Origin of the sequence: Pseudomonas sp. GM74 (assembly GCF_000282455.1) — a bacterium.
Taxonomy (GTDB): Bacteria; Pseudomonadota; Gammaproteobacteria; order Pseudomonadales; family Pseudomonadaceae; genus Aquipseudomonas.
Map to the genome: position 1 here is coordinate 1 of NZ_AKJG01000074.1, position 48,425 is coordinate 48,425.

General features: G+C 59.7%; 44 protein-coding genes, 2 tRNA genes, 1 pseudogene and 1 riboswitch. Of the genes and pseudogenes, 19 read left to right on the plus strand and 28 right to left on the minus strand.

The window, feature by feature from the left end:
• The first annotated feature begins 242 nt into the window (after positions 1-242).
• On the plus strand, positions 243-1,013 hold the full coding sequence (gene tam / locus PMI34_RS12120) for a trans-aconitate 2-methyltransferase (protein ID WP_008050688.1): 771 nt from the start codon (positions 243-245) through the stop codon (positions 1,011-1,013).
• A gap of 292 nt (positions 1,014-1,305) precedes the next feature.
• Here tam and PMI34_RS0127320 read toward each other — a convergent pair whose 3' ends face one another.
• The 15 genes and pseudogenes from PMI34_RS0127320 to PMI34_RS12060 form a co-directional block, all read right to left on the minus strand.
• A complete protein-coding gene (locus tag PMI34_RS0127320) occupies positions 1,306-2,061 on the minus strand; it encodes a class I SAM-dependent DNA methyltransferase (RefSeq protein WP_008050690.1) in 756 nt (251 codons plus the stop codon).
• Between the two features lie 20 nt (positions 2,062-2,081).
• Positions 2,082-2,350: pseudogene (locus tag PMI34_RS29340) on the minus strand (short-chain dehydrogenase).
• Positions 2,351-3,031: 681 nt separating this feature from the next.
• Positions 3,032-4,576, minus strand: a complete 1,545-nt coding sequence (locus tag PMI34_RS12115) for a Fic family protein (RefSeq protein WP_008050692.1) — start codon at positions 4,574-4,576, stop codon at positions 3,032-3,034.
• A 368-nt stretch (positions 4,577-4,944) separates the two neighbouring features.
• Positions 4,945-5,018 (minus strand) — tRNA-Gly (locus tag PMI34_RS0127325).
• A gap of 181 nt (positions 5,019-5,199) precedes the next feature.
• A complete protein-coding gene (locus PMI34_RS12110; protein ID WP_008050694.1) occupies positions 5,200-6,084 on the minus strand; it encodes an alpha/beta fold hydrolase in 885 nt (294 codons plus the stop codon).
• A 314-nt stretch (positions 6,085-6,398) separates the two neighbouring features.
• Positions 6,399-7,091, minus strand: coding sequence for a pseudouridine synthase (locus PMI34_RS12105; RefSeq protein ID WP_008050695.1), 693 nt, complete (start codon positions 7,089-7,091; stop codon positions 6,399-6,401).
• A 34-nt stretch (positions 7,092-7,125) separates the two neighbouring features.
• Complete coding sequence (locus PMI34_RS12100) at positions 7,126-7,344, minus strand: cysteine-rich CWC family protein (RefSeq protein ID WP_008050697.1); 219 nt, start codon at positions 7,342-7,344, stop codon at positions 7,126-7,128.
• A complete protein-coding gene (locus PMI34_RS12095) occupies positions 7,331-8,824 on the minus strand; it encodes a sensor domain-containing diguanylate cyclase (RefSeq protein WP_008050698.1) in 1,494 nt (497 codons plus the stop codon). Before PMI34_RS12095 ends, PMI34_RS12100 begins: the two co-directional genes overlap by 14 nt.
• 191 nt (positions 8,825-9,015) lie before the next feature.
• Entirely contained in the window at positions 9,016-10,794 is a 1,779-nt protein-coding gene (gene atzF, locus PMI34_RS12090) for an allophanate hydrolase (protein WP_008050700.1), read from the minus strand.
• Between the two features lie 25 nt (positions 10,795-10,819).
• The gene (gene uca / locus PMI34_RS12085; RefSeq protein ID WP_008050701.1) at positions 10,820-14,452 is read right to left on the minus strand and encodes an urea carboxylase; all 3,633 of its coding nucleotides are present in this window, start codon (positions 14,450-14,452) and stop codon (positions 10,820-10,822) included.
• 305 nt (positions 14,453-14,757) lie between these two features.
• On the minus strand, positions 14,758-15,399 hold the full coding sequence (locus PMI34_RS12080; RefSeq protein ID WP_008050702.1) for an urea amidolyase associated protein UAAP2: 642 nt from the start codon (positions 15,397-15,399) through the stop codon (positions 14,758-14,760).
• Between the two features lie 11 nt (positions 15,400-15,410).
• Positions 15,411-16,136: an urea amidolyase associated protein UAAP1 gene (locus tag PMI34_RS12075; protein WP_008050703.1), complete on the minus strand. Its 726-nt coding sequence runs from the start codon at positions 16,134-16,136 to the stop codon at positions 15,411-15,413.
• A gap of 13 nt (positions 16,137-16,149) precedes the next feature.
• Entirely contained in the window at positions 16,150-16,938 is a 789-nt protein-coding gene (locus PMI34_RS12070; protein ID WP_008050704.1) for an ABC transporter ATP-binding protein, read from the minus strand.
• Entirely contained in the window at positions 16,935-17,750 is an 816-nt protein-coding gene (locus tag PMI34_RS12065) for an ABC transporter permease (RefSeq protein WP_008050705.1), read from the minus strand. The genes PMI34_RS12070 and PMI34_RS12065 overlap by 4 nt, the downstream gene beginning before the upstream one ends.
• 15 nt (positions 17,751-17,765) lie before the next feature.
• Complete coding sequence (locus tag PMI34_RS12060) at positions 17,766-18,833, minus strand: putative urea ABC transporter substrate-binding protein (protein WP_008050713.1); 1,068 nt, start codon at positions 18,831-18,833, stop codon at positions 17,766-17,768.
• Positions 18,834-18,893: 60 nt separating this feature from the next.
• Positions 18,894-18,994: riboswitch (guanidine-I (ykkC/yxkD leader) on the minus strand.
• 282 nt (positions 18,995-19,276) lie between these two features.
• Between PMI34_RS12060 and PMI34_RS12055 the strand changes: the two genes are divergently transcribed.
• A complete protein-coding gene (locus tag PMI34_RS12055) occupies positions 19,277-19,516 on the plus strand; it encodes a hypothetical protein (RefSeq protein WP_008050714.1) in 240 nt (79 codons plus the stop codon).
• 167 nt (positions 19,517-19,683) lie between these two features.
• A complete protein-coding gene (locus PMI34_RS12050) occupies positions 19,684-20,187 on the plus strand; it encodes a hypothetical protein (RefSeq protein ID WP_008050716.1) in 504 nt (167 codons plus the stop codon).
• A gap of 39 nt (positions 20,188-20,226) precedes the next feature.
• On the opposite strand, the gene PMI34_RS12045 is transcribed toward PMI34_RS12050, so the two are convergent.
• Positions 20,227-21,339: an enoyl-CoA hydratase/isomerase family protein gene (locus PMI34_RS12045; protein WP_008050718.1), complete on the minus strand. Its 1,113-nt coding sequence runs from the start codon at positions 21,337-21,339 to the stop codon at positions 20,227-20,229.
• A gap of 132 nt (positions 21,340-21,471) precedes the next feature.
• Here PMI34_RS12045 and ung point away from each other — a divergent pair, with 132 nt between their 5' ends.
• Positions 21,472-22,164, plus strand: coding sequence for a uracil-DNA glycosylase (gene ung, locus PMI34_RS12040; protein WP_008050720.1), 693 nt, complete (start codon positions 21,472-21,474; stop codon positions 22,162-22,164).
• Between the two features lie 48 nt (positions 22,165-22,212).
• On the opposite strand, the gene PMI34_RS12035 is transcribed toward ung, so the two are convergent.
• From PMI34_RS12035 to PMI34_RS12010, 6 genes are all read right to left on the minus strand, one after another.
• A complete protein-coding gene (locus tag PMI34_RS12035; RefSeq protein WP_008050721.1) occupies positions 22,213-23,100 on the minus strand; it encodes a hypothetical protein in 888 nt (295 codons plus the stop codon).
• The gene (locus PMI34_RS12030) at positions 23,097-24,434 is read right to left on the minus strand and encodes an AAA family ATPase (protein ID WP_008050722.1); all 1,338 of its coding nucleotides are present in this window, start codon (positions 24,432-24,434) and stop codon (positions 23,097-23,099) included. Before PMI34_RS12030 ends, PMI34_RS12035 begins: the two co-directional genes overlap by 4 nt.
• 78 nt (positions 24,435-24,512) lie before the next feature.
• The gene (locus PMI34_RS12025) at positions 24,513-25,550 is read right to left on the minus strand and encodes an AbrB family transcriptional regulator (protein WP_008050723.1); all 1,038 of its coding nucleotides are present in this window, start codon (positions 25,548-25,550) and stop codon (positions 24,513-24,515) included.
• The gene (locus PMI34_RS12020; RefSeq protein WP_008050724.1) at positions 25,543-27,057 is read right to left on the minus strand and encodes a tripartite tricarboxylate transporter permease; all 1,515 of its coding nucleotides are present in this window, start codon (positions 27,055-27,057) and stop codon (positions 25,543-25,545) included. Before PMI34_RS12020 ends, PMI34_RS12025 begins: the two co-directional genes overlap by 8 nt.
• Before the next feature lies 1 nt (position 27,058).
• Complete coding sequence (locus PMI34_RS12015; RefSeq protein WP_008050725.1) at positions 27,059-27,517, minus strand: tripartite tricarboxylate transporter TctB family protein; 459 nt, start codon at positions 27,515-27,517, stop codon at positions 27,059-27,061.
• Between the two features lie 58 nt (positions 27,518-27,575).
• Positions 27,576-28,553, minus strand: a complete 978-nt coding sequence (locus tag PMI34_RS12010) for a Bug family tripartite tricarboxylate transporter substrate binding protein (RefSeq protein ID WP_008050726.1) — start codon at positions 28,551-28,553, stop codon at positions 27,576-27,578.
• Between the two features lie 442 nt (positions 28,554-28,995).
• On the opposite strand from PMI34_RS12010, the gene PMI34_RS12005 reads away from it, so the two are divergent.
• On the plus strand, positions 28,996-29,667 hold the full coding sequence (locus PMI34_RS12005; protein ID WP_007979804.1) for a response regulator: 672 nt from the start codon (positions 28,996-28,998) through the stop codon (positions 29,665-29,667).
• Complete coding sequence (locus PMI34_RS12000) at positions 29,660-31,048, plus strand: sensor histidine kinase (protein ID WP_008050730.1); 1,389 nt, start codon at positions 29,660-29,662, stop codon at positions 31,046-31,048. Before PMI34_RS12005 ends, PMI34_RS12000 begins: the two co-directional genes overlap by 8 nt.
• A 144-nt stretch (positions 31,049-31,192) precedes the next feature.
• Here PMI34_RS12000 and PMI34_RS11995 read toward each other — a convergent pair whose 3' ends face one another.
• Positions 31,193-32,014 carry an HDOD domain-containing protein gene (locus tag PMI34_RS11995; RefSeq protein ID WP_008050731.1) on the minus strand — a complete coding sequence of 274 codons (822 nt, stop codon included), beginning with the start codon at positions 32,012-32,014 and terminating at the stop codon, positions 31,193-31,195.
• A 34-nt stretch (positions 32,015-32,048) separates the two neighbouring features.
• The gene (gene ygfZ, locus PMI34_RS11990) at positions 32,049-32,990 is read right to left on the minus strand and encodes a CAF17-like 4Fe-4S cluster assembly/insertion protein YgfZ (protein WP_008050732.1); all 942 of its coding nucleotides are present in this window, start codon (positions 32,988-32,990) and stop codon (positions 32,049-32,051) included.
• Positions 32,991-33,139: 149 nt separating this feature from the next.
• Here ygfZ and PMI34_RS11985 point away from each other — a divergent pair, with 149 nt between their 5' ends.
• Together PMI34_RS11985 and PMI34_RS0127330 are read left to right on the plus strand one after the other, a co-directional pair.
• The gene (locus PMI34_RS11985) at positions 33,140-33,394 is read left to right on the plus strand and encodes an FAD assembly factor SdhE (protein WP_007979797.1); all 255 of its coding nucleotides are present in this window, start codon (positions 33,140-33,142) and stop codon (positions 33,392-33,394) included.
• The gene (locus PMI34_RS0127330) at positions 33,378-33,830 is read left to right on the plus strand and encodes a protein YgfX (RefSeq protein ID WP_032829712.1); all 453 of its coding nucleotides are present in this window, start codon (positions 33,378-33,380) and stop codon (positions 33,828-33,830) included. The genes PMI34_RS11985 and PMI34_RS0127330 overlap by 17 nt, the downstream gene beginning before the upstream one ends.
• Here the strand turns inward: PMI34_RS0127330 and nadB are convergent.
• Positions 33,799-35,415: an L-aspartate oxidase gene (gene nadB / locus PMI34_RS11980; protein ID WP_008050737.1), complete on the minus strand. Its 1,617-nt coding sequence runs from the start codon at positions 35,413-35,415 to the stop codon at positions 33,799-33,801. The genes PMI34_RS0127330 and nadB overlap by 32 nt on opposite strands.
• Before the next feature lie 552 nt (positions 35,416-35,967).
• On the opposite strand from nadB, the gene rpoE reads away from it, so the two are divergent.
• The 4 genes from rpoE to PMI34_RS11960 all read left to right on the plus strand — a co-directional run bounded on the left by rpoE (position 35,968) and on the right by PMI34_RS11960 (position 39,739).
• Positions 35,968-36,549, plus strand: coding sequence for an RNA polymerase sigma factor RpoE (rpoE, locus tag PMI34_RS11975; RefSeq protein ID WP_003172477.1), 582 nt, complete (start codon positions 35,968-35,970; stop codon positions 36,547-36,549).
• A 31-nt stretch (positions 36,550-36,580) separates the two neighbouring features.
• Positions 36,581-37,168, plus strand: coding sequence for a sigma-E factor negative regulatory protein (locus PMI34_RS11970; RefSeq protein ID WP_008050741.1), 588 nt, complete (start codon positions 36,581-36,583; stop codon positions 37,166-37,168).
• 8 nt (positions 37,169-37,176) lie between these two features.
• Positions 37,177-38,136: a MucB/RseB C-terminal domain-containing protein gene (locus tag PMI34_RS11965; RefSeq protein ID WP_008050742.1), complete on the plus strand. Its 960-nt coding sequence runs from the start codon at positions 37,177-37,179 to the stop codon at positions 38,134-38,136.
• A gap of 178 nt (positions 38,137-38,314) precedes the next feature.
• Positions 38,315-39,739 carry a DegQ family serine endoprotease gene (locus PMI34_RS11960; protein ID WP_008050744.1) on the plus strand — a complete coding sequence of 475 codons (1,425 nt, stop codon included), beginning with the start codon at positions 38,315-38,317 and terminating at the stop codon, positions 39,737-39,739.
• Between the two features lie 76 nt (positions 39,740-39,815).
• Here the strand turns inward: PMI34_RS11960 and PMI34_RS11955 are convergent, their stop codons facing one another.
• Complete coding sequence (locus PMI34_RS11955; RefSeq protein ID WP_008050746.1) at positions 39,816-41,249, minus strand: M48 family metalloprotease; 1,434 nt, start codon at positions 41,247-41,249, stop codon at positions 39,816-39,818.
• Between the two features lie 98 nt (positions 41,250-41,347).
• On the opposite strand from PMI34_RS11955, the gene PMI34_RS11950 reads away from it, so the two are divergent.
• Together PMI34_RS11950 and PMI34_RS11945 are read left to right on the plus strand one after the other, a co-directional pair.
• Positions 41,348-41,587, plus strand: coding sequence for a sulfurtransferase TusA family protein (locus PMI34_RS11950; protein WP_007996208.1), 240 nt, complete (start codon positions 41,348-41,350; stop codon positions 41,585-41,587).
• 31 nt (positions 41,588-41,618) lie between these two features.
• Complete coding sequence (locus tag PMI34_RS11945) at positions 41,619-42,689, plus strand: AI-2E family transporter (protein ID WP_008050747.1); 1,071 nt, start codon at positions 41,619-41,621, stop codon at positions 42,687-42,689.
• A 130-nt stretch (positions 42,690-42,819) separates the two neighbouring features.
• Here the strand turns inward: PMI34_RS11945 and PMI34_RS11940 are convergent, their stop codons facing one another.
• Positions 42,820-43,293 (minus strand): peroxiredoxin, encoded by a 474-nt coding sequence (locus tag PMI34_RS11940; protein WP_008050748.1) that lies wholly within the window; start codon positions 43,291-43,293, stop codon positions 42,820-42,822.
• Positions 43,294-43,303: 10 nt separating this feature from the next.
• Positions 43,304-43,864, minus strand: coding sequence for a glycine cleavage system protein R (locus tag PMI34_RS11935; RefSeq protein WP_007979776.1), 561 nt, complete (start codon positions 43,862-43,864; stop codon positions 43,304-43,306).
• Between the two features lie 328 nt (positions 43,865-44,192).
• Between PMI34_RS11935 and dapA the strand changes: the two genes are divergently transcribed.
• The 5 genes from dapA (at position 44,193) to PMI34_RS11910 (ending at position 47,882) form a co-directional block, all read left to right on the plus strand.
• The gene (gene dapA / locus PMI34_RS11930) at positions 44,193-45,071 is read left to right on the plus strand and encodes a 4-hydroxy-tetrahydrodipicolinate synthase (protein ID WP_008050749.1); all 879 of its coding nucleotides are present in this window, start codon (positions 44,193-44,195) and stop codon (positions 45,069-45,071) included.
• Between the two features lie 17 nt (positions 45,072-45,088).
• Positions 45,089-46,204, plus strand: a complete 1,116-nt coding sequence (bamC, locus tag PMI34_RS11925) for an outer membrane protein assembly factor BamC (RefSeq protein ID WP_008050751.1) — start codon at positions 45,089-45,091, stop codon at positions 46,202-46,204.
• 4 nt (positions 46,205-46,208) lie between these two features.
• A complete protein-coding gene (locus tag PMI34_RS11920; protein ID WP_008050753.1) occupies positions 46,209-46,967 on the plus strand; it encodes an MBL fold metallo-hydrolase in 759 nt (252 codons plus the stop codon).
• 28 nt (positions 46,968-46,995) lie between these two features.
• Positions 46,996-47,709 (plus strand): phosphoribosylaminoimidazolesuccinocarboxamide synthase, encoded by a 714-nt coding sequence (purC, locus tag PMI34_RS11915; RefSeq protein WP_007944067.1) that lies wholly within the window; start codon positions 46,996-46,998, stop codon positions 47,707-47,709.
• A gap of 83 nt (positions 47,710-47,792) precedes the next feature.
• Positions 47,793-47,882 (plus strand) — tRNA-Ser (locus tag PMI34_RS11910).
• The last annotated feature ends 543 nt before the right edge of the window (positions 47,883-48,425 follow it).

Consider the following 48,425-nt stretch of genomic DNA (forward strand, 5'->3'; position numbering starts at 1 on the left):
CATTGCGGTACGTCAGGCAGGCCGCGTCAGCTGGACTCACGACTGCTATGCAGCCGAACGCAAGCTGCTACAGATCGCATTACCGCTTAACTGACTGGCATTAGCTAATCACGCCGGTTTTTTCTGAAACGTTTAGCGATGACTCTTACCAAAAGTGGAATAGAGCGGAACCTGTCAGGCGATGTAATGTAGCTACCCGATTGTCGGCTTCGGCCAGAACAACGCACCGACAGGAGAACGCAATGAGTTGGTCCGCCAAACAGTACGTCGCTTTTGAAGATGAACGCACCCGTCCCGCCCGTGACCTGCTGGCGGCCATCCCCCCTGGGGACGTGCGCTCGGCCATCGATATCGGTTGTGGGCCCGGCAACTCCACCGAGTTGCTGGTGGAGCGCTTTGCCAACGCAACGGTGCGTGGGCTGGACAGTTCGACCGACATGATCGATGCCGCACGTAAACGCCTGCCTCAGGTGCAGTTCGATGTTGCCGACATCGACACCTGGAATGACAACGGCCCGTTCGACGTGATTTTTGCTAACGCGGTGTTGCAATGGGTGCCTGATCACGCGACGTTGTTGCCTTCATTGGTTAGCAAACTCTCGGCGGGTGGCAGCCTGGCCGTCCAGATGCCTGACAACCTGAATGAACACTCGCACCGTTTGATGCGTGAAGTCGCCGCTGATGGCCCATGGGTCAGCAAACTGGCGGGCGCCGCTGGGCAACGGACGGAAATGGCCGATGCCAGTGGCTACTATTCGATATTGAAAGCCTGTTGCACCCGCGTCGATGTGTGGCGCACCACCTACCATCATCCGCTCGCGGGCGGTGCGTCTGGCGTGGTGGAGTGGTTCAAGGGCAGTGGCTTGCGGCCGTTTCTCGATCCGCTGGACGAGGCGGAACGGGCGCAGTATCTGAAGCAATATCAGGCTGCTATCGAGCGGGCGTATCCGGCCTTGGCCGATGGGTCGGTGCTGCTGCCGTTTCCGCGACTGTTTATCGTTGCGACCCGCTGATGCAAAACAGGGACAGTTGATGAGCGTCATCTGCCCCTTTTTACGGTTTGGAAAAATCACTGTGGCTTGTTCTTTTTTGAGCGCCGGGCACTCAAGTACTCAAAGGCAAACGAGGCAAAGCCGAACAACCCGATCATTGAAATGATCATGATTCCCAACTCTGAATTGTGCATGTTGATCTCGGGACGAAGGGTGAGCCGGGAGAATAAGGGAACTGTTGCCGGGCTTAACGCAGCTCTACGGCTTCTTTACTCGCTTGCGGTGATCTATACGCAAAAGATATGAGCGTGGCTCAGCGCTGAACGCCGACCAACATCATCATCGGCCGCTCCCGCTCTTCGGCAAGCGCCGGTTGCGCCGCCACCTCGGCATCGCTCGGCCCCCATTCATTGACATGGCGGATGCAGAAGCCCGCTGCAATCAGCATGTTGAGCAACGTGCCAATGGTGCGATGCTGCTTGATCACACCGTCGGCCAGCCAGTGGGTCACACGCTCACCTTCACGCTGATAACCGTCCACCGGCCAACTCTTGCGGCCTTCGGCATCAATGATCCAGCCAGGGTTACGCGGTGCCATGAAGATCGGATGTTCGATGGAAAACACGAAATGCGCGCCGGGTTTTAGCGCCGCATGGACATTGGCGAACAACCCCGGCAAGTCCTTGATGTAATGCAGCGCCAAGGAGCTGTAGGCGAGATCGAAACCGCCGCCCGGCAGATCGAGGGCTTCCAGGTCGGCGCGCTCATAACGGATGTTTGATGCGGCGGTGGTTTTGCACGCCTGCTCCAGCATCTTTTTCGAAACGTCGAGCCCGAGTACGCTCTTTCGAAAAATGATGACGCGAGTTCGCTGATAGCCGTGCAGTGAAGAGGGGGGGGTGAAGGTGAGGGAAATGCTAGCGGGGCGGGCGATGAGGGGAAACGGGTTGTACGTTGTGGATTTGTAAGCGCAGTCATTGTGGGAGCGAGCTTGGTCCGGGCGGCGTTCCGACGATGACGGTTTCACATTCAACTTCCATGTTGTCTGCCAGTCCGCTATCGCGAGCAAGCTCGCTCCCACAGATTACGTCAGGACGGTTCTGCATCCATGCGTCGAGCGATGACATCCAGTACATCGCAACCATCGCGCAAGGGGATGCAGCACAATAATGCGAAGTCGCTGAGGATCACGGAGTCAGTGCTGATTTCACCTCGCATCGCGAGATTTTCGAGAACCTGCGTCACGGCACCGATTCGGTAACGGGCACTGCTGAGCAGTGAATGCAACGGTTGTGTGGTGTTGACGTAAAAGGAGGGTAGATCGTCGGCTTGCTAGTTAAAGCCATAAATTCGTTCATGAGTGATTGCCTTGATAGTGAGGTTATCTACCACTCATTGTCGCCAAACAAGGGGTGGCAGCTGTACGCGGGTTGGCGAACCGGGGCAAGGCTAAACCGGCAGACCCTAGAGTCTCCCACGCACAGCCACCAAAAAAAACAGGCAGCCAAGTGCGTTCAGAAACGCTCCGAGATAGCTCGGAGGTTTCTGGGCCTTTACCATCGAGTCGCCAAACCCGATACGCCATTTGGGCGTGCTCGGACTATAGGTCTCATGACAAAGGCACAGCAATGCGCAAGTGTACGGACAATTCCCAGACTAATGTAGGACGTTGCTGTTTCTGAAAAATGGCCCGAGCAGGCGCCCGGAGAGAAGCACGATTTCACCAAATCCCACCCCCCCAAAAAAACCGGTCACTGGGGGCTAATGCCAGTCAGTTAAGCGGTAATGCGATCTGTAGCAGCTGCCGAGCCCGCGAGGCTGCGTTCGGCTGCATGGCAGTCGTGAGTCCAGCTGATGCGGCCTGCCTGACATACCGCAATGACTGATTTTACGACTGCTTCGCAGCCGTACGCAGCCTCGCGGGCTCGGCAGCTGCTACAAAGGGGGGCGCGGCTGAAATTGCTTAACTGACTGGCATTAGCCACTCGGACCGGTCTCCTTTTTAGCTGCAGTTGCACGCTATCCAGTTCTACCGAAGATCACTCTTTACCAGCTCCCATCACTTGATCCTCAAACGCGGAGCGCACTGCATCCACAACACGTTGCGCCATGCCTTCATCTTCAAGCTGCGGGTATCCTTTCTTCAGCTTTCCGGACACCACCCAGCCGTTCTCCTTGATCGAACGGATGATGCGGTTGGCATCCTGATCCGGCATTTCGAGCACTTCTTTGAGTTGTTCCTGCGCACGCTGAAAGATAACCAAGACTCGGGCTTCATCCGCCATCTCCGTACGAATCGTGTGCTCGACGACGCGGGCTGTGTACAGGACATGTTCGGTGAGATCGGGGTATCGCCACGCAAAGCTTGCGTCTACGTATTCATCGAAGATGAAATTGCTGGGAGTTCCGTCCTCATAGGTCACGAGTTCACTAAATCGATAAGCTGCCGCGTAACGGCGCATAAACGGTCGTGAAAACACCTCGAGCGTACGGTCGTAGCCTGCCCTGAAATCGATCGAACTGGTGATAGTGGCTGACACGGGCAGGATCACTCCGTCGGGCACTGCCTTGTCCCTGATCAAGGTGTCGTTGATCAGGAAGCGATGAATCCGGCCGTTGCCGTCACGCATGGGATGGATGTACACGAAGCCGAATGCAAGCACTGCGGCGCGTGCCACTGACTCGGCACCCCGCGTTGCGATCTCGAACTCGTTGAGGCCTTCCAGTAGAGGGGCAAGTTCTTCAAAGTGCGGGGCAATGTAATGCACGATGTCCTCGCGCATTGTGGCCTGACCTACAAATACCGGGGAGCGCCGCAAGCCGAGCCCAATGGCATCTCGACCCAGAATACCGGCTTGCAGGGAACGTAGGCTGTCATTGCTTAATGGGGCTTCGATATGGCCGCAGTGCTGGGCAATGACATGCGCAAAACGCTGGATGCGATCAGCCTGGTCGGCCTCTTTTTCGATGAGAAAGCTGGCTCGTGACTCCTTGAACGTCAACCAACTGGCCGTACGCATCAAGATATCGGCACCAAAGGTTCGATCCAACTCTTTCAACTCCGCGCCGAGATCGAATTGCAGAGCCTCTTTGACTGCCGTCGTACGACGAACTAAAGGGCAAAAACCGGGTGTACCGGGCAGGTTGTTTTTGACTCGCCAACGTCGAACTCGTGGTGGTTCACTACGGGTGAGGTAGTCCTGCGCAGAAAGTGCATCGACATAGCCACCGTTGGTTACGTCTGGCACATCCAGACTTTGCCCTGTCAGCCATTCATAGAGAAACCCCGTGCGGCGAGCATATTGGCCAAAAGGCTCTCGCCGGCACCAGGCTTCGATAGGGTCGGGTCCGGTCTTTGCAAACAAGCGAGCAAAGAATTCGAGATGGATCTCTTCGTATTTGAGGCCGAATTCGAAATGCCCTGAGAAATCGTCGGCAGGCCGGTAGCTCGGGGGATACTGATTCTGCGTATGCCCGCTGCTTTCGCGACTGACACGTGTCGTGCCAATCGTCGATTCGACGCGCAATGGCTGTGCCAGAACGATGTCGTACTGGTTTGCGAGTGCCTTTAAACCGACCTGCATTAACGAAATCCTTTACTGAGGCGATAAAAACGCTAACAAATAACTGATCCTACGCGAAAACGTTAATTTCGCGTGGGGGGTGAAAGGGTTAACGGTCACCGAAATTCGCTAACAAATCACCATCATGCGAAAAAAACGCTAACGGGACTTTTATAGTAGCCGCTTCTGCACAGGAGCGCTTTGCGTATGGGGGGCGCCAGGTAAGCCTTCTAAACGAAAAAAGTTGCGCAAGGTTCGGATGAGGAGGAGTCCCTATACCAGCGAGTCCCCCCCAAATCCCACCCACAAAAAAACCGGCCACTTGGACCGGTTTTTTCTGTCTCTACATCCCCCGTCAAAACCACCCTGACGTGAGATCAAAATTCGATTGGAGCGGGTGAAGGGAATCGAACCCTCGTTATCAGCTTGGGAAGCTGGAGTAATGCCATTATACGACACCCGCTCAGAGCGCTGACTTTGTACCAGATACGGCCGCGGATTTGAAGTTTTTCTTTACGTGGAGCGGGCTTAACGCAGATGTGACAAAAAAGCCCGGACCGTTTGACGGTCGATCGCGGGCAAGCCTCGCGCCTGCAGAATGCGTTTAACGCAGCAGGGCGGTGCTTGCTCGCGATGACGCTACTTCAGCCTGCCAATGCATGGTGTTCCTGGACGTTGTGGTAACGCGGTCGGCTTTCGTGTTGCGCTGGTTTCAGGAAGCCCATCAGTGCGTTGCGGCTGTCTCGGCAGGCGGCTTTGTGCTCCATGTCGAGAAAGTGGCCGGTAGCCTGAATGGTGCTGAACGTGCTGTGTTGCACATGGCCGGCGAACAACCGGGCGTCGTCGGCGGCGGTGTATTCGTCCCATTCGCCGTTGAGGAACAGCACCGGCACGTCGATTTTCTTCGCCGCGTGCAGGTAGCACTGGCGGTCGCTGTGCAGCACGTCATTGATGTGGAAGTGCATCTGCCCGTACTCATGTTCGGCCAGGGAGCTGACGTGGCGATAGTTGAAGCGCTTGAACAGCGACGGCAGGTGTTTGCCGATGGTGTCGTTCACCAGGTGTCCGACCCGGTCGCGGTCCAGGTTGCCGAGGTGTTCGACGCCGCGCTCGAGGTAGTCGAGCATGTGCGCGTTGATCACCGGGGAGAACGAGCTGATCACGGCTTTTTCGATGCGCCGTGGCCGTTGCGACAACGCCATCATGGTCGCCGCACCGCCCCAGGAGAACGACAGCACGTGTTCGGCGGCGAAGTGGTCGATCAGCTCAAGAAGGATCTGCCCTTCGATTTCCTTGGTGAGCATTTTTTCATGCAGGTTGTGGGCTTTTGACCGGCCCGCGTAGGGCTGGTCGTAGCAGACGACGTTGAACTGCGGATGGAGGTTTTTCACGGTTTGTGCAAACGACGCAGTCGTGGCCATCGAGCCGTTGACCAAGATAATGGTCTTCTCTGCGGCGTCTGCGCGATAGAACTCCGTGTAAACCCGATACTGACCCTGTATATCCAGCACAGCGATTTCTGGCCTCATGTCATAAGACTCCTGGCAAGCGGGTATGCGCGCAAATAGAGATTGCACGAGCTTTGTGACAGGTAGGCATACGCCTGGAATTTGAGAGGCCCATGTCGATCCATTGCAGTCCGGTCGACGGGTATTGTTATTGGCGGGCAGTCTGCCGGATGAGGCCGGAACCCAAGGGTTCCTACCGGCAAAAAGTTTCTTAGAAGTATGTGGTGACTCGTCGGTCACATTTCGGCCGACGTCCTGATTCAAGCAGGGGTCACGTCATCGCGCAAGTGCCGTTGGTAAATTGTTCGACAACTTTCTGCTCGGCGGTCGCCTGCTTAGATCGATCCGATCTCTTCAGCGCTCAGTGGCCGGTATTCGCCCGGTTTCAACGCGTCGTCGAGCACCAGCGGCCCCATGCGTTCGCGGTGCAGGCGCATCACCTTGTTGTTGAAGTGGCCGAACATGCGCTTGACCTGGTGATAACGGCCCTCAACGATGCTCAGGCGTGCGCATTTTGGCCCGAGCAGCTCTAGCCCGGCCGGTTGCGTGGTGAGGTCTTCGAAGGCGAAGTACAGCCCTTGGCTGAACGTGATCGCGTATTCGGGGCCGATGTCCTGCTCGGTCTCGACGTAATAGACCTTGGGCAGTTTGGTCTGCGGTTGGGTCAGGCGCCGCGACCAGCTGCCGTCGTTGGTGATCAGCATCAGGCCGGTGGTGTTGAAGTCCAGGCGTCCGGCGATGTGCAGTTCGTCCTTGTCCGGTTCCTGGATCAGATCGAGCACGGTCGGGTGCTGCGGATCCCGGGTGGCGCTGACGCATCCGGCGGGCTTGTGCAACATGAAGTGGCGCAGGGGTTTGCCGAGTTGCAGTACTTCGTTGTCGACTTCGACTCGGCTGAATTCGCGGACTTCGCTGTGCGGGTCGCTGACGACTTTTGCGTCAACCCTGACGCGTTTTTCCACCAGCAACAGGCGCACCTGCTTACGGTTGAAGCACGGCAGGTTGCTGAGGAAACGGTCGACACGCATGACTTAAGGATCGGTAGGGAAAGGGGCGCGCATCTTACTTGATCGACCCGGACGCTGCTTGCAACTGCGCCTCGACCTCGGCACAGCGCGGGCACAGACACGAGGCGTCGCGCAGTTCCGCCGGCAGCGCCTGGAGCACGGCCGGGTCGATGCTGACGCCGTAGCACCAGCAGGCGCGGTCAGCGGTTCGCGGGTCGGCCAGGGTGCAGTCGTTGGGGGCGCCGCAGGCGGGGCAGAGGTCAGGCTGGTTCATAGCTGGAGTGAGGTTTTTCCACGCAGGTGCGGTTACGGCCGGTTTGCTTGGCACGATACATCGCATGATCCGCCCGTGACAGCAGGCTGTGCAAGGTGTCATCGGGCTGCAGGGTGGTGAGGCCGATGCTCACTGTCAGTTGCAAGGCTTTGTCGTTGTAGGCATAGAGCTGTTGTTCCACGTGCTGACGAATTTTCTCGGCAATCATCAGACCGGTCTTACCGTCGGTGTCCTTGAGCAGCACGATGAACTCTTCACCGCCCCAGCGGCAGACGATGTCGGAGTGCCGCAGGCAACTTTCCAGATCCCGGGCGAAACCGGTCAGTACCTGGTCGCCGGCCAGGTGGCCGTAGGTGTCGTTCAACGCCTTGAAATGGTCGAGGTCCAGCAGCAAGGCGGTCAGGGGCCTGGGCTCGCGCCGGGCTTCGTGCATGGCTTGCGCGGCCAGCAGGTCGAAGCCACGACGGTTGGGCAGTTCGGTCAGGCTGTCGAGGATGGCCTGGGCCTGGATCTTGTCCTGATAGCGTTTGATCACCCGGTTGAGCAAGGCCAGCACGATCAAGGTCACCAGCAGGCAGATCAACAGGTTGAGGTACAGCGACTGGCGGATTTCACCAAGGGCGCTGTCTTCGCGTTTGTCGACGAACAGGTACCAGTTCAGCTCCGGGATAAACCGCACGTTGAGGAAATGCCCCTGGCCCTGCACGGAGTATTCGTAACTGCCGCTGTGGGGTTTGGGCAGCCGGCTGACCAGGTCTTTCATGCTGTCGAGTTCGCTGAGTTTCTGCCCGATGTGCGCACCCTGCGGCCCCCCTTCGGCGCCGGTGAGCACCAGGCGCCCGAAGTTGTCGACGAAATACACACTGCGTTGATAACGTTGCTGGTACTTGTCGATCAACTTGATCACGGCGTCGACGGTCAGGCCAACCCCGGCCGCGCCGATGAATCGGCTGTTGTAGTCGTAGACCTTGTAGTTGATGAAGAAGGTCAGGTTGTCCTTGTTGGCGAGGTCCGGGTCGACGTTGATCTCGTACGGATCCTTCATGTCCCGCACGCGAAAGTACCAGGCATCGCGGGGCTCGGTGGTCTTGACCTGCTTGAACACACCCTTGGCATGGTAGTAGGTCAGGCTGGTGTTGGAGACGAAGAACGCGGTGTAGGCGCCGTAGTGGGTCATGACCTCGTTGAGGTAACGGGTCATCTGGTCAGAGTCTTTCTCACCGTTGACCACCCAGTCGCGCATGAAGGTGTCGCGGGCCATCATCGAGGAAATCAGGATCGGCCTGACAAGGTCTTTCTGGATTTCCGAGTAGACCGTGTCCGACGTCAGCGGCAGTTCGGTGTTGACGATGTTGTCGCGGATCGAGGCCCGGGAGGCGTAGTAACTGAGGAAGGAGGTGGCGAGGAAACCTGCGCCCAGCAACGCGACCAGCGTGAGTACCAACGAACGTTGAGAGTACAGCGGCGAGCGAAGCGGCATGGCAGTTCCGTTGGCAGTGGTCCGATGGCAGGCATTCTAATGGCACTGCAGGGGAAAAACTGCGGCATTTGCAGAATGAATCGGCAAGCATCAAGGGCTGTGGTGCCTGAGCCGACGCCTTCGCGGGCAAGCCCGCTCCCACAGGTACAGCGCGGTCCTTGTGGGAGCGGGCTTGCCCGCGAATCGAGAGATCAACGCAGATTTTTCAGGTAGGCCCGCCACCCGCCCAAATGGCTGATGTTCACCGCGCCCTCCAGCCCATAGGCCTCGCAGATAAACCCGCTCTCCCAGCGACCATCCGCCAGTTGTACCTTGCCCAACCCCAATGGCGCCGGAATCCCGGTCAGGAACGACCCCAACTCGCTGCTCGGCAACTCCCAGACCTCCACCGCAATCGCCACGCCGCCATCCTTCACGCGGACCATGCCCGGACGAAACGGCGGGCCGCCGGCCAGGGCATGGAGTTGATAATCCGGCGAGCTGAATGTCGTTTCCATCAAACGGGCACCGCGCTGCTTGAGCTGCCAGTTCAACGCCAACCCGTCCAGGTGCGCACCGCAGACCACCAGCCGCGCCCGATCATGGCGGGCAATCGTCGCCGGTGCAGGCGCGGCCAGGCCCTGCTGGCGCTGCAGGGCATCCGCCACGCTCAACAGATACTGATCGGTGAAGGCGCGGCCAAACAGCGTCACGCCCCAGGGCATGCCGTTGTCCATGAATGCGCTGGGCACGGCGACGGCGGCGAAGTCGAGCAGGTTCATGAAGTTGGTGTAGTAGCCCAGTTGCGAATTGCGCAGCACCGGTTCGACCTCGAGTTCCGCCAGCGTCACCGGACGGCCGATGGTCGGTGTGACGACGCAATCCAGGCCTTCCAGCGCTGTGTCACACAGGGCTTTGAGCGCTTGCAGCCGGTATTGGGCGCGGAAAGTTTGTACGCCATCGACAGCGGGTGCCTTGGCCAAAACGGCGCGAATCACCGGCAACACGGCCTCGGGTTTTTGCGCCATCAACTCCCCGGTCACGCTGTAGCGTTCGGCCACCCACGGGCCTTCATAGAGCAAGCGTGCGGCCTCCAGGAACGGCGACAGGTCCAGTTCCACCGCTTCGCCGCCCAGGGCCTTGAGGCGGTCGATGGCATCACCGAACAACAGCGGGCCTTCAGGGCAACCGAAGAATTGCAGGTCCTGTGCACGGGGTACGCCGAAACGGAAGGGGCGTGGTGTACCGAACGCCGAGCCGTCGTTCCACAGTGGATTGCTGCGGCTGTATTCGTCCCGTGGGTCGAGGCGTGCGGTGAGCGCCAGCAACTGACTGGCCTCCCGCGCCGTGGCGGTGAAAGTGGTGACACAATCCAGCGTACGACAGGCCGGAACCACGCCGGCCGTCGAGATCAGGCCCTTGGTGGCTTTCAGGCCGACCAGGTTGTTCAACGCCGCCGGCACCCGCCCGGAGCCGGCGGTGTCGGTGCCCAGCGCAAAACTCGCGACCCCGAGCGCCACCGCCAGCGACGATCCGGCGCTGGAACCGCCCGAGGGATACTCCGGCAATATGCTGTTGGGGCACACGCCGTACGGTGAGCGGCTGCCGTTGAGCCCCGTGGCGAACTGGTCGAGGTTGGTCTTGCCCAACGGGATCGCACCAAGGGCCAGCAATTGTTCGACGATGGTCGCCGAACGCTCCGGCACGTAGGCGAATGCCGGGCACGCCGCGGTGGTCGGAATGCCCGCCAGGTCGATGTTGTCCTTGATCGCAAACGGCACGCCGTACAGCGGCAGGCTGTCGAAGTCGCGACCGTCGAGGGCAGCGAGGTAGGGCTCCAGTTCATCGACACTGAGCAAGTGGATGAACAGGTGATAGTCCGGGTTCAGCGCGGCGGCTTTGTCCCGCAGTTGCAGCAGCAATTGCCGTGGCGTGGTGCGGCCGTCGCGATAAGCGTCGCGCAGGGCGTCGAGTTGCAGATTGATGTTCATGGCATGAGTCCTTTTCAGAATGGGTTCAGTCGAGTTCCAGCACCACGACACGCTGCCCGGCGCGCACCGCCGAACCCGGTTGCACGCGAATCTCGCGCACCACGCCGGCCATTGGCGCGAGCAAGGGAATTTCCATCTTCATCGACTCCAGGATCACCAGCACATCGCCGGCCTCGACGCGGTTGCCGGCTTCGACCTGGACCTGCCAGAGGTTGCCGGCGATGTGGCTGTCGATGCTCTGTTGGCCGTTTGCCAGCGGTGCATCTTCGGTGGCCTCCGGAGCCGGTTCTTCACTGTCGAAATGCGCCTGGCCACTGGCGATCCAGCGTTCGCGCTCGGCATTGAATGCGCCTTTTTGCTGATCGCGAAACGCGTCGATGGTCTCGGCTTCCCGGGCCAGGAACGCCTGGTAATCCGCCAGGTTCAACTGACTGTGCTCGATGTTCAGGTCGAAGCGCCCGAGGGGGAAATCCCGGCGGATGCGCAGCAGTTCATCGGCGCTGACCGGGTAGAAACGGATCTGGTCGAAAAACCGCAGCAACCAGGGTTTGCCATCGAACGCGGTAACTTCGCGGTAGCGGTTCCACATCTGCAACGTGCGCCCGACAAACTGATAGCCGCCGGGGCCTTCCATACCGTAGACGCACATGTAGGCGCCACCGATGCCCACAGAGTTTTCCGCGGTCCAGGTGCGCGCCGGGTTGTACTTGGTGGTTACCAGGCGATGGCGCGGGTCGAGCGGGGTGGCGACCGGTGCGCCGAGGTAGACGTCGCCCAGGCCCATCACCAGGTAACTGGCGTCGAACACCGTGCGCTGCACTTCGTCGAGGTTCGGCAGGTCGTTGATGCGGCGGATGAACTCCAGGTTGCTCGGGCACCACGGCGCGTCCTTGCGCACCGTGGTCATATATTTCTCGATGGCCAACTGGCACGCAGGGTCGTCCCAGGATAGTGGTAGATGCACGATGCGCGAGGGCACTTGCAGGTCCTTGGCGGCGCACACGGCGTCCCATTCGCCAGCGACGATGCCGAGCAGGTCGGACAGCGGCAGTTGCTCGGGCTGATAGTGGATTTGCAGCGAACGGATGCCCGGCGTCAGGTCGATCACGCCGTGCAGGACTTTGCTTTCCAGCGCCTGCATCAGAGCGTGGGCGCGGAAGCGCAGGACCAGGTCCAGTTCCGGGGCGCCGATTTCGAGCAGTAGGTGAGTATCGCCCGACAGCCTCGCGACCAGTTGCGTGTCTCCCTGACCCAACTCCAAAACAACAGGCGACTTAATACCCTGTGGGAGCTGGCTTGCCAGCGATGAAGTTGATGCGGTGTCGGGTCGGGCCTCATCGCTGGCAAGCCAGCTCCCACAGGTATCCCATTTGCGGGCCAGTGATCGGGCAGTCTGCAAATCTACCGGCACAAACTGCACCTTGTCCCCGGCCTTGAGCTGCCCAAGTTGCCAAAGATCCGCCTCGATCACCGTCACCGGGCACACGAACCCGCCAAGGCTCGGGCCATCCGGGCCGAGGATGACCGGCATGTCACCGGTAAAATCCACCGCGCCGATCGCATAAGGATTGTCGTGGATGTTCGACGGATGCAAACCGGCTTCACCGCCGTCGGCGCGCACCCACTCAGGCTTCGGTCCGATCAAGCGAATGCCGGTACGGCTGGAGTTGAAATGCACTTCCCACTGCGTGGCGAAGAAGGTGCCGATGTAGTTTTCCGTGAAGTATTCCGGGGCACCGTGAGGGCCGTAGATCACGCGAATCTGCCGAATCGCCGGCAGGTCGGTGACCTGCTCGTCAGCCAGTTGCTGACCGGCACTGCGGTCATTGAGGGCTGGCAGGTGCAACACATCACCGGCGCGCAACGCGCGACCGCCGTGACCACCAAACTGACCCAGGGTGAAGGTGCTTTTGCTGCCCAGATAATCCGGTACCTGCAGGCCGCCACGCAGGCACAGATAGCTGCGGGCGCCTGCGCCTGCGATGGTGCCAAGGCTCAACGCCGCGCCCGCTGGAATCAGCAGTGCCGTGTTCATCGGTACGCGTTCACCGTTGAGCAACAATGGAATCACCGCGCCAGTCACCGCCACCACCGCCTCGCAATTGAAGCGCAACAACGGCCCGCTCATGGTGACTTCCAGCGCCGCCGCGCCTTCGTCATTGCCCAGCAAACGGTTACCCAGACGCAGCGCCCGGTTGTCCATCGGCCCCGATGGCGGCACGCCAACCGCCCAGTAACCGAGACGGCCGGGATAGTCCTGAACGCTGGTTTGCGTACCGGCGCTGAGCACTTCAAAGGTGTTGGCTTGATACACCAGGCCTTCCAGGCAACGGGTCCACGGCTGGCCACTGGCGAAAGGTGCATCGAGCAGAATCTGCCGCAGGTAATCGCGGTTGGTTTCCACGCCGTAGAGCAGGCTGGCCCCCAGCGCCTGATGCAGGTCAGCGGTGGCCTCTTCGCGAGTCGGGGCCCAACTGATGACCTTGGCGATCATCGGGTCGAAGTAGGGCGCAATCTCGCAGCCAGCTTCGACCCAGGTGTCGATACGCAGTTCAATGCCATTGGCCACCGGGAAATCCACGGCAGTAAGCAAGCCTGGACTCGGTTGAAAGTCGCGGCCCGGATCTTCGGCATACAACCGCGCCTGGATCGCATGGCCCACCGGTTTCAAACCTTGCATCAGTTCGCTCAGGGGCGGCAGATCACCGGCCGCCAGTTGCACCATCCAGCGCACCAGGTCGACACCCCACACCTGTTCGGTGACACCGTGTTCCACCTGCAAACGGGTGTTCACTTCCAGGAAGTAAAAGCGCCGGGCCTCGCTGTCGAACACAAACTCCACGGTGCCGGCGCTGCGGTAATTCACTGCCTTGGCCAATTTGATCGCCGCTGTGCACAGCTCTTCGACCATGCCGTCGGGCAGGTTCGGCGCCGGGGTTTCTTCGAGGACTTTCTGGTTGCGTCGTTGCACCGAGCAATCACGCACGCCGAGGGCGATCACGTCACCGTGACCGTCGCCGAACACCTGCACTTCCAGGTGCCGGGCGCGCTGGATGTACTTCTCGATGAACACTCCGGCGTCGCTGAAATTGTTCTGGCCCAGGCGCTTGACCGCTTCGAAGGATTCGCTCAACTCGGCCGCGCTGCGGCATACGCGCATGCCGATGCCGCCACCGCCAGCGGTGCTCTTGAGCATCACCGGGTAGCCGACCTGTTCACCAGCCAGCAGCGCGGCATCGAGGCTGTCGAGCAGTTCGGTGCCTTCGAGCATCGGCACGCCGTGTTGTTTGGCCAGGGCGCGTGCGGTGTGCTTGAGGCCGAACACCCGCAGTTGTTCGGGTGTCGGTCCGATAAAGGCAATGTTGACGGCCTCGCAGGCTTCGGCGAACGCGGCGTTTTCCGAGAGAAAGCCGTAGCCGGGATGGATCGCGGTGGCGCCGGTGGACTTGGCGATGGCGAGGATCTTGTTGACCGCCAGGTAAGTTCCGGCCGCTGCACCCTCACCGAGGCTGTGGGCCTCATCGGCTTGCAGGATGTGCAGGCTGGCGGCATCGGCTTCGGAGTACACGGCAACGCCCGGCACTTGCAGCTCCCGCAAGGTCCGCAGGATGCGGCAGGCAATGGCGCCACGGTTGGCAATCAGGACTTTTTCGAACATGGCATAACCCCCGGAGGCGATAGCGCATCAGCCTCGACTGGGATGCGGGCCGTCCCGCAGTTTTTCGAAAGGCACCGGGGTCGTCCCCGGTGGCAGAATCAGATTTCTTCAATTCACCGCCGAACCCCTGTGGGAGCGAGCTCGCTCGCGATGACGTCAGCACTTTCAACATTGATGGTGACTGACACACCGCTATCGCGAGCAAGCTCGCTCCCACAGGGTTACTCAGTGTTTTTACTTTTTCAGGCACTGCCCCGAACGGGCCTGGCACAAGGCAAACAACCAACGGCGCAGTCTCGGGAGTTTCAGTTCCATACCAGCAGCTCCGCAGGAGTGGGGTTGTAGGCGTTGCACGGGTTGTTCAGTTGCGGGCAGTTGGAGATCAGCACGATCACGTCCATCTCGGCCCGCAGGTCGACGTACTTGCCCGGCGCGGAAATTCCGTCTTCGAACGTCAGCCCGCCGTCGGCAGTGACCGGTACGTTCATGAAGAAGTTGATGTTCGGCCCGATGTCGCCCTTGCCCAGCCGGCCATCGTGAGCACAGGCGCGCAGGTAGTTGTCGCGGCAGCTGTGCATGTAGCGTTTTTCCAGGGCGTAGCGCACGGTGTTGCTCTCTTGTGCGCAGGCGCCGCCCAGGGTGTCGTGACGCCCGCAAGTGTCGGCGACGATGGTCAGCATCGGCTTGCCGAGGTTGGAATAGAGCACGCTGCCGGTGCTCAGGTACACGCTGTTTTGCCGACGCAGGGTGCGCTGCACGTCGTAGCGCTCCCTGGGATTGGCGACGCTGTAGAACAAGGTGTCGACAGCCTGGTTGCCTTCCAGGTCGAGGATGCGCAGGGTCTGTCCGGCCTTGACCTCCATCAGCCAGGGTTCGCCGGCGGGGATGGTGGTGCGGTAGACGGCCGTTTCAGGCGACTGTGGAACGGTGGCGATTGCGAGTGACATGGCAGCGATCCTCAGGCAAACAAACGGTCGGTGTTGATGAAGCCGCGCTCGTTTTCCGGGCGCGAGGTACGGCAGTGTTCGGCGATGCTGGCGTCGGCGTTCATCCAGCTGAGCTTCAGCGGTTTCGGTGCATATTCCGGCGACGGATCCATCGGGTGCTGCAGGGCGGTGAGCACCACCAGGGTGTCCATCGGCGCGTACAACTCGATGTAGTCGCCAGCCTTGGAATTGCCCTCGGCGAAATGGAAGCGCCCGGCGTCATCGACGTTCACGCGACTGAACAGGTTGAGGGTCATCAGCAGGTCGGACAGGCCCAGCCCCCACTTGCCCAGCTCCACCAACAGGTTGTCGGTGCCGTTGCGGAAGAATCCGTTGCGCCGTTCCTGATAGCGGCCCGCACCGTATTTTTCGGCGACCTCTTCCGCGCAGAGCACGCCGCCGAGGCTGTCGCTCCAGCCGCAGGTGTCAGCTGTGATGGCGGCCAGCACGCGGCCCATGTCCGAGTACAGGCAGTGGCCGGCGGTGAGCTTGGCGGTGTGTTGGCATTTGAGGCTGTCGGGCAGGTTCAGGCGCTCGGTTTTTTCGTTGGCGTTGAGCAGCGTCAGACTGACGTTGGCGCCACCGCGAATGTCGGTCAGGCGCAACAGTTGGCCACGTTTCAAGACGAAGGAACGATGGCCGCCGCCGGGGAGCATTTCTTCGGCGAAGGGCGGGAACATTTGGGTCGAATCAGTCATGGGCAAAACCCTCTCAAGCGGTTCGAAGTGAGCCCGCCAGTTGCACTGGCAGGGCGTCGACGGCGGCACGGTGGGTGCGGCGGTCGCTGTTCAAAGGGATGTCGTAGGTGATGCGTGCGCCATAGCGGCCGGGCGCATGCGGGTCGAGACGGACCTTGTCGAACACCAGCAGGCGTGTGCCGAGGCTGAAGCCTTCGGACAGGTCATGGGTAACCATGAACACTGTCAGCCGGGTCTCGCGCCACAGCTCCAGGAGCAAGGCGTGCATGTCTTTGCGGATCCCCGGGTCGAGGGCGCCGAACGGTTCGTCGAGCAGCAATACCCGCGGCTTCATGATCAGCGCCTGGGCGATGGCCAGCCGTTGTTGCATGCCGCCGGAGAGTTGCGCCGGGTACTTGTCCAGCGAGTGGCCGAGACCGACTTTGTGCAGCAGCACCGAAGCCTGTTCGCGGGCCTCTTTTTTCGCTGTGCCGAACAGGCGTCCAAGCAAACGCGAGCGTGGCAGTTCAAGGCCGAGGGCGACGTTGTCCAGCACGCTCAAATGCGGGAACACCGAGTAGCGCTGGAACACCACGCCACGGCTGGCATCCGGCTCACCGGCCAGCGGTTGGCCGTCGAGCAGGATTTCGCCGCGACTGGCTTGTTCCTGGCCGAGCAGCAGGCGCAGGAAGGTCGATTTGCCGCAACCGGAGGCACCCACCAGGGTGCAGAACTCACCTTCGTTGACGTTCAGGTTGAGACCTTCGAGCACCACTTGATCAGCGTATTGCTGCCAGACGTTTTTAACGGTGATGAAGCTCATTTGGCGGCCCCCTCATACCAGGGGAACGCACGCCGGGTCAGGCGTTTGAGCCCCCAATCCATCAGCCAGGCGAGCAAAGTGATCCACACCACGTAGGGCAAGATCACGTCCATCGCCAGGTAGCGGCGCACCAGGAAAATCCGGTAGCCGAGGCCATCGGTGGAGGCGATGGCTTCGGCGGCAATCAGGAACAGCCACGCCGAGCCGAGCATCAGTCGCAGCGAGATCAACAGCCGTGGCAACAGTTGCGGCAACACCACCCGCAGCATCAGGGTCCAGGTGGAGGCGCCAAGGGTCTGGGCCTTGATCAGCAGCTCCACGGGAATTTCCCGGGCACGCTGTTCCAGGTCCCGGGCCAGCGCCGGGGTGATGCCGATGACGATCAGCATCACTTTCGACAACTCACCCAAGCCGAAGACGATGAACAGGATCGGCAGGATCGCCAGTGGTGGCACCATCGACAGCACGGTCAGCAAGGGTGACAACGGCGCACCGAACAATGGCAGGGTACCGGCGGCGATGCCCAGACACAGCCCGGCCAGGGCGCTGATGCCCAGGCCAATGGCCAGACGCTGCAGGCTGGACGCCGTGTCCTGCCAGAGCAGGAATTCGCCGGTGCGGCTGTCGGCGACGAACGCCAGGCGTTTCACCGCATCGGTCATCTGCACGGCGCTGGGCAGCAGCTTGTCGTTGGGGTTTTCCGCCAGTCGCTCGGCCGAGCCCATGAAGTAGGCGAACAGCACCAGGGCGAACGGCAGGATCACCAGCAGCAGGCGACTAGGGCGGTCCGGGTGACGGTTGATCAGGCGCATGGCCGGTTCTCCTGATTACAGCTTGGCGTCGGCGGCCATCTGCACGTAGCTCGGGTCGAAGCGCAGCTTGAGGTTGCCCTTGTCGCCGCTGGTCACGCCGTTGGCGAAGGCCATGCCGACCGCGCTGGTGTCCTTGGCGCCTTCACCCAGCAAGCCATGCTGGAAGGAGAACTCGGCGACCTTGCGCATGGTTTCCGGCAGTTGCTTGCTGGTACTGAACGCCAGGGCTTCTTTCGGGGTGGCGAACAATTTGGTGGTGTCCAGTTGCGCCTGGAAACCCGCCAGGTCAGTGCCCGAGGCTTTGGCCATGTGCTCCAGGGCGGCTTTGCCGGCGGCGTTTTTCGCGCTCATCAACTCGACCACTTCAAACCAGGCGCCGGTCAGTGCCTTGCCGAGGGCCGGGTTGTCTTTGAGGGTCTGGGAGTTGACCACCATCATGTCCATGATTTCACCGGGGATCTGGCTGGAGTTGAAGACTTCGGTCACCGCAGGCTTGGCCTTGATGTCCGAGAGCATCGGGTTCCAGGTGGTGACGGCGTTGACCTGATCGGTGTTGAAGGCGGCCGAGATATCGGCGTCGGAGGTGTTGACCACTTTCAGGTCTTTCTCGGTGAGGTCCACCGAATCCAGGGCCCGGGCCAGCAGGTAGTGAGAGACCGAGAGTTCGACCAGATTGACGTCCATGCCCTTGAGGTCGGCGACTTTCCTGCCTTCGCCCTTGAGTACGATGCCGTCGTTGCCGTTGGAGAAATCGCTGACGATCAACGCAGTGCTGTCGACGCCACCGGCGGCCGGAATGGTCAGCGCGTCCATGTTGGTCATAGTGCAACCGTCGAACTGGCCGGCGGTGTACTGGTTGATGGATTCGACGTAGTCATTGAGTTGCACCACATCGATCTTGATGCCGTACTTCTTTGCCCATTTGTCGACGATGCCCTGGCTGCCGGCATATTCCCAGGGCATCCAGCCGGCGTAGATCGTCCAGCACACGCTGAAGTGGTCTTTCTGGGCGGCCTGGGACGAGAAGCTCACGAGGGCGGCGAACGCAGCGGCGAGCAGGGAGGGTAAACGAAGCTGGGACATGGTGGTTCTCCAGTTGATCAAGGACGGACAGGAAGGCAGCGGCACCGCTAACGGTGGCTTGTCTCCCGGGCTTTTGTCCCGCCGTGTAACCTCAACTGGAGGTCGCCAACTCTCGGACCAGTCACTCGCGATTGCGAGCCGGAACCCTAGTCAGCCATTGCAAATTGTGGTGCCGCGAACCTGTAGTGACTCCTGCACGGTCTTACTAAAGCGAGAGGCGTGCCAAGTTGGCCCGAGCGCTCTAGCGTGGGGGGCAGGCAGGTCGACGGTGTTAATGGGAAAGACACACTGCCTTGTGATGGTGCGCTGGTGCACCGCATTGGAACCTGTCCGCCGCTGATCAGGAGGTGGGTGCACCGTCGCACTTGGCAGGGGATTGCCAGTCAAAACAGGTGTAAGTCGGTGTGTGCCGACTGCTGTCACAGGTCTTTACGGAGGCCGCCATGTTACGTCGATTGTTGTTGGGTGCAGTGCTCGGTCTCGGATTGTCTGGCTGCTACTACTACGGTCCTGCCGACGTCTACGGGGGACCTTATTACTACCCCGGCTACTACTCGCCCTATTACTACGGTTACTACGGGCCGCGTTACTACGGTGGCTATCGCGCCTATTACTACGGTGGGCATGGTTACTACCGTGGCCACGGCTATCACGGCGGTGGCCATCGCGGTGGTCACCATTAATCAGGGCGTGAATGGATGAAAAACCTTTCATCGGCCAGATGTTTCTACTTGTTTCAATGACGCACCAGATTCCGAATTCGGTGTCTGATATTTCGACAGTCATTGAACATTTGACTGTCGCCTGCCAGCATCGCTGGTGTGGCTTGCCCGCGGTCCAGGAGGCCGCCATGCTCTGTCAAAAAAAGCTGCGCCGAATTCTTCTGCTTGCTGTGTTGGGATTATCCCTTGGTGGGTGCGTGCCTTATTACGATGAAGGAGGCAGCTACTACAGTTCCGAAGTCTATACCTCGCCGGCGCCGACCCATTACGCCGGGGGGAGTTCCTACTACTACAATGGTGGCGGTTACTACACACCGCCGCCCCGGTACTACGTGCCGCCAGCGCGGTATTACCAGCCGACACCGCGCTATTACTCACAGCCGCGAATCTATCAACCGTCGCGCTATTACTCGCAGCCGCGAATCTATCAACCGTCGCGCTATTACTCGCAGCCGCGGATGTATCAACCCTCGCGCCATTACCAGTCGGCCCCTCGTTACTATCAGCCGTCGCGGGGCGACTACCGCATGCATCAGAACCATGGCTGGGACGGCCGTAACCGCGGGACCTGGAACAACGACTATCGCGGTAACGGTCGCGGCTATCGCAGCGGGCGGGGTGGCCACCGATAGCTCTGTATAAAACTCAACTCTGAATGTGGTGTGCAGTTTTCAGTATTCGGACAAATCCGCCAGCGGATGCCGACCCTCCCACGCTTTGTGAAAATGCGCCTCTACCACCGCGTCCGGCACGTTGTTGATGTCCGGCCAGTGCCAGTGCGGTTTCTGGTCCTTGTCGATCAACCGGGCACGTACGCCTTCGCTGAATTCCGGATGACGACAGCAGTTGAGGCTCAGGGTGTATTCCATCTGGAAGACTTCGGCCAGCGACAGGTGCCGGGCGCGGATGATCTGCTCCCACACCAGATGAGCGGTCAGCGGCGCGCCTTCGCTCAGGGTTCTGGCTGCGCGGCTCAGCAACAGGTCGGTGTGATCGCGCAAGGCGCTGATGGCCTTCCAGGCGCAACGCACGTCGCTGACATCCAGCAGTTCGTCGATCTGCTGGCGCCGCGGCAGCCACTGAGCTTCGGGCATCTGTGCCACGGCTTCCTGCTGCAAGGCCTTGAGCAGGCTGTTGAGCTGCATGGGTGTCTGTTCCTGCCAGTTCAATTGCAATAGGCCTTCGATCAATTCCGGCTGCTGCTCATCGAGCAGGAAGCGATCGGCCAGGTCCAGGTCGATGGCATCGCGGCCGTTCATGTGCGCACCGGTCAGGCCCAGGAACAATCCGAGCTTGCCGGGCAGGCGCGACAGAAACCAACTGGCGCCAACGTCCGGGTACAGGCCGATGCTGATCTCGGGCATGGCCAACCGGCTGCTCGGCGTGACAACGCGGATGCTTGCCCCTTGCAACAACCCCATGCCCCCGCCCAGTACATAGCCGTGGCCCCAGCAGACCAACGGCTTCGGGTAGGTATGAAGTTTGAAGTCCAGGCGATATTCCGCCGCAAAAAACTGCGCGGCCAGTGGCGGTACTTCACCCGGATGGACGCGACAGGCCTCCACCAGGCTGCGCACTTCGCCGCCGGCGCAAAAGGCCTTGGCGCCGTTGCCGCGCAGCAGGACGCAGACGATCTGCGGATCCTTGGCCCAGGCTTCCAGGCGGTCGCGCAGGGCGTTGATCATCGGCAGGGACAGGGCGTTCAGGGATTTTTCGGCATCCAGGCTGGCGATGCCGATGCGCGCGCCGTCGGTGCCGGTGAGTTCTTCGAAGTGCAGATTCATCGTGACCTCGATCGGGAATTTGAGGATTAAGTATGATCGCTGTGTGGGAAAGTGCTGGATCTGCGTCAGATCAATTGACAAGCGTGATGCGCTTTCCTAGGGTTCGCCCCATTGTTTTTGCCGGATGTAAACATGACTGCTGACGACCGTATCAAACTCGAACCGGGCTGGAAGGAGGCACTGCGTGCCGAATTTGACCAGCCCTACATGGCAGAGTTGCGAAACTTCCTGCAACAGGAGCGGGCGGCCGGCAAGGAGATCTATCCGCCGGGGCCGATGATTTTCAACGCGCTCAATTCCACGCCGCTGGACAAGGTCAAGGTGGTGATCCTCGGTCAGGACCCTTATCACGGTCCGGGCCAGGCCCATGGCCTGTGCTTCTCGGTGCAACCGGGCGTACCGGCACCGCCGTCGCTGGTGAACATTTACAAAGAACTCAAGCGCGACCTGAACATTGACATCCCCAACCATGGCTACTTGCAGAGCTGGGCCGATCAGGGGGTGCTGATGCTCAACACCACCATGACAGTCGAGCGCGCCAACGCCAATGCGCACAAGGACAAGGGCTGGCAGTTTTTCACTGATCGAGTCATTGAAGTGGTCAGCCAACAGCAACCGCACCTGGTGTTCATGCTGTGGGGCGCCCATGCCCAGAGCAAGCAGAAGCTGATCGATGCCACCAAGCATCTGGTGTTGACCTCGGTGCACCCGTCACCGCTTTCGGCCTATCGCGGCTTCCTTGGTTGCGGGCACTTCAGCCGGACCAACAAGTTTCTGGAGCAGAATGGCGAGACGCCGATCGAGTGGCGGTTGCCGCCGGTTTGAGTACCTGGGTTCAACGGCTTTCAAGGCAGATTGCCCGAACTTTATGCATCAGGCGGTTAGTGGTTGATTTGCCGTTAATGCCGTGATGATGAGCTTTGCCATCGCTTCTGCCGTTGGATAGTCCGTTTTGGTGAGTTCAAGAAAGGCTGATACGCAGGAACTGAAAGGACTTTGCGGACTGCACATCAACGCGATTGTGTCTTCGTATAGTTGTTTGTCTTGCGGATTGATTTTAGCCAACTGTAGTGCGAACCAAAGCGTCCTGATTTCTACGGCTCTGCGTGATGTGAGGTCTTCATGATTGAGTTGAAAAAACTCGATAGTCGTGACTGCGCGTTCGTTTGCGGGGCCATCACTGTGTCGCGGAACCGCCAGTACTCCATTGAACGTAATGAGTTCTTGCGGGTCATCGGGATCGACCGATGAGATTGGGTAGAGCAGCAAGGCAGACTCTTTTTGCATGTTCGCCGGGTCACTATTCTGAATGTCGCGTTTGCCACGAATTGGAAAGTAACTCGACTTGAGCGTCGAATTGCAGCGGGTGCAGGCGATGGCATAGTTCAGATGATGATACGCGAGCTTGTAATAACCCACCTTGCTGCCTGCTCCTGTGGGCCAGGCAGGCTTGAAGTCTTTCCAGTGAACAACCTTGTGATTGGGCCACGGTTTGACTTCACTTTTGGGGCGATAGTGCTCGACTTCATGGACTTTGCTCGCCAATACGGCTCCCTGAAGCTTGGTTTCGCAATACGCGCATTTTTCATGCTGCAGCGAAATGTAGACGTGTTTGATTTCCCCCCAAAAGTCCGAGTCATCGGTATAGCCACCGGCAGCAATGTAGTGCTGGATTCGCGTTTGAGCACGGCCTATCCAGTTCGGTTGTACTCCGTTGATCAACGCAATTAGCTCAGCTTCCGAGATTGGATAGCGGATCATTCTTTCGACTCTGACGGCGTCACACGCGGGCGTCGGACACGAGTAGCGGTAGTTTTGGTTTTTTGAGGTTTTGCCATTTCTTCGAAGGTCATACCCTCGGCGAGGACTCTCAGATAGTCGACAGAAGCTTTGGCATCTCCGGAAACTGCACTGCGCGCCAAGCTGATCAGGGTGTCCGCAGTTGGAGTCGCTCGTGTGCTTTCAAGGCCGAAGTAGGGGGAAAGCAAAATCTGCTCGGCGCTCTTACCCCGTACATGTTCGGGTAGGCGCTTGACAACGGTTGAGCCATTTTCATCTGCCAGTACGAACAGGTTTTGCGAAGTCAATGAGCCTACAACCAATGGGCTGTGAGTCGTCAGGATGAACTGAACATTGGGAAGAGCTTTGGCTAGTGTAGGGACCACACTGCGTTGCCACTCGGGATGAAGATGCAGATCAATCTCGTCAACCATGATGACGCCACGCATCTCTCGTAGTTTCAAACCACTGGAGACACCTTGGCAAACATGGAACAACATATCGCCAATCCAGCCGATATAGGCCCTGAATCCGTCAGATAAGGCGCGAAACGGCAGTACTGTTCCGTTCATTTCGAATAGGTGCTCTCGATCCGTGGGCACACTTTGAATCTGGCAGACGGGGGGAAGCAGATCGTTGATCAGGTTGATGACTTGCGTGTATCGACCCTTGTTCTCTTCGGCGAAGGCTGGCAGCCAATAAGACAGTGGCATGAGCGTCAAGTGATCTTCGAAGAGGCCGGCGACACGTTCATAACGACGCAAGCGAGAGCGGGTTCGGGCGCTTTCGTCAACTCGGGCTGCCGCTTCTACGCGACGGGTGGCGCCGTAGCCGACAATGAAAAAGGCAGGGCTCTTTTCATCCAGTTGCATTGCTTCGATGGCTTCATCGTAGTCTTGCGGCGACATACTCCAACTCATCCTCTCAACCAGGCTGACGGTGCGGATTTCTGTGCTTACCGAAAACTCTTCGGGCATGGTCAATGCGCTTTTTTTAAGTGGTGGTCTTTCTTCCACTGTCGAGAGGATTTGCGCAGTCAGTCGTGCCTTGTTTTTGTTGAGGTTGATTTTGCCAGCGACTTTTCCCGGTGCGCGCCGGATAAGACCTTCAGGTACAAAGCCGGAACTGCCACTCAGGAGGGGCCCCAATACCGCAAGGGCAACGGCCCTTAGAACGCTGGTTTTGCCGAGGCCATTGTCCCCCAGCAACACATTAACGTTGGGGTATTGCAGATCTTTGGCCCCCGGCAGATTGAACTCAAGGGTGGCACTCTCGAAAGACCGCAATTTTTCTATCTGTAGATCTTTGATGTGCATCAGTTCACCTCTCCCGAAGCCAGAGATGGTAGCAAACTATGCTTCATTGGATACCGCCCGTCTCACGGCAATTGTTCGTTACGAAGTTGGATCGCGGTCCCAGTACTTGAACAACGGCTCCGCCAGAAACAACACAAACAATAGCCGCATCACCTGCATCGCCGTCACCAGAGGCACCGACAGTTGCAGGGTTTCCGCCGTCAGGCTCATCTCGGCAATCCCGCCGGGCATCATGCCCAATGTCAGTGAACGCAGATCCAGATGGGTCAGCGCACTCAAACCCAAGGCCGCCGCCGTGGCGATCAACATGGTAAGCACCGTGCCGATCAAGGTACGCCCCATGAACGATGGTGCACGCCGGAAAAACTGCCGGTTGAAGTGACAGCCCAGACCGCTACCGATCAACCATTGGCCAATCTGGCTACCGCCATTGGGCAGACCGATGTGCAGATCCCAGCCGATGCTGACTGCCGCGCTGACCAGCAACGGCCCGAACAGCCAGGGGTTGGGTTGACGCAGGCGTTCCCAGATCCAGGCCGCCAGCGCGCCAGCAGGAAACAGCACCGCCAGCCAGCGCCAATCGATGCTGGCGGCGTGGGAAATCGGCGCTCCGTCGCCCAACAAGTACTTGAAGGCTGCCGGTACGCAGAGCACCACCACCAACACCCGCAAACTCTGCCCCGCCGCCACACGGCTGAGCACCGCACCATTGCGGGCGCCAAGGTTGACCATCTCCCCGGAACCACCGGGCATGCTGGAAAAGAACGCCGTGGCGCGATCTTCACCGGTACGGCGCATCAGCCACACGCCGACGACCGCCGACAGGCTGGTAACCAACGCACCGAAGAAGATCAGACCGAAATGACTGAGTACCTGCTCCATCACCACAGGAGTGAAATGCAGGCCGATACCGATACCGACGATCCACTGACCGCACTTGCGGCCGCCAGGGATTTCGGCCAATTGCCAGGGTGTCAGGCAGCGCACGAGGATGATCGCCAGCAACGAGCCGACCATCCACGGCAAAGGCCAGCCGACCTGGCTGGCGAGGTAACCGCCCAGCAGGCCGACCAGCGGGGTTCCCCACCAGGCTTTGAAAGGTGTTCGGTCAGACATCGGCGATGACGCGCCGGGTAACCGAACGTTTACGCCAGATGCGCACAATGGGCACCAGCAACATGACCACGATCAACCCCCAGACACCGACGGTGATACCGCTCGACCAGAGAATATCCAGCGAACCGTTGGAAATCGACAGCGCCCGACGCAGGTTCTGTTCCATCAAGCCACCGAGGATGAAACCCAGCAAAACCGGGGACAACGGGAAGTCCAGCTTGCGCAGGATGTAACCGAAGATACCGATGCCGATCATCAGGAACAGGTCGAAGGTCGTGGCATGCACGGCGTACACACCAATGGCGGTGATGATTGCGATCATCGGCACCAGCGCCCAGTTCGGTACGGCAAGGATTTTGGTGAAGATCCGGATCATCGGAATGTTGAGGATCACCAGCATGATGTTGGCGATGAACAACGAAGCGATCAGGCCCCAGACGATGTCCGGTTGCTGTTGAAACAGCAGTGGGCCCGGCGTGATGTTGTACAGCGACAACGCGCCGATCATCACGGCCGTGGTGCCTGAGCCTGGAACGCCAAGGGTCAGCATCGGCACCAGTGCACCGCACGCTTCTGCGCCAATGGCGGTTTCCGGTGCAGCCAGGCCACGCTTGTCGCCTTGTCCGAATTTTCCGCTTGGGCCGGCGATACGTTTCTCGGTCATGTAGGCCACGGCGCTGGCCAGTGTTGCGCCCGCACCCGGCAACACGCCCATGATGAAACCGAGCACGCCGCAACGCATGTTCACCCAGAACACCGAAGCGGCTTCCTTGAAGTTGAACAGCATCCGGCCGGTGGCCTGGAAAGCTTCCTGGCCACGGTGGGTTTTTTCCAGCAGCAGGAGGATTTCACTGATGGAAAACAGGCCCAGCACCAGCACCACGAATTGAATGCCGTCGGTGAGGTGGATGTTGTCCCCGGTGAAACGGTAAACGCCACTGTTGGCATCAATGCCGACGGTCGACAGGAACAGGCCGATCAGCGCCGCGATGAAGGTCTTGAGCGGCCGGTCACCCGCCATGCCGCCGAGGCAGACAATGGCGAAGACCATCAGTACGAAATACTCCGCCGGACCGAAGGCAATCGCCCATTTCGCCAGCATCGGCGCGAACACGACCATCCCGCAGGTCGCAATGAAGGCGCCGATGAACGAACTCCACGCCGACAACGACAACGCCACACCGGCCAGACCCTGGCGGGCCATCGGGTAGCCATCGAGGGTGGTCATGACGGTGGAAGCTTCGCCCGGGATGTTCAGCAGGATCGAACTGATACGACCGCCGTACTCGCAACCCAGGTAAACCGCGGCCAGCAGGATCAGCGCCGACTCCGGTGGCAGGCCGAGGGCGAAAGCGATCGGGATCAACAACGCCACGCCATTGATCGGACCCAGCCCCGGAAGCAGGCCGACGACTGTACCGATCAGCGTGCCGCTGAGTGCGGTCACCAGGTTGTAAGGGGTGAGTGCGACGCCGAAGCCGTGACTCAAGTAACCAAGCGTATCCATATCAGTTCTCCAGAACGTCGAGCAGGCCCAGAGGCAGTGGCACGTCCATGACTTTGTCGAACAGCAGGTACAGGCCGACGCTCATCAGGCTGATGATGATCGCGCCCGGCAGCCAGCGCCCGCCGTACAGGCGAGCCATTGGAATGCCAATCAGCATGCTGCTGAGGATGAAACCCAGCGGTTCGAACAGCCCGGCGAAGACCAGCAGCAACAGCACGCAAACACCAATTTTGCGCAATGTCTCGCGATCCATCGGCGGATCTTCATCGGTGTGCTTGATCGGCGAGGGGCGATACACCATGTAAACCAGCGCCAGGCCCATCAGCCCCAGCATCAACAGGGGGAATGCGCGTGGGCCGATCGGTTCGTAGGAAAAAGGTGCCTGGTAGGGCCAGGCCATCGCCACCAGGCTGAGGCAGGCCAGCAACAGCACCGAAGCAAAAATGCGTTGTAAGAGCATGAGGAACTCCTGTGCCGCGACTCCGCCAAACGGAGTCGCGGCCGCTAGACAGAGGCGATCACTGGATCAGGCCGAACTCTTTGGCCAGCACTTTGTAGTCCGCGACCTGCTTCTTCACATAGGTGTCCAGCTCCGGGCCGGTCATGGCGAACGGGAACAGTTCACGCTGATCACGCAGCTTGGCGAACTCGGGAGAGGCCAGCAGTTTGTCGAAGGAGTCTTTCCACCAGGCGTAGTCCTCATCGCTGACTTTTGGCCCGAGATAGAAGCCGCGCACCACCGGCCAGACGATGTCATAGCCTTGCTCGCGGGCGGTCGGAATGTCCTTCATTTCCGGCTCGTCCAGACGCTTGTCGGAGAACACCGCCAGCAGGCGCATGTCGCCACTCTGGATGTGCGGCATGGAGTCGGAGATGTCGGTGCTGCCGACCTGGATGTGGCCGCCGAGCAGGGCGGTGGCAATCTCGCCGCCACCTTCGAGGGCTACGTAACGCAGGTCACGGGGGTTGATCCCGGCAGCCTTGGCGATCAGCGCGGTTTGCATCCAGTCCTGGCTGCCGACGGTGCCGCCGGAACCAATCACCACTTTGCTCGGATCTTTCTTCAGTGCCTGCACGAGGTCGTCGAGGGTCTTATAGGGCGAATCGCTCTTCACCGCGATGGCGCCGTAGCTGGTGCCGACTGCAGCGAGCCAGCGCACGTTGGTTTCATCGAAACGACCGAACTTGCCCTGGGCCAGGTTCAACAGCGAACCGCTGGACCAGGCCACCAACGTACCGGCATCGGCCGGACGCTGGGCGACCACCGCGTTGTACGCCACCGCGCCGACACCGCCTGGCATGTAGGTGACGCGCATCGGTTTGGTCAGCAGTTTTTCGTTGACCAGCGCGCTTTGCGCCAGTTTGCAGGTCAGGTCAAAACCACCGCCGGGCGAGGCCGGGGCGATGCATTCCGGGCGTTTTGGCTCGGCCATGAGTTGGCCGGCGAACAGCACGCAGCTGGCGGCGAGGGCGAAACGGCGCATTGAGCGGTTCATTTTTTTCTCCACTGGAGTTTTTGTTTTTCGGGATGATTCAGGTGCGACGATTTCGCACGGTGCTGGCGCGTTCGAATCCGTACAGACTGAACGACGAGCAGCCGGCTTCGGCGCTGGCAAGCGTAAACATCGGGGAGCGAGAGAAGGGGCGGGACGGGTAGGCCTGGAGCTGTGTGGACAGCATGATGCAGTACCTCGGTTATTGTTCTTATTGACGAAAACGCTTCGAGGCGTTTTTCGGTAGTTACATGTCAAAGCACGCTTTCAAACTACGATTCGATGGTTGGCAGTCGAAACCATCCGTGGGCCGACTCTAACGCCCCAACCTTTCGCTAACCTTTCATCGGGCTTTCACGATTTTTCGGGCTTCACAGCGGCGGTTGCGGCTGTAAACTTCGCGCCAGAGAATGGCGTCGACCATCCCGGAATGAGGTAAAGATCCATGCGTGTCCTGCTCGTCGAAGACCATTTGCAGCTCGCCGAAAGTGTCGCCCAGGCGCTCAAGAGCACCGGGCTGACCGTGGACGTTCTGCACGATGGCGTGGCAGCCGACCTGGCGCTGGGCAGCGAGGAATACGCCATGGCGATCCTCGACGTCGGCTTGCCGCGCATGGATGGTTTCGAAGTGCTGGCGCGTTTGCGGGCGCGGGGCAAGAACCTGCCGGTGTTGATGCTGACCGCCCGCAGCGACGTCAAGGACAGGGTCCACGGCCTGAACCTCGGCGCCGACGACTACCTGGCCAAACCGTTCGAACTGACCGAACTCGAAGCCCGGGTCAAAGCCTTGTTACGCCGCAGTGTGCTGGGCGGTGAGCGCATTCAGCGTTGCGGTGTGCTGGCCTACGACCTGGAAACCCGGCGTTTTACCCTCGGCGAAGAGTTGCTGACCCTGACTTCCCGCGAGCAAGCCGTACTCGAAGCCCTGATCGCGCGCCCCGGTCGGGTGATGAGCAAGGAGCAACTGGCATCGCAAGTGTTCGGTCTTGATGAAGAGGCCAGCCCCGATGCGATCGAAATCTACGTGCACCGCCTGCGCAAGAAACTCGATGGCCAGCCGGTCGCCATCGTGACCTTCCGCGGCCTCGGTTACTTGCTGGAAAGCCGCGATGCATAAGCCCAGCAGCCTGCGCTGGCGGTTGCTGTGGAACCTGGCGCTGCTGCTGGTGGTGTTGATGCTGGCCAGTGGGTTGAGCGCCTACTGGAACGGTCGTGAAGCGGCCGACACGGCCTATGACCGGACCCTGTTGGCCTCGGCGCGAACCATTGCCGCCGGCGTCTCCCAGCGCGACGGCACCCTGAGTGCCGACGTGCCCTACGTGGCCCTCGATACGTTTGCCTACGACAGTGCCGGGCGAATTTTCTACCTGGTCAACGACATCAATCAGAAGCTGATTTCCGGTTACGAAAACCTGCCGGCGCCACCGCCGGGAACGCCGCGCACCGATGACTATCCGGCGCTGGCACGCTTCTACAACGCCCAATATCGCGGGCAGAACGTGCGCGTAGTGAGCCTGCTCAAACCGGTGAGCGAGCCGAACATGAACGGCATGGCGGAAATCCGCGTAGCGGAAACCGATGAGGCGCGGGTGAGCATGGCCCGCAGCCTGGCGACAGATACTTTGCTGCGCCTGGGCATGCTGGCGGGTGGTGCCTTGATGTTGGTGTGGTTCGCGGTGAGTGCCGCGTTGCGTCCGCTGGAACGCTTGCGCACGGCGGTGGAAGAGCGCCAGCCGGACGATCTGCGGCCCTTGCCGTTGGTGGAAGTGCAGCGCGAATTGTGGCCGCTGGTGCGCGCACTCAATCACTTTACCGAGCGCTTGCGCGGGCAGTTCGAGAAGCAGGCGCAATTCATCGCCGATGCCGCCCACGAACTGCGCACGCCGCTGGCGGCGCTCAAGGCACGCCTGGAACTGGGCATGCGCTCAGCCGAGCCCGAAACCTGGCGCAGCACGCTGGAGACCGCCGCCCAGGGCACTGATCGCTTGACCCATCTGGCCAATCAGCTGCTTTCCCTGGCACGGGTCGAAAACGGCGCCCGGGCGATTGCCGAAGGCGGCGCGCAGTTACTCGACCTGAGTCAATTGGCCCGGGAACTGGGCATGGCCATGGCGCCGTTGGCTCATAAGCGTGGTATCGCGCTGGCGCTGGAGGCGGATGAGCCGGTATGGCTGGGGGGCGAGCCGACGCTATTGAACGAACTACTGAGCAATCTGGTGGATAACGCGCTGGCTCACACGCCGCCGGGTGGCAACGTGATTCTGCGGGTCTCGGCGCCTGCCGTGCTGGAAGTCGAAGATGATGGCCCCGGCATTCCGCTTGAAGAACGCGATCGGGTATTCGAGCGCTTTTACCGACGCAATCAGCAAGTGGCAGGTTCCGGATTGGGTCTGGCGATTGTCGGTGAGATCTGCCGCGCGCATCTGGCGCAGATCAGCCTGCACGATGGTGAGCGGGCGGGGTTGAAGGTGCGGGTGAGCTTTGTTGCAGGGGATTGATGCGGCGTCTGTTCTGGCCTATTCGTCGGAACGCCGCCCGGAGCAAGCCCGCTCCCACATTGGATCTATGCAGCACCACAAATCCCTGTGGGAGCGGGCTTGCTCCGGGCGGCGTTCCGACGAAGGGGACGACGCGGTCTTTGATCAGTAAAACATCGACCGTGTTTCTTCCAGGTCGGCGCACATCGCCTCATCGTCGATGTCGATGCCAAGAGCATTGAAGGCCGGCACGCTCAACGGATCAATACGAGCGAACGGATGGTCGGTGTCCTTGTGGCAATACAGGCTGGCCACCTGCACCAGATCCACATAGTCGACCTGCGCCGACTGGCGTTTGAAATTCAGGTAGAGCTGCGGCACTTGCACCAGCATGTCGGGAAATTCCCAGACCTTGAGCAGTTTTTCGCCGATCAGCGGATGAATCCGGTCGATCACATGGTTGAGGCTGACCGGGTCGGACAGCAGTTCATAGTGATCTTCGGCGTAGGTCAGGATCGGCAGCACGCCGATCTGATGTACCAGCCCGCCAAGGGCAGCCTGGTCGGGCTTGAGCCGGGTGTAGCTGCGGCACAGGGCATAGCTGACGCCGGCGATTTCCAGGCTTTTGCGCCAGACTTCGCGCATTTTCTGTTCCACCACGTCGGAGCGGGCGTGGAAAATCTGCTCCATGACCAGGCCGATCGCCAGGTTACAGCTGTAGTTGATGCCCAGGCGGGTGATCGCGGTATGCAGGTCGGTCACTTCCTGGGCCGCGCGCAACAGCGGGCTGTTGACCACTTTGATCAGGCGTGCCGACAGCGCGGCATCACGGCCGATCACTTTGCTCAGGGTGCTGACGCTGACTTCCGGGTTTTCCGCGGCCTTGCGAATCTGCAGGGCCACTTCCGGTAACGTTGGCAGAACCAGGTCATCGTTATTGATGGCCTCAACCAAATCCTGTTGGACCTTTTCCGCCAGCTTGCTCATTTAATCTCTCTAGGTGTTGCGCCAAGTGCTGCCTTTATTGCTGGATTTCGCGATCGCGGTCCAGTTCATAAGGCAGGTCGAGCAGCTGCAAGGACGGCCCTTCGAGCGCGCCCAGGTGGATATCTCCACTTTCTGCTGCTTCGGCTTGCAACACAGCCAGGAGTTCAATGGTCTGTCCGGTGCGGGCAGCCAGCACCACTTCGCCGATGGAGCTGCCATGGGTCGGGGAAAACAGCGGGGTACCCGGTTCAGGCAGTTCGCCGGCAGCCAGTTGCAGGCGATACAGGCGGCGCTTGAGTTTGCCCAGGTACTGCATCCGCGCGACGATCTCCTGCCCGGTGTAGCAACCTTTCTTGAAGCTCACGCCACCGATCGCTTGCAGGTTGAGCATCTGCGGGATGAACAACTCGCGGGTGCCGGGCATGACCTGACCGATCCCTGCGCGGACCTGGCCCAGCAGCCATTGATTCAGATCGCCTTCGCTCAGTACTGCCGAAAGCTTGCCTTTGACCGCGTCGGCAAGAGCTGCGGCGACCCACAGTTCGGCGCGCTCAGGCGAGACACGGATGGCAATCAGCCCATCGTTGCGCACGACGCTGTCGGTTTCTGCCGGCAGGTCCAGGCCGATGCTGATCAGTGCGGCATCACCATGGTCAACGCCGAAGCGGACCCAGGCGGCACTTTCGTCGGTCAGTTTCGACTTGGAAAACACCGCGTATTTTTTCAGGTCCGCCAGTTGCGGTTCGAGCAATTCGCCGGCCATGGCCAGGACCACGCCGTCACCTTCGAGCAGGATGCGGAAACTCGATTGCATCCGGCCTTTTTGCGTGCAGCGCGCACCGAGGCTGGCCCGGGTATCGCTCAAGTAATTGAGGTTGCAGGTCAGTTGGCCTTGCAGGAATTTGCTGGCGTCCGCGCCGCGGACCGCGAGAACGCCTTCATGAGAAAGAGTGCAGAAAAAAGCAGAATCGGCCATGGGTCATCGCAGGGTAAAAAGTCTGGAGGACATCATAAGGGGCTACCTTGGAAATGGGTAGTTAACAAAGGTTCGTCGGTGCCCGACCAAAGCCGACTGTTCGACGGTGCGCGGGCCTGTATACTTGCGGCCTATTTGAGGAGCGCTCCATGGTCGAAGATGTTGAACTGAACCGCCTCTTTTGGCACAGCCGCCGTGGCATGCTTGAGCTTGACGTGTTGCTGGTGCCGTTCACGAAAGAGGTTTACGCAACGCTCAACGAAGTGGATCGCGCGTTGTACGTCCGACTGCTGACGTGTGAGGATCAGGACATGTTCGGCTGGTTCATGGAACGCAGCGAATCGGAAGATCCCGAGCTGCAACGCATGGTTCGCATGATCCTGGACCGTGTCCAGCCCAAGTAACGGATTCGAATGCCGCTGGCATGCCTCGCGGCAGTTGCTGGCGGCGTATCTCCTGGCCCAGCTGTTCGCGTTGGGTTCGTTGTTTTTGCTGTCAATTCCGGTCTGGGCCAGTTTGCTCGGTGTTTTTGGCTGTCTGCTGCATGGCTTTTGGGTGCTACCGCGTCAGATTTTGCTGACGCACCCACAGGCATTCTGCGGCTTGCGGCGTGATGCCGATGGCTGGCAGTTGTGGAGTCGGGCCGGGGGTTGGCAGCCCGTGCAACTGAGACCGGACAGCCTGGCGCTGCCATTGGTGGTGGTGCTGCGTTTTCGACTGCGTGACGAGCGCCGGGGCCGGGCCATTTGCGTACCCCGGGATGCGCAGGCGGCGGATGTGCACCGACGCCTGCGGGTCCGGCTCAAATTCAGCCGACGTAGGTGGGCGGCACCAGAATAGTGTCCAGAGCGACCGGCAACATGTCCGGGTAGTCGAGGGTGTAATGCAGGCCACGGCTTTCCTTGCGCTCCATGGCTGACAGAATCATCAGCTCGGCCACCTGGGCCAGGTTGCGCAACTCGATCAAATCCCGGCTGACCTTGTAGTTGCTGTAGAACTCGTCGATTTCATCCAGCAACAGTTGCACGCGGTGTTGCGCCCGTTGCAGACGCTTGTTGGTGCGCACGATGCCAACGTAGTCCCACATGAATCGCCGCAGTTCATCCCAGTTGTGCGCAATGATCACGTCTTCATCGGAATCGGTGACCTGGCTCGCATCCCAGACGGGAAGGGGGGCCGGCATCGGCACCCGGGGCAACTGTTCGAGAATGTCCGCGGCCGCCGAGCGGGCATAGACGAAACATTCCAGCAGCGAGTTGCTGGCCATGCGGTTGGCGCCATGCAGGCCGGTGAAACTGGTTTCGCCAATGGCGTACAGCCCCGGCACATCGGTACGACCCTGTTGATCGACCATCACGCCGCCACAGGTGTAGTGCGCTGCCGGGACCACCGGAATCGGTTGTTTGGTGATGTCGATGGAAAATTCCAGGCAGCGTTCGTACACCGTCGGGAAGTGCGCCTTGATGAAGGCTTCGGGCTTGTGGCTGATGTCCAGGTAGACGCAATCGACACCCAGTCGCTTCATTTCATGGTCGATGGCCCGGGCGACGATGTCCCGTGGCGCCAACTCGGCCCGTGGGTCGAAGCGTGGCATGAAGCGCTCGCCGTTGGGCAGTTTCAGGTGGGCGCCTTCGCCACGCAGGGCCTCGGTGACCAGGAAGCTCTTGGCTTGCGGGTGATACAGGCAAGTAGGGTGGAACTGGTTGAATTCCAGGTTCGCCACCCGGCAGCCCGAGCGCCAGGCCATGGCAATGCCATCGCCACAGGCGCCGTCAGGGTTACTGGTGTAGAGGTAAACCTTGGCCGCACCACCGGAGGCGAGGATCACAAAGCGGGCGCCGTAGGTGTCGACTTCGCCGGTGCCGCGATTGAGCACATAGGCGCCGAGGCAGCGATCACCTTCGAGTCCCAGGCGTTTCTCGGTGATCAGGTCAACCGCCACCCGCTGCTCCAGCAGTTCGATGTTCGGTCGTTTCCGGGCCTGGTCGAGCAGGGTGGTGAAAATGGCGGCGCCGGTGGCATCGGCGGCATGGATGATGCGCCGATGGCTGTGGCCGCCTTCGCGGGTGAGGTGGAACTCGAACCCGCCATCTTCGTTACTCGAGTGTTCATCGCGGGTAAAGGGCACGCCCTGGTCGATCAGCCATTGAATCGCTTCCCTGCTGTGCTCGACGGTAAAACGCACGGCGTCCTCATGGCACAGGCCGCCGCCTGCATTGAGGGTGTCATCGACATGGGATTCAACGGTGTCGGTGTCGTCCAGCACGGCCGCAACGCCGCCCTGGGCCCAGAACGTCGAGCCATTGGCGAGGTTGCCCTTGCTCAGAACGGCAATGCGCAAATGACCGGGCAAGGTCAGCGCAAGGCTCAAGCCGGCAGCACCGCTGCCAATTACCAGAACATCGTGTTGAAACTGTTGGCTCATTTCAGGATTCCGCTCAAAGCGACCCGGGTCGGGGTTGGCGCAGCTGGACTGTCGAGTCAATGCAAGCCGCACAGCCCACTAGTATATAGAGGGGGGGAGCGGCACAATACCCGAGCTGGCATGGCATTGTGAAACTACCGTGACGCAAAACACCGGTCGCTTCGTCGGATGTTTTTCTGCCCGTTGGGCGCGAGAATGACTGTATCGCCGATTTAACAGTCTTTTTCCCTTCACGGTTGCACAATGTCGGGTTGGCACGGCTATAAATATTTGGAACTTTTGCCAAAGGGCCAAGATCAATAGACGGATGCCTGAAACAAGGGACAGTGTCGGTTTCAGTGGGGATTGCAGTTCTGTCCTTGCTGAAGAATCCGATGACAAGATTATCCGCGCAGCCGGGTCAACTCGTGCTGCGCTTTTCGTGCGTGCCAAATCAGAGCCCGCAGGAAACTTGCCTGGAGGGGGAGAACTTTTGCGAAAAGCACGAGTCTATGTTTGCAAGTCTGGTGGTTTACTTCTGCAAGCCTCCTCCGAGCTCATCGAGGAGTGTTCATGCTAACCCAGGAAGAGGATCAGCAACTGGTCGAACGCGTTCAGCGCGGCGACAAGCGTGCTTTCGATCTGCTAGTGCTGAAATACCAGCACAAAATTCTCGGGTTGATCGTGCGTTTCGTGCACGACACCCATGAAGCCCAGGATGTGGCACAAGAAGCCTTTATCAAGGCATACCGTGCACTTGGAAATTTTCGCGGAGACAGCGCGTTTTATACGTGGCTTTACCGCATCGCCATCAACACGGCGAAAAACTATCTGGTTTCACGCGGCCGTCGGCCGCCGGATAGCGATGTCAGTTCCGAGGATGCAGAGTTCTACGATGGCGATCATGGCCTCAAGGATCTCGAGTCGCCAGAGCGGGCCTTGCTGCGGGATGAGATCGAAGGCACCGTCCATCGAACCATTCAGCAACTGCCGGAAGATTTGCGTACGGCTTTAACTTTACGTGAGTTTGATGGTCTGAGTTACGAGGACATTGCGAGTGTCATGCAATGTCCGGTAGGCACCGTGCGCTCCCGGATCTTCCGCGCCCGGGAGGCCATCGACAAAGCCCTGCAGCCGTTGTTGCAGGAAAACTAAAGACAGCGGCGACAGCCAAGAGAGGAACGCCATGAGTCGTGAAGCCCTGCAGGAATCGCTGTCCGCAGTGATGGATAACGAAGCGGACGAATTGGAATTGCGTCGGGTATTGAATGCCTGTGACGATGTTGAAACCCGTGAAACCTGGGCTCGTTACCAGATCGCTCGGGCAGTGATGCACAAGGATCTGCTGCTTCCACGCCTGGACATCGCCGCGGCTGTTTCTGCTGCCCTGGCTGACGAAGCCGTACCGGCAAAACCTTCCCGTGGTCCGTGGCGCAGCCTGGGTCGTCTGGCGGTCGCAGCTTCCGTGACCCTGGCGGTGCTGGCCGGTGTGCGTCTGTACAACCAGGATGAGATCGCCGGCGTCGAATTGGCCCAGCAATCCACTCAACCCGCGCTGGCCGCTCCTCAAGTAAAAGGCCCAGCCGTTCTGGCAGGCTACAATGAGAGTTCGGATGCTACCGGCCCAATGGCCAACGGCGTATTGCAAGGTCAGCCAGGCTGGCACGATCAGCGTCTGCCAGGTTACTTGCGCCAACACGCACAACAGGCTGCACTGAAAGGCACTGAGAGCGCTCTACCGTACGCTCGTGCCGCAAGTCTGGAAAACCGTTAAGGAGGATCATGCGCGCCATACCTCTACTTTCGCTTCTGCTCAGCGGCTGGTTCATCGTTCCAGCCCAAGCTGATGATGCCCAGGACTGGTTGACCCGCCTGGGCCAGGCAGAGCAGCAGCAAAGCTTTCAGGGTACTTTCGTCTACGAGCGTAACGGTAGTTTTTCTACCCATAACATCTGGCACCTGGTCCAGGATGGAAAGGTCCGAGAGCGATTGATCCAGCTCGACGGCTCCGCTCAGGAAGTCGTTCGCATTGATGGGCAAACCCAATGTGTCAGCGGCACACTGATCGCCGGGCTTGGGGACTCCCCGAACTCCGCTGCCCGTGCACTCGATCCTCAAAAGCTCAAGAATTGGTATGACCTCGCCGTCATCGGCAAGTCGCGTGTGGCCGGGCGTCCGGCGGTGATCGTATCGCTCAAACCCCGCGATCAGCACCGCTACGGCTTTGAACTGCATCTGGATAAAGAGACCGGCCTGCCTCTGAAGTCCTTGCTACTGGACGACAAGGGGCGGTTGCTGGAGCGCTTTCAGTTCACGCAACTGGATACCGCTGACGTTCCTTCCGAAAAAGACCTGCAGGCCAGTAATGATTGCAAGCCGGTCAACCTCGAGAGTGACAAGGCTTCTGCCGTCAAGTCTGCCCAGGTCTGGCGTTCCGACTGGTTGCCGCCCGGCTTCGAGTTGACCAGCAGCACCGCTCGCAAGGATCCGCAGACCAAGACCCAGGTCAACAGCCTGATGTATGACGATGGTCTGACGCGCTTTTCGGTATTCCTCGAGCCGTTGAATGGCGCAACAGTCACCGACACCCGTACTCAGTTGGGGCCGACCGTTGCGGTTTCCCGGCGCCTGGCCACGGCACAGGGCGACATGATGGTGACGGTCGTCGGCGAGATACCGGTCGGTACCGCTGAACGGATAGCGCTTTCGATGCGCACCGACACCACTGCAACCAAGCAGTGAGCTGAATTCGAAATGTTTCGTGAGCATTTCAATTTGCAAAAATCCCGGAAATTTCTTATAGGTCAGAGCCCCTCGGCTCTGGCCTTGTTTGTTGTTCCCGGAACAAAAATACCGGCGTATTGTTCCCGGTGTTCCTTGCTCCATATCGCTTAACCATGCTCGTCGTAACGGGAGCCGTATGTCGATACCTCGCTTGAAGTCCTACCTCTCCATTATTGCCACCGTGCTGGTGCTCGGTCAGGCGGTCACCGTCCAGGCGGTCGAATTGCCTGACTTTACGCAACTGGTCGAACAGGCCTCGCCTGCGGTCGTGAACATCAGTACCACGCAAAAGCTGCCGGACCGCAAAGTCAGCCAGCAAATGCCCGACCTCGAAGGCTTGCCGCCAATGCTGCGCGAATTCTTCGAACGGGGCATGCCGCCACAATCGCGCTCACCTCGTGACCGTCAGCGCGAGGCAACCTCCCTGGGCTCGGGTTTCATCATCTCTTCCGATGGCTATATCCTGACCAACAACCACGTGATCGCCGATGCTGACGAAATCCTCGTCCGCCTGGCCGATCGCAGCGAAATGAAAGCCAAGCTGATCGGTACCGATCCGCGTTCCGACGTGGCGCTGCTGAAAATCGAAGGCAAGGATCTACCGGTACTGAAGCTCGGTAAATCCCAGGACCTGAAGGCTGGCCAATGGGTTGTCGCGATCGGCTCGCCATTCGGCTTTGACCACACAGTGACCCAGGGCATCGTCAGTGCCGTTGGTCGCAGCCTGCCGAACGAAAACTATGTGCCGTTCATCCAGACCGACGTGCCGATCAATCCGGGTAACTCCGGTGGCCCGCTGTTCAACCTCAACGGGGAAGTGGTCGGGATCAACTCGCAGATCTATACCCGCTCCGGTGGCTTCATGGGCGTGTCGTTTGCAATCCCGATCGATGTGGCCATGGATGTTTCCAATCAGCTGAAATCCGGTGGCAAGGTCAGTCGTGGCTGGCTGGGCGTCGTGATTCAGGAAGTGAGCAAGGACCTGGCCGAGTCGTTCGGTCTGGAGAAACCGGCCGGTGCGCTGGTGGCCCAGATCCAGGATGATGGTCCGGCTGCCAAGGGTGGCCTGCAAGTGGGCGACGTGATCCTGAGCATGAACGGTCAGCCAATCGTGATGTCGGCCGACCTGCCACACCTTGTTGGCGCGTTGAAGGCTGGCACCAAGGCCGATCTGGAAGTGATTCGTGACGGCAAGCGCAAGAATGTCGAATTGACGGTCGGAGCGATTCCGGAAGAAGGCAAGGAGCTGGACGCGCTGCCAAAATCCGGCATCGAGCGCAGCAGCAATCGCCTCGGGGTTTCCGTGGTCGAGCTGACTGACGAGCAGAAGAAAACCTACGACCTCAAAGGTGGTGTGTTGATCAAGGAGGTGCAGGACGGTCCTGCCGCTCTGATCGGCTTGCAGCCGGGTGATGTGATCACCCACCTGAACAACCAGGCCATCGGTTCCACCAAGGAGTTCGCGGACATCGCCAAGGCGCTGCCAAAGAACCGCTCGGTGTCGATGCGGGTACTGCGTCAGGGGCGTGCCAGCTTCATCACCTTCAAGCTGGCTGAATAATCCGGTTGTTGGTTGAATAAAAAACCGCCTCGAAAGAGGCGGTTTTTTTGTGTCCGGACTTTTTGTCGTCGGGGCGTCAGCCCATCATGTCCTTGATCATGCGCTCCTGCTCCATCAGCTCGCGTTGTCGCGCGTCGATCCGCGAAGACAGCGGGAAGTTGCTGCCAGCCCTGCGTTTGGCGAAGTCCAGTTGCTGAATGGCCTGTTTGTAGTCGCCGACCAGTGCAAAGTATTCGGCGCGAGCCTGATGCAGGCCGATGATATTGCCCGACAGGCCGCGCGTTTCGGCAACCTGATACCACACGTCCGGATCATCCGGGCGCGACTTGAGCAGGCCTTCGAGGGCTTTCTCCGCATCCGCGGTACGGTTTTGCTTGAGCAGCAGGTCGACGCGCATCTGGTTCAGCGGGTAGTTGCCAGAGTATTGGCCCATCAACCGGTCAACCCGGGACTGGGCGTCCGCCAGGCGATTGTTGGTGATGTCCAGATCGACCTGAGCCAGGTTGTAGATAATTTCGTTGGGTGACTTGGCCAGCAACTGCTTGAGGTTTTCCCGTGCTTCGTTCAGTTGGCCGCCCTTGATCTGGGCGATCGCCAGGCCGTAGCGAGCCACGTCGTTTTTCGGGTTCTCGTCGAGCTGTGCGCGAAAGCGCTTGGCGCCAAGACCCGGGGTTTCTTCATAGATCAGCTGTACGCGTGCGCGGATCAGTTGGTAGCGCATGCTGTCTTCGATACCGCCCGCTGGAAACTGTTCGGCGCGGTTGCGGGTGTCGGCGATACGCGATTCGGTGACCGGGTGAGTCAGCAGAAATTCCGGTGGCTTGGCATCGTAGCGGTACTGACGCCCCAGACGCTCGAACATCGTTGGCATCGAGCGGGGATCGTAACCGGCCTTTTCCAGATTGAGGATGCCGATACGGTCGGCTTCCTGCTCGTTCTGGCGGGAGAATCGCCGCTGTTCCTGGATGGCTGCGGCCTGTGTGCCGGCAATGGCTGCAATCCCGGCGTCACCGCCACCTGCGGCTGCCAACACGATACCCGCCAGCAATGCAGCCATCATGGGTACTTGCATGCGTTGCTGTGCTTCGACGCCTCGGGCAAAGTGGCGTTGCGACAAGTGAGCCAATTCGTGCGCCAGTACTGAAGCGTATTCGCCTTCGGTCTGGGCGTAGAGGAACAAGCCGCCGTTCACCCCGACGATCCCGCCGGGTGCCGCAAAGGCGTTGAGCTGCGGGCTGTTGATCAGGATGAATTCCAGGCGCCGGTCTGTGACCTGGCTGGTCTCGACCAGTCGGTAAACGCTGGATTCCACGTAATTCTTGAGTTGCGGATCGTTGAGCTGCGAAACCTGACTGCGCAACATGGCCAGCCAGGCACGGCCGAGCTGGTATTCCTGTTGCGGTGAGACAATGGCAGAACTGGCGTCACCGAGTGACGGCAGGTCGTCGGCGAAGCCCGGTGAGGCGAGCAGGCAAGCGAGCGTCAGCAGGGTAGGGCGCAAAAATGTCATGCACAAAGCCTTAGTCGACAAAGACCTTACTGTAGCCGGACACCGACGTTGCGACCAGATATTCTAGGCAACTCAACCACCTGACCCGGAGTGATGCAATGACCGACGCTGTAGAGCATGACGTTGAACTGGACGCCAGTGGCCTGAATTGTCCGTTGCCGTTGCTCAAGGCCAAGATGGAGCTCAACCGGCTGGCCAGTGGTGCGGTACTCAAGGTCATCGCCACCGATGCGGGTTCGCAGCGCGACTTTCGCACCTTTGCCCGATTGGCCGGTCATACCCTGCTTCGTGAAGAAGATGATGCGGGTGTTTACCGCTACTGGTTGAAAAAAGCCTGAAATCGGCTGCGTTTGCTCCTAAGGATTATTGATGTTCAAAGTGTTACGCGACTGGATTCAGCGCTATTTTTCCGATGAAGAAGCGGTGGTGCTGGCTGTCCTGCTGTTTCTGGCATTCACCGTCGTACTGACCCTGGGCGGTATGCTGGCGCCGGTGCTCGCCGGCATGGTGCTGGCGTACCTGATGCAGGGGCTGGTGGTGGCCCTTGAGCGCCTGCGCGTGCCGGGCTGGGCAGCGGTGGGGCTGGTTTTTGCGTTGTTCATGGGGTTGTTGCTGGTATTCATCGTGGTTGTCGTGCCGTTGCTGTGGCACCAACTGATCACGTTGTTCAACGAGTTGCCCGGCATGCTTGCCAAGTGGCAGTCGATATTGCTGTTGCTGCCCGAGCGCTATCCTCACCTGGTATCGGATGAGCAAGTACTGCGGGCCATCGAAGTGGCGCGGGGCGAAATCGGCAAGTTTGGTCAGTGGGCGCTCACGTTCTCGCTGTCGAGCCTGCCATTGCTGGTGAACATCATGATCTACCTGGTGCTGGTGCCGATCCTGGTGTTCTTCTTTCTCAAGGATCGGGCCATGATCGGCCAGTGGGTGCGTGGATACCTGCCCCGTGAGCGGGCGTTGATCACTCGGGTCGCCCATGACATGAACCGGCAGATCGCCAACTATATTCGCGGCAAAGTCATCGAAATCTTCATTTGCGGAGGCGTGACCTACATCGCCTTCGTTGTCCTTGAGCTCAACTATGCGGCGCTGCTGGCCCTGCTGGTGGGGATTTCGGTGGTGGTGCCTTATGTCGGCGCCGTGGTGGTGACCGTGCCTGTGTTTCTGATTGCGCTGTTCCAGTGGGGCTGGAGCGATCAGTTCATATACTTGATGGCGGTCTACGGGATCATTCAGACGCTGGATGGCAATGTGCTGGTGCCATTGCTGTTCTCGGAGGCGGTGAACCTGCACCCGGTGGTTATCATCTGCGCAGTGCTGTTGTTTGGCGGGTTGTGGGGATTCTGGGGGGTGTTCTTCGCGATTCCCCTGGCGACGCTGTTCAAGGCCGTGCTGGACGCCTGGCCGCGCAAGGAGCCGGAGGTGGCGCCGCTGCTTTAATTCTTCGGTGAGGCTGATGGCCTCTTCGCCGGCAAGCCCGCTCCCACAGTTGACCGAGTTGTTCAGGCGAACAAGGTCCAATGTGGGAGCGGGCTCGCCCGCGAAAACGTCCGGATAGGCGCTATATGAATCAGGCTTTGTCGAGGGCCTGAGCCGCCGCCAAAACGGCATCGACATGCCCTGGCACCTTCACACCACGCCACTCCTGGCGCAGCACGCCATTCTTGTCGATCAGGAAGGTGCTGCGATCCACGCCCATGTATTCCTTGCCATAGAGCTTTTTCAGCTTGATCACGTCGAACAGTTGGCAGATGGCTTCGTCCTTGTCGCTGATCAGCTCAAAGGGGAATTCCTGTTTGCACTTGAAGTTCTCGTGGGATTTCAGGCTGTCGCGAGACACGCCGAACACTTCGGTGTTGGCGGCTTTGAACGCAGCGTACTGATCACGAAAGCCTTGCCCCTCGGTGGTGCAGCCCGGGGTGCTGTCCTTGGGGTAGAAGTAGATCACCACTTGCTTGCCCTTCAGGCCCGCCAGGCTGACGGTCTGCCCGCTGGTGGCGGGGGCTTGGAAATCGGCAACCGGTTGGTCGATGGCAACGGCCATGAAAGCTTCCTTACATTGGGTTCTGTGGGCGCCAGGGTTCGATCAGGGCATCGAGGTTCAGCGCGTCGGCAAAATCCAGGAACTGATCGCGCAGCCAGCTGATTTGCACGCCGGCCGGCAAGGTCACGGTAAACGTGGCGTTGAGCATGGTGCCGCCGGTCTGCGGAGCCTGGTAGGTGTCGCAGGTCAGGTTTTCCAGCTCGACATTGTGGTCCATGAAGAACTGGCACAGCTCGTTGATGATGTCCGAGCGGTAGGCCGAGCTGACATAAGCGACGTACGGCAGGGCCTGGGGGCGGTTTTCCAGGGCTGCGCTGCGCACCACGTTGACCGTGAACGCATGCCGCTTGGCCAAAACCGGCAGGCTGCCTTCCAGGCGTGCCAGGGCATCCCAGCTACCGGAGATTTCCAGTACCAGGGCACTGCATTCGCCATGGCGGGTCAGGCGAGAGGTGACAACGGCGCAGCGGTTTTCATGGCTGGCGCGGCACAGGACGTTGGTCAGCTCCATGGGGTTGGCGCCGAGGGCACTGATAACAAGGAATTGTTCGCGAACTGTGGGGGTGGACATGCAGCATTCCTAAAGCGATGAGCGGTCGGTACGTCCAGAAGGCGTTTTGCCGGGAGCGAGCCTGCGGATGCGAATTCAGAAAACCCCGGAAGGCAGGTTGCGACGTGCTCCAGCAGGGCGGGAGCGAGAGGCGGCAACGCTGGATCAGGGCTTGTGATGCCGAAAATGGAGGCTGAAACCCGACGCACGAGCTTGTCTGTACCGATCAAAGTCTGAAGGGTAGCGAAAACCGGCGCCAAGGGGAATGGCGGCAGCACAGTACTTCGCTTGTGCAAGCATCTTGGCGCCAGTACCATTACGGCTCTCTTTTTCCGGCAGGAGCGGTTTCATGATTGCGGGCAGTATGGTGGCACTGGTCACACCCATGGATGCACAGGGGCGTCTTGACTGGGACAGCCTCAGCAAACTCGTGGACTTCCACCTTGAAAACGGCACCCATGCCATTGTCGCCGTCGGCACCACCGGCGAATCGGCAACCCTCGACGTCAACGAGCACATCGCAGTCATCCGTGCCGTGGTCAAGCAGGTCAACGGTCGTATTCCGGTGATCGCCGGTACCGGGGCCAATTCGACCCGCGAAGCCGTCGAACTGACCCGTAATGCCAAGGAAGCCGGCGCCGATGCCTGCCTGCTGGTAGTGCCGTACTACAACAAGCCGACCCAGGAAGGCCTGTACCTGCACTTCAAGCACATCGCCGAATCGGTCGACATCCCGCAGATTCTCTATAACGTTCCCGGCCGCACCTCCTGCGACATGCAGGCCGAAACCGTGATCCGCCTGTCCACCGTGCCGAACATCATCGGTATCAAGGAAGCGACCGGCGACCTCAAGCGCGCCAAGGCCATCCTCGACGGCGTAAGCAAGGACTTCATCGTCCTTTCCGGCGATGATCCGACCGCGGTCGAGCTGATCCTGATGGGCGGCAAGGGCAACATCTCCGTCACCGCCAACGTCGCGCCGCGTGAAATGGCCGATCTGTGCGAGGCCGCCCTCAAGGGTGATGCCGAGACTGCACGGGCAATCAACGAAAAACTGATGCCGCTGCACAAGGACCTGTTCATCGAAGCCAACCCGATTCCGGTTAAGTGGGCTTTGGTTGAAATGGGCCTGATGCACGAAGGCATTCGCCTGCCGTTGACCTGGCTGAGCACACCTTGTCACGAAACGCTGCGCACGGCCCTGCGCCAGTGCGGCGTCCTGGTTTAATTGAGGAAGTACAACGCATGAAGCGAATGGCCGGACTTTCCGCACTTGCCTTGATTATCTCCAGCACCAGTGGCTGTGGATGGATCTGGGGCCCGGAAGGTTATTTCCGTGACCGTGGTAGCGATTACCTGGAAGCGCAACAGACTGCACCGATGCAAATACCGCAGGATATCCATACCGCCAAGCGTCTGGATCCGCTGTTGCCGATCCCGCGCAACGTGGCCGATGACACCGCCAAGGGCGAATACATCGTTCCTCGGCCGCAACCGCTGACCGCGGGTGCCGACGCCAGTGCCTACTCCCTGCAGAAGAGCGGCGGCACCAGCTCCATCCTGGCGCAGAATCCGCCGGCTGAAATCTGGCCCGTGGCCGTTCAGTTCTTCCAGGACAACGGTTTCCGTCTGGATGAGCAGCGTCCGCAAACCGGCGAGTTCACTACGACCTGGCAGCATTCCGACGAACTGTCCGCGGCCATGGCCAAGCGCCTGGGCGCGGCCGGCGTCAGCACGGACAGCGAAACCCGCGTGCGGGTGCGCATCGAGCCGGGCGTGCAGCGCAACACCAGTGAAGTCTACGTGGTCAGCGCCGAGCGTCCTGCCGGCAGCACCGCCGACGTGGCCTTCACCAACCGTTCGGTCAACACTGGCCTGGACGCGGCACTGGTCGACGACATGCTCGCGAGCATGAGCCGTATCTCCGAGAAGGGCGGTTCGGTCTCCATGCTGGCTTCCCGTGATTTCGACGCGCCAAGTCGTGTCAGCCTCAGTGAGGACGGCAGCGGCAACCCTGTGCTGAACGTCGGCACCGACCTGGATCGTGCATGGTCGAGCGTTGGTCGTGCACTGGAGCAAGGCGAATGGCGTGTTGAAGACATCAACCGCAGCCTGGGCCTGTACTACATCAACCTGGCCGAAAAAGCCGAGAGCAAAGACGACAAGCCAGGCTTCTTCAGCAGCCTGTTCGGCAGCGCGCCGAGCAAGGAAGAGCGTGAAGCCCGTGCCGAGCGTTATCAGGTTCGCCTGAGCAAGGTTGGCGAGAACGTCCAGGTTACGGTCGAGAAAAACATCAACACCGTGGCGCCGGCAGATGTGGCGCGTAAAGTGTTGAGCGTGATTCAGGACAACCTGGGCTGATCACATGCGTTTTGCCGTTCTCGGCAGCGGTAGCCAAGGGAACGGCACGCTGATAGCCAGCGCTGATACGTACGTATTGGTGGATTGTGGTTTTTCCCTGCGGGAAACCGAAAAACGCCTGCTGCGCCTGGGTGTGAGCCCTGCGCAGCTGAGCGCGATACTCGTGACCCACGAACATGCCGACCACGTGCATGGCGTGGGTTTGCTGTCTCGGCGCTACAATCTGCCTGTCTACCTCAGTCGCGGGACCTTGCGCGGGATGCGCAAACCGATTGAACCCGCAGGCTTTCTGGCCGGCGGCGAGCAGTTGCAAATCGGCGACTTGAGCATCGGTGTCATTGCCGTGGCCCACGATGCACAGGAACCGACGCAATATGTGTTCAGTGACGGTTTGCGGCGCTTCGGCCTGTTGACCGACCTGGGTTCGTATTGTGACAAGGTGCTGGACGGCTATCGGGATCTCGATGCGTTGATGATCGAGTCCAATCACTGCCGTGACATGCTGGCTCGCGGTCATTACCCGTACTTTCTCAAGCAACGGGTGGGCGGTGAACTGGGACATCTGAATAACCACCAGGCGGCATTCCTGGTGGCCGAGCTGGGCTGGAAAGACCTGCAGCACCTGGTCCTGGCCCATCTGAGCAGCAAGAACAACCTGCCGCGGCTGGCCCGGCAATGTTTTGTCGACACCCTCGGGTGCGACCCGGACTGGCTGCAACTGGCCGATCAAGATTCAGGGCTCGACTGGCGTCACATCGCCTAGCCCATCTACTTAGCAAGCGGAGCCCATCATGGAAAAACGTGAAGAACTCTACCGCGGCAAAGCCAAGTCGGTTTACAAGACCGACGACGCTAACCGTTTGATCCTGCTGTTTCGCAACGACACCTCGGCGTTCGATGGCAAGCGTATCGAACAGCTCGACCGCAAAGGCATGGTGAACAACAAGTTCAACGCCTTCATCATGCAGAAGCTCGAAGCGGCTGGCGTGCCGACCCAATTCGACAAATTGCTGGGCGACAACGAATGCCTGGTGAAGAAGCTCGACATGATCCCGGTCGAGTGCGTCGTGCGTAACTACGCCGCCGGCAGCCTGGTCAAGCGTCTGGGTGTCGAAGAGGGCATGAAACTCAACCCTTACACCTTCGAACTGTTCCTGAAAGACGACGCCAAGGGCGACCCGTTCATCAACGAATCCCACGTCGTGGCCTTTGGTTGGGGCACCGCCGAGCAACTGGTTCGCATGAAAGAGCTGTCGCTCAAGGTCAACGAAGTCCTGAGCAAGCTGTTCGACGACGCTGGCCTGCTGCTGGTCGACTTCAAGCTGGAGTTCGGCGTGTTCCACGATGGCTCCATCGTGCTGGGCGATGAATTCAGTCCGGATGGCTGCCGTCTGTGGGACAAGGCCACCGGCAAGAAAATGGACAAGGACCGCTTCCGTCAGGGCCTCGGTGACGTCATCGAAGCCTACGAAGAAGTCGCCAATCGTCTGGGCGTACCGCTTTAACCGACGCAAGCATCTGATAGCACAGAAATATTTCGCTTAGGGGGTTCGCTTCCTGCGAAAGTGTTGTTATGATGCGCGCCGTTGGAGAGATGCCAGAGTGGCCGAATGGGACGGATTCGAAATCCGTTGTACCTTCACCGGTACCTAGGGTTCGAATCCCTATCTCTCCGCCATTATTGAACAAGACTAAGCCCCTGAAACGGTTAAACGTTTCAGGGGCTTTTTCGTTTCTGTCGTATTGATCGAGGGCATTTCGTGCTCCGGCATTTTTGGCGCGATACCCGTCATGCTCTTGGGGGCCCTGAGTATCCATTTGCCGTAGGGCTTTCTCATCATTGTTGTATCTATATATCCAGGTGACGTGGTTTGGGTTCGCTGCTGTCCCGGTGCTTTATATAGATGCTGGAGGTTCTCGTGGTGGCAACCCGGGCGCTTTGGTGAGGGAGAAGAATTTTCAGGTGGGGGGTTGACCACGGTTTTTAATGCTGTACTATTCGCCTCCCGCTAACGAGCAGTTTGATGTGGCTCTTGGTTTAAGTAATTGATTTTGTTGAGAAATCAGAAACTTTTAAGGTTGCAAATTGAAAAGATGCGCTGTAGAATGCGCGCCTCGGTTGAGACGAAAGATCTTAACCAACCGCTCTTTAACAACTGAATCAAGCAATTCGTGTGGGTGCTTGTGGAGTCAGACTGCTAGTCAACAGATTATCAGCATC

Coding starts and splice junctions, on each gene's coding strand:
- PMI34_RS12115 (WP_008050692.1), bottom strand. CDS start 4,576: ATGCAGGTCGGTTTAAAGGCACTCGCAAACCAGTACGACATCGTTCTG.
- PMI34_RS11970 (WP_008050741.1), top strand. CDS start 36,581: ATGAGTCGTGAAGCCCTGCAGGAATCGCTGTCCGCAGTGATGGATAAC.
- purC (WP_007944067.1), top strand. CDS start 46,996: ATGGAAAAACGTGAAGAACTCTACCGCGGCAAAGCCAAGTCGGTTTAC.
- PMI34_RS12035 (WP_008050721.1), bottom strand. CDS start 23,100: ATGATCCGCTATCCAATCTCGGAAGCTGAGCTAATTGCGTTGATCAAC.
- PMI34_RS12095 (WP_008050698.1), bottom strand. CDS start 8,824: ATGCCGCTTCGCTCGCCGCTGTACTCTCAACGTTCGTTGGTACTCACG.
- PMI34_RS12025 (WP_008050723.1), bottom strand. CDS start 25,550: ATGTCTGACCGAACACCTTTCAAAGCCTGGTGGGGAACCCCGCTGGTC.
- uca (WP_008050701.1), bottom strand. CDS start 14,452: ATGTTCGAAAAAGTCCTGATTGCCAACCGTGGCGCCATTGCCTGCCGC.
- PMI34_RS11995 (WP_008050731.1), bottom strand. CDS start 32,014: ATGAGCAAGCTGGCGGAAAAGGTCCAACAGGATTTGGTTGAGGCCATC.
- bamC (WP_008050751.1), top strand. CDS start 45,089: ATGAAGCGAATGGCCGGACTTTCCGCACTTGCCTTGATTATCTCCAGC.
- PMI34_RS12005 (WP_007979804.1), top strand. CDS start 28,996: ATGCGTGTCCTGCTCGTCGAAGACCATTTGCAGCTCGCCGAAAGTGTC.
- PMI34_RS12015 (WP_008050725.1), bottom strand. CDS start 27,517: ATGCTCTTACAACGCATTTTTGCTTCGGTGCTGTTGCTGGCCTGCCTC.
- rpoE (WP_003172477.1), top strand. CDS start 35,968: ATGCTAACCCAGGAAGAGGATCAGCAACTGGTCGAACGCGTTCAGCGC.
- PMI34_RS12010 (WP_008050726.1), bottom strand. CDS start 28,553: ATGAACCGCTCAATGCGCCGTTTCGCCCTCGCCGCCAGCTGCGTGCTG.
- PMI34_RS12070 (WP_008050704.1), bottom strand. CDS start 16,938: ATGAGCTTCATCACCGTTAAAAACGTCTGGCAGCAATACGCTGATCAA.
- PMI34_RS12050 (WP_008050716.1), top strand. CDS start 19,684: ATGCTCTGTCAAAAAAAGCTGCGCCGAATTCTTCTGCTTGCTGTGTTG.
- dapA (WP_008050749.1), top strand. CDS start 44,193: ATGATTGCGGGCAGTATGGTGGCACTGGTCACACCCATGGATGCACAG.
- PMI34_RS11920 (WP_008050753.1), top strand. CDS start 46,209: ATGCGTTTTGCCGTTCTCGGCAGCGGTAGCCAAGGGAACGGCACGCTG.
- PMI34_RS11950 (WP_007996208.1), top strand. CDS start 41,348: ATGACCGACGCTGTAGAGCATGACGTTGAACTGGACGCCAGTGGCCTG.
- PMI34_RS12080 (WP_008050702.1), bottom strand. CDS start 15,399: ATGTCACTCGCAATCGCCACCGTTCCACAGTCGCCTGAAACGGCCGTC.
- PMI34_RS12065 (WP_008050705.1), bottom strand. CDS start 17,750: ATGCGCCTGATCAACCGTCACCCGGACCGCCCTAGTCGCCTGCTGCTG.
- PMI34_RS12030 (WP_008050722.1), bottom strand. CDS start 24,434: ATGCACATCAAAGATCTACAGATAGAAAAATTGCGGTCTTTCGAGAGT.
- ung (WP_008050720.1), top strand. CDS start 21,472: ATGACTGCTGACGACCGTATCAAACTCGAACCGGGCTGGAAGGAGGCA.
- PMI34_RS12000 (WP_008050730.1), top strand. CDS start 29,660: ATGCATAAGCCCAGCAGCCTGCGCTGGCGGTTGCTGTGGAACCTGGCG.
- PMI34_RS11960 (WP_008050744.1), top strand. CDS start 38,315: ATGTCGATACCTCGCTTGAAGTCCTACCTCTCCATTATTGCCACCGTG.
- PMI34_RS12100 (WP_008050697.1), bottom strand. CDS start 7,344: ATGAACCAGCCTGACCTCTGCCCCGCCTGCGGCGCCCCCAACGACTGC.
- PMI34_RS12075 (WP_008050703.1), bottom strand. CDS start 16,136: ATGACTGATTCGACCCAAATGTTCCCGCCCTTCGCCGAAGAAATGCTC.
- PMI34_RS12060 (WP_008050713.1), bottom strand. CDS start 18,833: ATGTCCCAGCTTCGTTTACCCTCCCTGCTCGCCGCTGCGTTCGCCGCC.
- tam (WP_008050688.1), top strand. CDS start 243: ATGAGTTGGTCCGCCAAACAGTACGTCGCTTTTGAAGATGAACGCACC.
- PMI34_RS11955 (WP_008050746.1), bottom strand. CDS start 41,249: ATGACATTTTTGCGCCCTACCCTGCTGACGCTCGCTTGCCTGCTCGCC.
- PMI34_RS12105 (WP_008050695.1), bottom strand. CDS start 7,091: ATGCGTGTCGACCGTTTCCTCAGCAACCTGCCGTGCTTCAACCGTAAG.
- PMI34_RS12045 (WP_008050718.1), bottom strand. CDS start 21,339: ATGAATCTGCACTTCGAAGAACTCACCGGCACCGACGGCGCGCGCATC.
- PMI34_RS11965 (WP_008050742.1), top strand. CDS start 37,177: ATGCGCGCCATACCTCTACTTTCGCTTCTGCTCAGCGGCTGGTTCATC.
- PMI34_RS11935 (WP_007979776.1), bottom strand. CDS start 43,864: ATGTCCACCCCCACAGTTCGCGAACAATTCCTTGTTATCAGTGCCCTC.
- PMI34_RS12055 (WP_008050714.1), top strand. CDS start 19,277: ATGTTACGTCGATTGTTGTTGGGTGCAGTGCTCGGTCTCGGATTGTCT.
- PMI34_RS11985 (WP_007979797.1), top strand. CDS start 33,140: ATGGTCGAAGATGTTGAACTGAACCGCCTCTTTTGGCACAGCCGCCGT.
- atzF (WP_008050700.1), bottom strand. CDS start 10,794: ATGAACATCAATCTGCAACTCGACGCCCTGCGCGACGCTTATCGCGAC.
- PMI34_RS12110 (WP_008050694.1), bottom strand. CDS start 6,084: ATGAGGCCAGAAATCGCTGTGCTGGATATACAGGGTCAGTATCGGGTT.
- nadB (WP_008050737.1), bottom strand. CDS start 35,415: ATGAGCCAACAGTTTCAACACGATGTTCTGGTAATTGGCAGCGGTGCT.
- PMI34_RS11945 (WP_008050747.1), top strand. CDS start 41,619: ATGTTCAAAGTGTTACGCGACTGGATTCAGCGCTATTTTTCCGATGAA.
- ygfZ (WP_008050732.1), bottom strand. CDS start 32,990: ATGGCCGATTCTGCTTTTTTCTGCACTCTTTCTCATGAAGGCGTTCTC.
- PMI34_RS11940 (WP_008050748.1), bottom strand. CDS start 43,293: ATGGCCGTTGCCATCGACCAACCGGTTGCCGATTTCCAAGCCCCCGCC.
- PMI34_RS12020 (WP_008050724.1), bottom strand. CDS start 27,057: ATGGATACGCTTGGTTACTTGAGTCACGGCTTCGGCGTCGCACTCACC.